Origin of the sequence: Bradyrhizobium sp. LA6.8, from assembly GCF_040547935.1 — a bacterium.
GTDB classification, from domain to species: Bacteria; Pseudomonadota; Alphaproteobacteria; order Rhizobiales; family Xanthobacteraceae; genus Bradyrhizobium; species Bradyrhizobium barranii.
In genome coordinates, this window is the sequence record NZ_JBEPQQ010000004.1 from 112,543 (window position 1) to 168,908 (window position 56,366).

General features: G+C 64.8%; 52 protein-coding genes (2 of these 52 only partly in view). 28 read left to right on the forward strand and 24 right to left on the reverse strand.

The genetic code is table 11. The features are described 5' to 3' along the window. Together ABIA90_RS20725 and ABIA90_RS20730 are read right to left on the reverse strand one after the other, a co-directional pair. Window positions 1-977, reverse strand: partial view of an MFS transporter gene (locus ABIA90_RS20725; protein ID WP_354122010.1) — the 5' portion only. It extends 325 nt beyond the left edge of the window; 977 of the gene's 1,302 nt are visible here — the first part of the coding sequence; the start codon lies at window positions 975-977; the stop codon falls past the left edge of the window. A 93-nt stretch (window positions 978-1,070) separates the two neighbouring features. Beyond that, complete coding sequence (locus ABIA90_RS20730) at window positions 1,071-3,500, reverse strand: bifunctional diguanylate cyclase/phosphodiesterase (protein ID WP_354122009.1); 2,430 nt, start codon at window positions 3,498-3,500, stop codon at window positions 1,071-1,073. Between the two features lie 287 nt (window positions 3,501-3,787). Between ABIA90_RS20730 and ABIA90_RS20735 the strand changes: the two genes are divergently transcribed. Then, window positions 3,788-4,954: an ABC transporter substrate-binding protein gene (locus tag ABIA90_RS20735; protein WP_354122008.1), complete on the forward strand. Its 1,167-nt coding sequence runs from the start codon at window positions 3,788-3,790 to the stop codon at window positions 4,952-4,954. A 155-nt stretch (window positions 4,955-5,109) separates the two neighbouring features. Here ABIA90_RS20735 and ABIA90_RS20740 read toward each other — a convergent pair whose 3' ends face one another. From ABIA90_RS20740 to ABIA90_RS20750, 3 genes are read right to left on the reverse strand one after another with little or no spacing between them, the layout of a single operon-like run. Further along, window positions 5,110-6,087 (reverse strand): hydroxyacid dehydrogenase, encoded by a 978-nt coding sequence (locus ABIA90_RS20740; RefSeq protein ID WP_354122007.1) that lies wholly within the window; start codon window positions 6,085-6,087, stop codon window positions 5,110-5,112. A 12-nt stretch (window positions 6,088-6,099) separates the two neighbouring features. Beyond that, the gene (locus ABIA90_RS20745) at window positions 6,100-7,974 is read right to left on the reverse strand and encodes a TRAP transporter large permease (RefSeq protein ID WP_354122006.1); all 1,875 of its coding nucleotides are present in this window, start codon (window positions 7,972-7,974) and stop codon (window positions 6,100-6,102) included. 1 nt (window position 7,975) lies between these two features. Then, on the reverse strand, window positions 7,976-9,007 hold the full coding sequence (locus tag ABIA90_RS20750) for a TRAP transporter substrate-binding protein (protein ID WP_028147675.1): 1,032 nt from the start codon (window positions 9,005-9,007) through the stop codon (window positions 7,976-7,978). A 427-nt stretch (window positions 9,008-9,434) separates the two neighbouring features. Here ABIA90_RS20750 and ABIA90_RS20755 point away from each other — a divergent pair, with 427 nt between their 5' ends. Continuing rightward, window positions 9,435-10,916 (forward strand): caspase family protein, encoded by a 1,482-nt coding sequence (locus ABIA90_RS20755; protein WP_354122005.1) that lies wholly within the window; start codon window positions 9,435-9,437, stop codon window positions 10,914-10,916. Window positions 10,917-11,218: 302 nt separating this feature from the next. Next, window positions 11,219-12,886, forward strand: coding sequence for a SulP family inorganic anion transporter (locus ABIA90_RS20760; protein ID WP_354122004.1), 1,668 nt, complete (start codon window positions 11,219-11,221; stop codon window positions 12,884-12,886). A 234-nt stretch (window positions 12,887-13,120) separates the two neighbouring features. Here the strand turns inward: ABIA90_RS20760 and ABIA90_RS20765 are convergent, their stop codons facing one another. Next, window positions 13,121-13,294: a hypothetical protein gene (locus ABIA90_RS20765; RefSeq protein WP_155257718.1), complete on the reverse strand. Its 174-nt coding sequence runs from the start codon at window positions 13,292-13,294 to the stop codon at window positions 13,121-13,123. A 120-nt stretch (window positions 13,295-13,414) separates the two neighbouring features. Here ABIA90_RS20765 and ABIA90_RS20770 point away from each other — a divergent pair, with 120 nt between their 5' ends. From ABIA90_RS20770 to ABIA90_RS20785, 4 genes are all read left to right on the forward strand, one after another. Beyond that, window positions 13,415-14,728, forward strand: a complete 1,314-nt coding sequence (locus tag ABIA90_RS20770) for an ABC transporter substrate-binding protein (protein ID WP_063981582.1) — start codon at window positions 13,415-13,417, stop codon at window positions 14,726-14,728. A 149-nt stretch (window positions 14,729-14,877) separates the two neighbouring features. After that, a complete protein-coding gene (locus ABIA90_RS20775) occupies window positions 14,878-15,807 on the forward strand; it encodes a carbohydrate ABC transporter permease (RefSeq protein ID WP_063981581.1) in 930 nt (309 codons plus the stop codon). Window positions 15,808-15,810: 3 nt separating this feature from the next. Further along, window positions 15,811-16,662, forward strand: coding sequence for a carbohydrate ABC transporter permease (locus ABIA90_RS20780; protein ID WP_085399493.1), 852 nt, complete (start codon window positions 15,811-15,813; stop codon window positions 16,660-16,662). Window positions 16,663-16,713: 51 nt separating this feature from the next. Further along, entirely contained in the window at window positions 16,714-17,805 is a 1,092-nt protein-coding gene (locus tag ABIA90_RS20785; RefSeq protein WP_063981580.1) for an ABC transporter ATP-binding protein, read from the forward strand. A gap of 128 nt (window positions 17,806-17,933) precedes the next feature. Here the strand turns inward: ABIA90_RS20785 and ABIA90_RS20790 are convergent, their stop codons facing one another. From ABIA90_RS20790 to ABIA90_RS20800, 3 genes are all read right to left on the reverse strand, one after another. Further along, on the reverse strand, window positions 17,934-18,293 hold the full coding sequence (locus tag ABIA90_RS20790; protein WP_063986149.1) for a hypothetical protein: 360 nt from the start codon (window positions 18,291-18,293) through the stop codon (window positions 17,934-17,936). Window positions 18,294-18,411: 118 nt separating this feature from the next. After that, window positions 18,412-19,746, reverse strand: a complete 1,335-nt coding sequence (locus ABIA90_RS20795; protein WP_354122003.1) for a Spy/CpxP family protein refolding chaperone — start codon at window positions 19,744-19,746, stop codon at window positions 18,412-18,414. Window positions 19,747-19,851: 105 nt separating this feature from the next. After that, a complete protein-coding gene (locus ABIA90_RS20800) occupies window positions 19,852-21,276 on the reverse strand; it encodes an FAD-binding oxidoreductase (protein ID WP_354122002.1) in 1,425 nt (474 codons plus the stop codon). 84 nt (window positions 21,277-21,360) lie between these two features. Here ABIA90_RS20800 and ABIA90_RS20805 point away from each other — a divergent pair, with 84 nt between their 5' ends. Beyond that, complete coding sequence (locus ABIA90_RS20805) at window positions 21,361-21,855, forward strand: thioesterase family protein (RefSeq protein ID WP_354122001.1); 495 nt, start codon at window positions 21,361-21,363, stop codon at window positions 21,853-21,855. A gap of 66 nt (window positions 21,856-21,921) precedes the next feature. Here ABIA90_RS20805 and ABIA90_RS20810 read toward each other — a convergent pair whose 3' ends face one another. Then, entirely contained in the window at window positions 21,922-22,095 is a 174-nt protein-coding gene (locus ABIA90_RS20810) for a DUF1328 domain-containing protein (RefSeq protein WP_008556598.1), read from the reverse strand. A gap of 237 nt (window positions 22,096-22,332) precedes the next feature. Between ABIA90_RS20810 and ABIA90_RS20815 the strand changes: the two genes are divergently transcribed. The 8 genes from ABIA90_RS20815 to ABIA90_RS20850 all read left to right on the forward strand — a co-directional run bounded on the left by ABIA90_RS20815 (window position 22,333) and on the right by ABIA90_RS20850 (window position 29,425). Next, a complete protein-coding gene (locus ABIA90_RS20815) occupies window positions 22,333-24,945 on the forward strand; it encodes an ATP-dependent helicase (RefSeq protein ID WP_354122000.1) in 2,613 nt (870 codons plus the stop codon). An 8-nt stretch (window positions 24,946-24,953) separates the two neighbouring features. Next, complete coding sequence (locus ABIA90_RS20820; RefSeq protein ID WP_354121999.1) at window positions 24,954-25,241, forward strand: type II toxin-antitoxin system HicB family antitoxin; 288 nt, start codon at window positions 24,954-24,956, stop codon at window positions 25,239-25,241. Window positions 25,242-25,329: 88 nt separating this feature from the next. Beyond that, window positions 25,330-25,746, forward strand: coding sequence for a hypothetical protein (locus ABIA90_RS20825; protein ID WP_166101797.1), 417 nt, complete (start codon window positions 25,330-25,332; stop codon window positions 25,744-25,746). Beyond that, window positions 25,746-26,408, forward strand: coding sequence for an OmpA family protein (locus ABIA90_RS20830; protein WP_354121998.1), 663 nt, complete (start codon window positions 25,746-25,748; stop codon window positions 26,406-26,408). Before ABIA90_RS20825 ends, ABIA90_RS20830 begins: the two co-directional genes overlap by 1 nt. 151 nt (window positions 26,409-26,559) lie before the next feature. Continuing rightward, entirely contained in the window at window positions 26,560-27,096 is a 537-nt protein-coding gene (locus tag ABIA90_RS20835; protein WP_354121997.1) for an Mpo1 family 2-hydroxy fatty acid dioxygenase, read from the forward strand. A 29-nt stretch (window positions 27,097-27,125) separates the two neighbouring features. Next, window positions 27,126-28,157, forward strand: a complete 1,032-nt coding sequence (locus ABIA90_RS20840) for an NAD-dependent epimerase/dehydratase family protein (protein ID WP_085399500.1) — start codon at window positions 27,126-27,128, stop codon at window positions 28,155-28,157. 28 nt (window positions 28,158-28,185) lie between these two features. After that, entirely contained in the window at window positions 28,186-28,812 is a 627-nt protein-coding gene (locus ABIA90_RS20845) for a methyltransferase family protein (RefSeq protein WP_063981571.1), read from the forward strand. A 235-nt stretch (window positions 28,813-29,047) separates the two neighbouring features. Next, entirely contained in the window at window positions 29,048-29,425 is a 378-nt protein-coding gene (locus ABIA90_RS20850) for a hypothetical protein (protein WP_354121996.1), read from the forward strand. A 523-nt stretch (window positions 29,426-29,948) separates the two neighbouring features. On the opposite strand, the gene ABIA90_RS20855 is transcribed toward ABIA90_RS20850, so the two are convergent. The 3 genes from ABIA90_RS20855 to ABIA90_RS20865 all read right to left on the reverse strand — a co-directional run bounded on the left by ABIA90_RS20855 (window position 29,949) and on the right by ABIA90_RS20865 (window position 31,541). Then, window positions 29,949-30,155: a DUF2934 domain-containing protein gene (locus tag ABIA90_RS20855; protein WP_354121995.1), complete on the reverse strand. Its 207-nt coding sequence runs from the start codon at window positions 30,153-30,155 to the stop codon at window positions 29,949-29,951. 293 nt (window positions 30,156-30,448) lie between these two features. Beyond that, window positions 30,449-30,655, reverse strand: coding sequence for a hypothetical protein (locus ABIA90_RS20860; protein ID WP_166343682.1), 207 nt, complete (start codon window positions 30,653-30,655; stop codon window positions 30,449-30,451). A 322-nt stretch (window positions 30,656-30,977) separates the two neighbouring features. Continuing rightward, on the reverse strand, window positions 30,978-31,541 hold the full coding sequence (locus ABIA90_RS20865; protein WP_245328559.1) for a hypothetical protein: 564 nt from the start codon (window positions 31,539-31,541) through the stop codon (window positions 30,978-30,980). 354 nt (window positions 31,542-31,895) lie between these two features. Between ABIA90_RS20865 and ABIA90_RS20870 the strand changes: the two genes are divergently transcribed. Next, a complete protein-coding gene (locus ABIA90_RS20870; RefSeq protein WP_354119544.1) occupies window positions 31,896-33,200 on the forward strand; it encodes a PQQ-dependent sugar dehydrogenase in 1,305 nt (434 codons plus the stop codon). Between the two features lie 3 nt (window positions 33,201-33,203). Here ABIA90_RS20870 and ABIA90_RS20875 read toward each other — a convergent pair whose 3' ends face one another. Together ABIA90_RS20875 and ABIA90_RS20880 are read right to left on the reverse strand one after the other, a co-directional pair. Next, window positions 33,204-34,028: an aspartate dehydrogenase gene (locus tag ABIA90_RS20875; protein ID WP_208088164.1), complete on the reverse strand. Its 825-nt coding sequence runs from the start codon at window positions 34,026-34,028 to the stop codon at window positions 33,204-33,206. 38 nt (window positions 34,029-34,066) lie between these two features. Further along, a complete protein-coding gene (locus ABIA90_RS20880) occupies window positions 34,067-34,984 on the reverse strand; it encodes a LysR family transcriptional regulator (RefSeq protein ID WP_259256448.1) in 918 nt (305 codons plus the stop codon). Window positions 34,985-35,140: 156 nt separating this feature from the next. On the opposite strand from ABIA90_RS20880, the gene ABIA90_RS20885 reads away from it, so the two are divergent. Continuing rightward, window positions 35,141-36,439: an MFS transporter gene (locus ABIA90_RS20885; RefSeq protein WP_354119543.1), complete on the forward strand. Its 1,299-nt coding sequence runs from the start codon at window positions 35,141-35,143 to the stop codon at window positions 36,437-36,439. A gap of 21 nt (window positions 36,440-36,460) precedes the next feature. Then, window positions 36,461-37,534 (forward strand): tartrate dehydrogenase, encoded by a 1,074-nt coding sequence (locus ABIA90_RS20890; RefSeq protein ID WP_354119542.1) that lies wholly within the window; start codon window positions 36,461-36,463, stop codon window positions 37,532-37,534. 55 nt (window positions 37,535-37,589) lie between these two features. Here the strand turns inward: ABIA90_RS20890 and ABIA90_RS20895 are convergent, their stop codons facing one another. The 3 genes from ABIA90_RS20895 to ABIA90_RS20905 all read right to left on the reverse strand — a co-directional run bounded on the left by ABIA90_RS20895 (window position 37,590) and on the right by ABIA90_RS20905 (window position 40,303). Further along, window positions 37,590-38,537: a LysM peptidoglycan-binding domain-containing protein gene (locus ABIA90_RS20895; protein ID WP_354119541.1), complete on the reverse strand. Its 948-nt coding sequence runs from the start codon at window positions 38,535-38,537 to the stop codon at window positions 37,590-37,592. Between the two features lie 585 nt (window positions 38,538-39,122). Continuing rightward, on the reverse strand, window positions 39,123-39,377 hold the full coding sequence (locus tag ABIA90_RS20900; protein WP_166343696.1) for a hypothetical protein: 255 nt from the start codon (window positions 39,375-39,377) through the stop codon (window positions 39,123-39,125). A gap of 62 nt (window positions 39,378-39,439) precedes the next feature. Continuing rightward, the gene (locus tag ABIA90_RS20905; RefSeq protein ID WP_354119563.1) at window positions 39,440-40,303 is read right to left on the reverse strand and encodes a DUF3313 domain-containing protein; all 864 of its coding nucleotides are present in this window, start codon (window positions 40,301-40,303) and stop codon (window positions 39,440-39,442) included. A gap of 172 nt (window positions 40,304-40,475) precedes the next feature. Between ABIA90_RS20905 and ABIA90_RS20910 the strand changes: the two genes are divergently transcribed. After that, entirely contained in the window at window positions 40,476-41,153 is a 678-nt protein-coding gene (locus tag ABIA90_RS20910; protein ID WP_502916642.1) for a TetR/AcrR family transcriptional regulator, read from the forward strand. A 9-nt stretch (window positions 41,154-41,162) separates the two neighbouring features. Here ABIA90_RS20910 and ABIA90_RS20915 read toward each other — a convergent pair whose 3' ends face one another. Then, entirely contained in the window at window positions 41,163-41,642 is a 480-nt protein-coding gene (locus ABIA90_RS20915) for a MarR family winged helix-turn-helix transcriptional regulator (protein ID WP_354119540.1), read from the reverse strand. Between the two features lie 104 nt (window positions 41,643-41,746). On the opposite strand from ABIA90_RS20915, the gene ABIA90_RS20920 reads away from it, so the two are divergent. Next, complete coding sequence (locus ABIA90_RS20920; RefSeq protein ID WP_354119539.1) at window positions 41,747-42,955, forward strand: ABC transporter substrate-binding protein; 1,209 nt, start codon at window positions 41,747-41,749, stop codon at window positions 42,953-42,955. Between the two features lie 16 nt (window positions 42,956-42,971). After that, window positions 42,972-44,150 carry a cytochrome P450 gene (locus ABIA90_RS20925; protein WP_354119538.1) on the forward strand — a complete coding sequence of 393 codons (1,179 nt, stop codon included), beginning with the start codon at window positions 42,972-42,974 and terminating at the stop codon, window positions 44,148-44,150. A 39-nt stretch (window positions 44,151-44,189) separates the two neighbouring features. On the opposite strand, the gene ABIA90_RS20930 is transcribed toward ABIA90_RS20925, so the two are convergent. Next, entirely contained in the window at window positions 44,190-44,918 is a 729-nt protein-coding gene (locus ABIA90_RS20930) for a hypothetical protein (protein WP_354119537.1), read from the reverse strand. Window positions 44,919-45,206: 288 nt separating this feature from the next. Here ABIA90_RS20930 and ABIA90_RS20935 point away from each other — a divergent pair, with 288 nt between their 5' ends. Beyond that, entirely contained in the window at window positions 45,207-46,130 is a 924-nt protein-coding gene (locus tag ABIA90_RS20935) for an ABC transporter ATP-binding protein (protein ID WP_028147643.1), read from the forward strand. Continuing rightward, window positions 46,127-46,888, forward strand: a complete 762-nt coding sequence (locus tag ABIA90_RS20940) for an ABC transporter permease (protein ID WP_028147642.1) — start codon at window positions 46,127-46,129, stop codon at window positions 46,886-46,888. Before ABIA90_RS20935 ends, ABIA90_RS20940 begins: the two co-directional genes overlap by 4 nt. A gap of 108 nt (window positions 46,889-46,996) precedes the next feature. Here the strand turns inward: ABIA90_RS20940 and ABIA90_RS20945 are convergent, their stop codons facing one another. Continuing rightward, entirely contained in the window at window positions 46,997-47,320 is a 324-nt protein-coding gene (locus ABIA90_RS20945) for a hypothetical protein (RefSeq protein WP_282520541.1), read from the reverse strand. 327 nt (window positions 47,321-47,647) lie between these two features. Between ABIA90_RS20945 and ABIA90_RS20950 the strand changes: the two genes are divergently transcribed. Then, complete coding sequence (locus ABIA90_RS20950) at window positions 47,648-48,427, forward strand: L,D-transpeptidase (protein WP_049807481.1); 780 nt, start codon at window positions 47,648-47,650, stop codon at window positions 48,425-48,427. Window positions 48,428-48,429: 2 nt separating this feature from the next. Here the strand turns inward: ABIA90_RS20950 and ABIA90_RS20955 are convergent, their stop codons facing one another. After that, window positions 48,430-49,692 carry a hypothetical protein gene (locus tag ABIA90_RS20955; RefSeq protein WP_354119536.1) on the reverse strand — a complete coding sequence of 421 codons (1,263 nt, stop codon included), beginning with the start codon at window positions 49,690-49,692 and terminating at the stop codon, window positions 48,430-48,432. Between the two features lie 132 nt (window positions 49,693-49,824). Here ABIA90_RS20955 and ABIA90_RS20960 point away from each other — a divergent pair, with 132 nt between their 5' ends. Next, window positions 49,825-50,808 carry a glycerophosphodiester phosphodiesterase gene (locus ABIA90_RS20960; protein WP_354119535.1) on the forward strand — a complete coding sequence of 328 codons (984 nt, stop codon included), beginning with the start codon at window positions 49,825-49,827 and terminating at the stop codon, window positions 50,806-50,808. A gap of 134 nt (window positions 50,809-50,942) precedes the next feature. On the opposite strand, the gene ABIA90_RS20965 is transcribed toward ABIA90_RS20960, so the two are convergent. Further along, complete coding sequence (locus tag ABIA90_RS20965) at window positions 50,943-53,222, reverse strand: fused MFS/spermidine synthase (protein WP_354119534.1); 2,280 nt, start codon at window positions 53,220-53,222, stop codon at window positions 50,943-50,945. 178 nt (window positions 53,223-53,400) lie between these two features. On the opposite strand from ABIA90_RS20965, the gene ABIA90_RS20970 reads away from it, so the two are divergent. Then, window positions 53,401-55,011 (forward strand): phytoene desaturase family protein, encoded by a 1,611-nt coding sequence (locus ABIA90_RS20970; protein WP_354119533.1) that lies wholly within the window; start codon window positions 53,401-53,403, stop codon window positions 55,009-55,011. A 284-nt stretch (window positions 55,012-55,295) separates the two neighbouring features. Here ABIA90_RS20970 and ABIA90_RS20975 read toward each other — a convergent pair whose 3' ends face one another. After that, the gene (locus ABIA90_RS20975) at window positions 55,296-55,451 is read right to left on the reverse strand and encodes a Flp family type IVb pilin (protein ID WP_094183922.1); all 156 of its coding nucleotides are present in this window, start codon (window positions 55,449-55,451) and stop codon (window positions 55,296-55,298) included. A gap of 163 nt (window positions 55,452-55,614) precedes the next feature. On the opposite strand from ABIA90_RS20975, the gene ABIA90_RS20980 reads away from it, so the two are divergent. Further along, window positions 55,615-56,366 carry the 5' portion of a 50S ribosomal protein L11 methyltransferase gene (locus ABIA90_RS20980; protein WP_354119532.1) on the forward strand. The gene runs 136 nt beyond the window's last position, so 752 of the gene's 888 nt are visible here — the first part of the coding sequence; its start codon is at window positions 55,615-55,617; the stop codon falls past the right edge of the window.

Below are 56,366 nucleotides of genomic sequence, written 5' to 3' on the forward strand. Positions count from 1 at the left end.
AGCCACAGCGACGGCTGGAATTTCAACGCCATCAGCGCCGCGAAGCAGATCGCAAAGCCCGCGCAGCTGATCGCCCACACCCATTCCCGCCCGATCCGGTCGGAGACGTGGCCGAGCAGGATCTGGCCGGGAATGCCGAGCAGGCTGACGATGCCGAGCGCCCACACCGCGACGCCGGGGCTGAAGCCGATGTCGAGCAGGAATTTGGTCTGGTGCACCTGCACCGCGTACCAGATGTACAGGCCGCTGAAATAGCCGAGCGCGATCCACCAGAAGCGCGCGGTCGCAACCGCCCGCTTGAGCGTCCAGTCGGTGCCGACCCAGACGGGATCGACGATGTTGGAAACCGGTGTCGCCGCGCCCGCCGCCGGCGTGGCATCGCCGTCCGGCTGGAGGCCGATGTCTTCGGGTCGCTTGTGCAGGAACAGATTGATCGGCGCCAGCACGACGAGGATGAGCAGCCCCATCGCGGTACAGGCGGTGCGCCAGCCGGTCTCTTCGATCATGTGCTGCACCCACGGCAGCAACGTCACCGAGCCGATGCCGACGCCGGCAAAGGCGATCCCGATGGCGAAGCCGCGCTTGCAGATGAACCAGTTCGGCAGGAACAGCGATTGGCCGGAATAGCCGAGACACACCGAGCCGGCGCCGACCATGACGCCGATGGTCACGTAGAGATGCCAGGGCGTGCTGGTGAGTGGCGCGAGCAGCAGCCCGCCGCCCATCAGCACAACACCGAGCTCCATCACCGCACGCGGGCCGGCGCGATCCATCAGGCGACCGATCAGCGGGCTGACGATGCCCGACACGACGAAGCCGAAGGAGAACGCGCCGGCAGTGACGCCGCGTTCCCAGCCGAATTCCGAGATGATGGGAGGAAAGAACAGCGAAAACGCGGTGCGCGCGTTGACGCCGATCGCCATGGTCACGAAGGTCACCGCGACCACGACCCAGCCGTAGAAGAACGGAAGCCGCATGTTGTGCTTATTTCATCCCTAGATGGTGCTACCGACCATCCGGGGCCGTCTGGGTCAAGCGATTTTCACGAGATGCCCCTCTGGGCCGGGCGCTCAGGCCGCGTCGCGCTGCGAAGCCCGGACGGGCGCGTCGAATGCGATCTGGTCGACCGGCTGCGGGCGGCCGAACAGATAGCCTTGCGCAAAATTGACGCCGAGCGCCGTCAGCCGCTCGAACTCTTCGCGTGTCTCGACGCCTTCGGCGGTAACCGACATATCGAGGCCGCGTGCGAGCGTCACGATCGAGGCGATGATCGCGGAGCTGCGCGGCTGATGCGTGAGGTTGCGGATGAAGGACTTGTCGATCTTGATCTTGTCGAACGGGAACGTGGTCAGATAGCTCAGCGAGGAATAGCCGGTGCCGAAATCGTCGAGCGCCAGCTCGATGCCGATGTGCTTCAGCCGCTCCATGAAGGCGAGGTTCTCGACGCCGCGTTCCAGCAGCACGGATTCGGTGATCTCGATCTCCAGCCGCTGCGGCGCCAGGCCGGAATCTGCCAGCGCCGCGCAGATCGTCTCGAACAGCTCGGCTTCCTTGAACTGGATCGGCGACAGATTCACGGCAACCATGAGATCGCATGGCCAGGCGGCGGCGTCCGCACAGGCGCGCCGCAGCACGAATTCGCCGAGCGGCACGATCAGCCCGGTTTCCTCGGCAAGCCCGATGAACTGGTCCGGCGGGATCAGGCCGCGGCTCGGATGCCGCCAGCGCACCAGCGCCTCGAAGCCGCGACGGCCACCGCTGGCGACGTCCATAAAGGGCTGATAGTGCACTTCGAGCTGGCACTGCGCGATGGCATCGCGCAAATCGCCTTCCAGCGTGTTGCGGGCCTCGAGCTCGGCCGACATCGCCTCGTCGTAGACGGTGAAGCAGTTGCGGCCGGCCGATTTCGAGCGGTAGAGCGCGAGGTCCGCCTTCTTCAGCAACTGCTCCTGGTCGCTGCCGTGGTCCGGTGCGATCGCGATGCCGATGCTGGTGCCGATCTCGACGCGATGGCCCGGCAGCAGGAACGGCTCGGCCACCAGCTTCGCGATCCGCGCGGCGAGCTCGGTCGCGCAGGTCCGCTGATCGTCGCAAGCCTCCTGGATGATGGCGAACTCGTCGCCGCCGAGCCGCGCCAGCACGTCGGTGGCGCGCAGCGCAGATCTCAGCCGCAGCGCCACCTGGCGCAGCAGCGCATCGCCCGCACCGTGGCCTAGCGAGTCGTTGACGTTCTTGAAGCGGTCGAGATCGAGCATCAGGATCGCGAACGGCAGGCCCCGCACGCTCAACTGGCTGTTCATCATGTCGAGCCGGGTCAGGAAGAAGGCGCGGTTCGGCAGCCCGGTCAGGATATCAGTCTGGGCGAGCTCCAGCACCCGCCGGTTCGCCAGCGACAGCCGCCGCGAGTTGCGGCTTGCGAGCATGAGATAGGTTGCGAGCGACAGCGTCAGCAGCATGCCGACGACGATGACGGCAACGGCGCGGTCGTAGGCCGTCTCCAGCGAACCGCCGGCCGTCGGCATGGCGCGCACCTGCCAGTCGGTATCCCCGATCTTGAGGCTGCCCGACCAGTGCAGCGCCCGGGCGACGTCCCGCATCGACTGCGGCGACGTGGCGGCCGACGAATAGTCCGGCAGGGTTTGTTCCAGGCTGACGATCTGTCCCGTGAAGGGCGGATAGACGTTCACGCTGACCGCGGGGCTTGCTCCCGTGGTCACGCGAATGGACTGGATCAGCAGCGGCAGGTCGAAGACGCCGACGACGAAGCCCGCCAGATTGCGGCGCCGGTCCGCCACCGCCTCGCGCGAGGTTCCCTTGGCGTAGACGGGAATGGCAACGAGCACGTCGGGCTGCCGGCCGCCCTCCTTCGGTTCGTAGAGCCGCGTGCGAATGGCGGCGACGCGGTCGTTGTCGCGCGCGCGCTCGAGGGCTGCGCGGCGCTCTGGAACGGTCGCGTAATCCATGCCGTAGACCGACGACGTCTTCGGCTGGGTCGAGTAGAACACCGGGAAATATTCATCGGCTTGCGGCGCGGTCGCGAAGGTCTCGCCCTGGAGCGACTTGATGCGATAGCCGGACACGCCGTCCGTGGCCGCGGCGGCCTCGTATTCGGCGCGCTCCTTGCGGTTGACGCGCGGCAGCCAGGAGATGCGCAGCATGCCGGGATGACGTTCGAACAGCCGGGAGCTGAACGTCTCGAATTCGCTGCGGGTGATTTCCTCGTTGGTCGATTCGAACAGCGTACGCAGCGCGACGAGCCTGGAGATGTACTCGCTCATGCCGTTCTGCATGACGATGGCTTCGGTTTCGGCGGCGTTCTCGAACTCGACCCTGTTGACGCGGTTTTCCCATCGCGCCACGGCGGCGGCGCCGACGAGCGAGAACAGAAGACCGACGCCGACTGCGACCAGCGCAGGGCGATAGAGTCCGAGCAGCGGCGCGGCACGCCACCAACCGGTCCTACGTTCCCGATCCTGATCGTTCTGACCCCGACCGCCCATCTTGATCCCGCAAGTCCCCCTCGGCGCGGCAACCCACTTCTGGTTGAGCTGCCGGAACTGCTATCGGACAAGGATCGGGGTTAAGAACCGCACAATTTCAGAACCGGGTCGTCGCAGATTGCGCGGCTTAGTTAACGATTGGCCTGCAAGCAGGACCCATTGTGCGAGCAATTTGCCGCTTTTCCCCGGAGTCTTACGGAGCACCGTCACATCAGGGGTTAGCGAGCTGTTCAGGGCGACGGGACTATCGTTTCCGGCAGGTATTCCCTTATCCGGCAAACATCCTCATGACACGATCGCGATCAGCGGCCTGCGTCGCTCTGGCCGTCGCGCTACTCGCCGCGGCCAATCCTGCAGCGAAAGGCGACGAGGTCGGCGTCAGCGACGATGCGATCCTGTTCGGCCAGGCCGCCGCGCTCGAGGGCCCCTCCTCGGCGCTCGGACAGAGGATGCGGCAAGGCATCGTCGCGGCATTCACCGAGATCAACGAAAAGGGCGGCGTCCACGGCCGCAGGCTCCAGCTCATCAGCCGCGACGACGGCTACGATCCCGACCGCTCGGTGGCGCAGACGCTGCGGCTGATCGAGGACGACAAGGTGTTCGCGCTGATCGGCGCGGTGGGCACGCCGACCGCGATGGCGACGATACCGATCACCAGTACCAGGAACATTCCCTTCATCGGTCCGTTCAGCGGCGCCGAATTCCTGCGCGACCTCGAACTCTCCAACGTCGTCAACATTCGCGCGAGCTATGGCGCGGAAGCCGAAGCGTGGATCAAGCACCTCACCGAGGATCGCCAGTTCACCCGCATCGGCATCTTCTACCAGGACGATTCCTTCGGCCGCGACGGTCTTGCCGGCGTGAAGAACGCGCTTGCCAAGCGCGGCCTCGAGCTCGCCGCCGAAGGCACCTTCGAGCGCAACACCCGCGCGGTCGGCTCGGCCTGGCGGATGCTCAAGCGCGCCGAGCCCGAGGCCATCGTCATGGTCGGGACCTACGGCCCTTGCGCGGAGTTCATTAAGCTCGCGCATCGCAGCGGCTTCCATCCGACCTTCGTCAACATCTCCTTCGTCGGCGCCAATGCGCTCGCCCGAGAGCTCGGCCCCGACGGCGAAGGCGTCATCGTCTCGCAGGTCGTGCCGTTTCCCTGGGATCGCTCGCAAAAGCTCGTCGCCGACTACCAGGCGGCGCAGCAGGCGTTCGACCCGGCGCTGACACCGGACTTCGTCTCGCTGGAAGGCTATCTCTCCGGCCGCCTCGCTGCCGCGGCGCTGGAGAAGGCCGGGCCGCAGCCGACCCGCGCGAGCCTCCTGCGCGCCATCAACGATGTCGGCCGCTTCGACATCAGCGGCAGCATCGTCACCGTCGGCGCGCGCATGACCGACGCGCCGCCGAAGGTGTTTTTGACCGTGATCCAGAAGGACGGAACGTTCAGGGCGGTGGATCGGCTTTAGCTGCAGCAGGACGTCGTCATGCCCGGGCTTGTCCCGGGCATCCACGTTCTTGGCATCGCGGGCAAAGGCGTGGATGGCCGGGTCAAGCCCGGCCATGACGATGCGGAAGCTTTGGTGCGCACAGCGACTGTATAACTTGCGTTAGCTCCGCAGCTTCACGGCCGCCGCGTCCAGCGGTCGGCGTTCACTGCGCCCGGCGGGACTTCGCCTTTCACAATCGCCTCGACCTGCCGCACCGTTTCCAGCGACTGATATTCGATCGCCTGCGGCGTCAGCCCGCCGACATGCGGCGTGGCGATGACGTTGGGCAGTTTTGCGAGCTCCGGGCTCGGCATCTGGTCGGGCGCGCGGCCGACGTCCATCGCCGCGCCGGCGATGCGGTACTCGCGCAGCGCGCGTGCCAGCGCGGCCTCGTCGACGAGATTGCCGCGCGAGAGATTGATGAACACGGCATGCTTCTGCATGCGCGCCAGCGCCGCCTCGCCGATCAAATTCTCGGTCTGCTCGTTGGCGATGGCGAGGCAGACGACGTAGTCGGAGGCACCAAGAAGCTCGTCGAGACTGACCTGCCGGATCGAACCGTCGCTGACATCAGCGAAGGGATCGGAGACCAGCACCTCCATGCGCATCACCTTGGCGATTTCGGCGAGATAGCGCCCGATGCTGCCATAGCCGATGATGCCGATCCGGCTGCCGGCGAGCTGGCGGCCCATCCGCGCCTCGACCTTGCGGCCGGCCTGGTAATCCGCCGTCGCCCGGGACACGCCGCGGGAGAGATCGACCATGTAGCCGATCGCAAGCTCGGCCACCGCCTGCACGAAGCCCGGACCGGCGCGGGTCACGAGCACGCCGGCGTTCGAGGCTGCATCGACGTCGACATTACGGATGTCGACGGCACAGCGGACGAAGGCACGCAGGCGCGGCAGTTGCGCAAAGATCTCGCCGCGCCCTTCGGTCATGCGATCGGCGACGATGATATCCGCATCACCAGCCGCGCGCACGAGGGTAACCGCGTCCAGCGTGTCGTCGCTCTCGTGCAGGATCACCTCGGCGGCCGCGCGCAGGCCATTCAGGCTGCGGTCGCCGTAGTAATTGCGGCGCATCTCCGGCGTGTGAGCCAGCAAGACTTTCACGACAAGACTCCTTCAGTAGCCGAATGCCCGCGGCAGTGCGGTCGAGAGCCATGGCACGAAAGCGATGACGAGCAGGCAGAGGAACAACAGGCCGAGATAGCCCATGATCGGCTTCACCGTCTGCTCGATCGGCACGTTGCCGATCAGGCAGGCGCCGTAGAGTCCGAGCCCGAGCGGCGGCGCGAACAGGCCGATGCCCATCGCGATGACCAGCACGACGCCGAAATGCAGGGGATCGACGCCGAGCTGCACGGCGACCGGCAGCAGCAGCGGCCCGAAGATGATGAGCGCGGCAGCGCCTTCCAGCACCGAGCCCATCACGATCAGCACGCCGATCGCGAGCAGGATGAACAGCCACGTCCCTGATGTCTTGGACAATCCCAACATGAAGTCGCCGACCGCGTGCGGCACCTGCTGCAGGGTCAGCGTGAACGCCAGCGACTGCGCGGCGGCGACGATGAACAGCACGAGCCCCGCACGCGTCGCGCCCTGCACGAAGCTGTGTGCGGCCGACTTAAAGGTGAGCTCGCGGAACACGACGCTGCCGACGACGAGCGCATAGGCCACGGCAAACGCGGAGATCTCCGTCGCCGTCGCAAAGCCGCTCTTGAAGCCGAAGAAGATCATGAAGATCAGGCCGAACGAGGCGATCGCGCCGCTCCAAAGGCCAGACACCGGCATCTGCGGCGCAACGTCCTCGGTATCCGCCGGCCGCTTGCCGAAGATGATGGACACCGCGATCAGGACCAGCGCCATCAGCGCCGCCGGCAGGAGGCCAGCGACGAACAGGCCGCCGATCGACAGGTTCGCGACGAAACCCAGGATGATCAAATTGATGCAGGGCGGAATGGTTTCCGCCATCACCGCGGATGCGGCAAGCAACGCCACCGCGCCGCCCGGATTCTGCTTCGAGCGGCGTGCGGCCGGGATCAGCACCGAGCCGACCGCGGCGACGTCGGCCATCTTCGAACCGGATATGCCTGAGAACAGCACCATCGACGCCACCATCACGACGTTGAGCCCGCCGCGCATACGGCCGACACCGCGTTGCAACAGCTCGATCAGGCGCACCGACATGCCGTTGGCTTCCATGAGGTAGCCGACGAGGATGAAGAAGGGGATCGCGAGCAGCACGAAATTGTCGATGCCGCGCGCCATCTGCTGGGCGAAGATCACGCCGGGCAGCGCGCCCTCGACCCAGATGAAGATCAGCGCGGCCAGCGCCAGCGCGAACCCGATCGGCAATCCGCCGAACAGGGTTGCGAAGAAGCCGGTAAACATCAGCGTACCCGCTGACGGCACCGTGGACGGCGACAGATAATCCCAGGCGAGATAGAGGCCGCTGACGATGACGACCGCAACGAGGCCCCTGACGATGTCAGGCAGCGGCCGCGCGCAGAGCTGGTCGATCGCGAACACCGTCATGAACAGCGCGCCGATGCCCATCGGGTAGAAGGTCAGCTCCAGCGGCAGGCCGGACCCGGTGGTCTGGCCTGAAGTCAATGATCCCAGCTTGATCGCGTTGTAGGCGACATAGCCGGAGATCAGCACGACCAGAAGCGCGCTCGCGGCATCCACCAGCGTGCGCAGCCGCACCGGCAGCAGATCGCGGAAGAAGGACACGCCGACATTCTCGCCGCGCGCCAGCGCGCTCGCCGCGCCGAAGAAGGCCGAGCCGACCATCAGGCCGCGCGCGACGTCATCAGACCATTCGACCGGCGCATTGAAGCAGAAGCGCAGCAGCACCGACGCGCAGACGACCACGAGATCGGCGGCCAGGAGGATGGCCGCAATCGCGTCGCTGAGGCGAAGCAGCAGCGTAATGCTCCCGTGGCGGCCGCCCGAGAGGGGCACGGCGGCTGTCAACGCCATCTCAGACTTGGTCATCTCAAGCTTGCGTCGCGCGGATGATGTCGATGACCGGCTTGGACTCCGGCCGCGCCTTGATGAAGTTCTCGTGCTGCGGCGCGACGCGCTTCTTGAAGGCTTCGCGGTCGCATTCGGCCACCGTCACGCCCTTCTCGGTCAAAGCCGTCAGCGCCTCCTTCTCGACCGCAAGCCCATGGGCGCGCGTATCGGCCGCGGCCTTCTTGGCAGCATCGAGGAAACCCTCGCGCAGCTTCGGATCCATGCGGTTGTAGGTCACGTCGCTGAAGTAGATCGCGAGCGGCGAGAAATTGTGCTGCGTCAGTGAGTAGAATTTTGCCGTTTCGAAGAACTTGCTGGCCAGAATCGTCGGCGGATCGTGCTCCAGCCCGTCGAGCACGCCGGCCTGGAGCGCCGTGTAGATCTCGCCGAAGGCCAGGGGCGTCGCGGCGGCGCCCATCAGGCGCAGGCATTCCGTGATCACCGGATTCGGCAGCGTCCTGATCTTGAGGCCGGCGAGATCCTCCGGCGTCTTCACCGGCTTCCTCGCGAGCACGCTGCGTGAGCCGAAATTATAGGCCCAGGCGATGATGCGGATGTTGCCACTCTTGAGCAGCGCGTCCTCGATCGGCTTGGCGGCGCCGGAATCGAACGCCTTGGTCTGCTGCGGGAAGCTCGAGAACAGAAAGCCGAGGTCGAAGGTGCCGACCAGCGGCACCAGGTTGGCCGAGATCGACGAGCCCGACACCATGAGGTCGATGACGCCGAGCTTCACCGAATTGATGACGTCGATCTCCTGCCCGAGCTGGTTGTCCGGGAAGAAGGCGACCTCGACCTGCTCGCCGAGCCCGTTGCCCTTCAGGTTCTTGACGAGGTTGTCATAGTAGACGCGGCCGTTGGCGTATTTCGGATCGTTCGGCAGCGAGGAGGAGCATTTCAGCTTCAGCGTCGCCGCTTCGGCGCGACCGATGATGGCAGGAGAGAGAACGAGGCCGGCGGTGACCGCCGTCGACGACTTGATGAACGTGCGACGGCTCACGGGCACGATGGTCATGGCGCGGTCTCTCCCCGAATATTCTTGTTTACGGCCGAGATCGCTGCCGCGGCCTGTTGCGCGGACTGTATGGCCAAAGCGACGGGGCAGGCAAGGGTTGCGGCCGGCCGTCGCAAAGCGGCGTGTTGCGAACATCGACGTCATCGGCGCCGTCAAAACAACCATGTTTGTCCGGGATTCTCGATCGGATCGGCCTGGTGGCCGATGTGCGACAGGACGCTTCGCGCAACAGCGGGGATCAATCCAATTGGTGCATGGATCAATGCGCAATTCACATGGATGCTGCCGGAGCGATACCCGGCGGCTCCGGCAGACGCCCTGCCCCATTTTGCCGCAGCTTGCTGCGTGATCCAGTGCACAGACAGACACGTGGCCGCGACCTAGAAAAGGTGACATCATCGCGCGCATTGCCGATGGAGGTGACACCATGCGCCGTCCAGTCCTTCGCAATTTGTTTCTTGCCTCCAGCCTTGTCGCGCTCGCGCAATTGATGACGCCGACCGACGCCGACGCCGAGGCGCGGCTCGCACTGGTGATCGGCCAATCGGCCTATCGCACGGTGCCGGAGCTGCCCAACGCCGCCAACGACGCCAAGGGCATGACGGAGCTGCTCGGCAATGCCGGCTTCACCGTCACCACGGCGGCCAATTTGGCGCAGAACGAGATGCGCGTTGCGATCTCCGATTTCGCCGGCAAGGTCAGCGCCAGCGGCGCCGACACCGTCGCACTGGTGTTCTATGCCGGCCACGGCCTCCAGATCGACGGCGAGAACTATCTGGTGCCGGTCGATCTCGATCCCAAGCGCGAGGCCGACATTCCGCTCCAGGGCGTGCGACTGAACGATCTGCTCAACACGCTCGGCGCGCTGCCGACGCGGGCACGCATCTTCATGCTCGACGCCTGCCGCAACAATCCGTTCCCTGCGCTCAGCGGCGCCGGCCACGGGCTTGCGATCGTCGACACCAAGGCCGGCGCACCCGGCTCCTTCATCTCCTATTCGACCTCGCCCGGCGCCGAAGCCGAGGACGGCTCCGGCATCGACAGCCCCTACACCACGGCCGCGCTGACCGTCGCAAAACAACCGAACCTGCCGATCGAGGAAGTGTTCAAGCGCATCCGCATCGCCGTGGCGCAATCAACCGACGGGCGGCAGATCCCGTGGGAGAGCTCGTCGCTGACGACCGACTTCAAGTTCTTCGGCGACAGCAGCGGTCAGCAACCGTCCCTTCCGGGCGCATCGTCGATGGCGCTCGCCAGCGGCACGCGCGGTGTCGAGGACTGGCGCAGGGATTTGCAGGGCAAGGACGCCAGGGCCGCCTATGAGCTCGTGATCGCGGACGACACCGTGCCGGCGTATCAGGCCTATGTCGAATTGTACGCGCAGTCGTCCTTTACACCGCGCCTGCGCACGATCCTGGAGCGTCGGCGACAGATGCTGGCCTGGGAGCGCGCGACCGCGATCAACACCCGCGCCTCGTTCGAGGCCTATCTGGCCAATTGGGACAATAGCGACCTCGCCGCCACCGCGCGCCGACTGCTGCTCCGCGTGCAGAACCGCAACTATGCGTTACCCGTCGCGGCCGCAGCGGCCCCTGCTCCGGTCGCGGTCGCAATGGCCCCCACCTGCCCGTGCTCGGCGCCGTCGACACCGGCAACGCCGGTCAATCCGGCGGTGGCGCCCGTCATCAAGAAGCGCGTCGACGACACCCCACCGAAGCGAAAAGTGGTCGAGACGCCGCCGAAGTCGCGCCGGCCTCCGCCCGACGAAGTGATCTACGAGCGCGCGCCACCCCCTGGCTTGCCGCCTGAAGCCGTGGGCGTCGGAATCGGTGTCGGGATTGGTCTCGGCATGGGCGGTCGTGGCGGAGGCGGCTACGGACGCGGCGACTACAATCGCGGCAGGTACTGAGCCCCAGTTCACCAAGCGAATGGATGTCCGCAGGCCGTGCCTGCGGACATTTCTGTCGATGGTGAGCGGCCAGCAACTCTCGTGCCCCGGACGCAGCGCAGCGCTTCCGGCGATGCGAAGCATCGTCCGGTGCGGAGCGCTGCAGAGCCGGAGCCCACGCGGCAGCAATCGGCGTAGCACGATGGGTCCCGGCTCTGCGGCGCAGCACTGCGTGCTGCGCCGCGTCCGGGACACGCAGATCGTGGACATTGGCGAAATGCTGTAGTCTGAGCGACGCCAGTCTTTCCGGGGATTCCATATCGATGCCGCACGACGCGCCCGCCAAGAGCTCATGGCCGCTGTTCCGGTCACTCGCGTCCTATGCCCTGCCCGGCGACCTCATGGCGGGCCTGACGCTGGCGGCGATTGCGATCCCCGAGCAGATGGCCACGGCGCGGCTCGGCGGTTTTGCGCCGCAGATCGGCTTCTTCGCGTTCATGGCGGGCTCGCTCGGTTTCGCGCTGCTCGGCGGCAACCGCTTCCTGTCCTGCGGCGCGGATTCCACGATCACGCCGATCTTCGCCGGCGGACTTGCCGCGCTCGCTGCCACCGGCTCGCCTGAGTATCAGGGGCTTGCGATCGCGCTGGCGCTGATGGTCGGCGCGATGATGCTGGCCAGCGGCGCTTTCCGCCTCGGCGGCATCGCCAATCTTTTGTCCGTGCCGGTCATGGTCGGCTTCCTCGCCGGCATTTCCGTCCACATCATCGTGTCGCAATTGCCGGGCGTGCTCGGGCTTCCGTCACCGAGCGGGCCGACGCTCGACCGCATCGGCGTGCTCGCGACCGAACTCGGCCGCACCGACCCCTTTACGCTCTGCATCGGGCTTGGTGTGCTCGCCGTGGTCTTCATCGCCGAGAGGATCAGCGCGAAAATTCCGGGTGCACTGATCGGGCTCGTCGCCGCGACGCTGGCCACAATCGCGCTCGGCCTCGAAAGCAAGGGCGTCAGCGTCGTCGGCGCGGTGCCGGGCACGCTGCCGCGGCCGACCTTGCCTGACCTTGCGCCGGAGCTGTGGGTGCGCCTGGTGCCGCTCGCCTTCGTCATCACGGTCGTGGTGATGGTGCAGACCGCCGCGACGACGCGGTCGTTCCCGTCCGATCCCGACAAGCCCGCCGATGTCGACCGCGACTTCCTCGGTGCAGGCGCCGGCAGCGTGCTGTCCGGCCTGTTCGGTGCGTTTCCGGTCAATGCCAGCCCGCCGCGAACCGGGATCGTCGCCGAGACCGGCGGACAATCGCAGCTCGCGGGCCTTGCGGCCGGGGCAATCGTGCTGGCGCTGCTCGCGTTCGGGACGGGGCTGCTGCAGCACGTTCCGGACGCCGCGCTCGGCGGCATCCTGCTGTTCGTGGCGCTGCGGATCATCCGGGTGAAGCAGATCACCATGATCTACCGGCAATCGTTCAGCGAGTTCCTGTTGATCGTCGCCACTGCCGCGCTGATCATCGTGCTGCCGATCCAGCAGGGCGCCTTCCTCGGCATCGTGCTGTCGCTGCTGCACGGCATCTGGAGCACGACGCGCGCGCGGCTCGTCGAGTTCGAGCGCGTGCCGGGCACCACGATCTGGTGGCCGGCGCATCCGCACATCACCGGCGAGCGCATCGCCGGCGTCGCCGTGATCGGGCTCCAGGCGCCGCTGTCCTTCCTCAACGCGCCGGGTTTTCGCAGCGACGTGGCCAAAGTGCTCGGCACCTCGACGCCGCAACTGCTGGTGCTGGAGGCGAGCGGCATGGTCGAGATCGACTTCACCGCCGCGCAGATCCTGCTCGACGTCTTCAAGGCGTGCAGCGAACAGGGCGTCACCGTCGCACTGGCGCGGCTGGAATCGGTGCGCGCGCAGAACGCGTTCGAACGTTTCAGACTGTTCGACGCCCTGCCCCGCGAACACGTCTTCCACAGCGTCGATGAAGCCGTGCGCAAGCTGGCGAAATAACCACCGCCTTCACTCGGTCCGCCGCCCCAAAGGGAGCGATACTTTTGGTCGCCGGCCAGTTCGCGGAGTAAGACCATGGCCGCCGCGTCAAAGCTAGCACTTGATTTCCTGCTGCGACGGGCGACAATGATGTCGCGCCAGCTTCCGGTACCGAACTTCATATAAGACGGGGAAAACCCGCTTGGCCGCGGCTATACCGTCGCTGCGCGGGAGGGATCGTTATGACGGTAGGGTTCAAGCGCTGGCTGCAGCGCCGACATGATCCAGGCCGCCGATCGTATCGCCGTTACGATTGGGTGCGATGCAATCGCGCCGCTGCTCCGCGAAGAACGCCCCCTGGTTCGCGGCGAACTCGCCACCCCGGCGCTGCAAGTGGAACGCCACCAAATGATCATCGAGCCAATACATTGCGGACGTTGTCGCGGGCGCATGCGTTGGGCCACGGAGGCGCGATAGACTGAAAGGCACTCCAGGCCGGCGTTAGACTGGCCAAAGGATATTAGCTCAGACACACCGAGGGAGGAATGCATGACGACGGTAACCCGACGTAACATCCTCAAGGGCGGCACGGCGCTTGTGGGCGGCATGGCCGGCATCCTGGCCACTGGCAGGGCTCCCGTTTTTGCACAGGGCACCACGGTACACTGGCTGCGTTGGAATGACTTCGTGCCAGCTTCCGATCAGCTATTGCGCAAGGAGCTGCTGCCTGCTGCCGAGAAGGCGCTGGGAATCAAGATCAATCTTGAGACTGTGAATGGCAACGACCTGCAGCCGCGCATCACCTCGGCGATCCAGTCGGGCTCAGGTCCCGACATCATCATGCTCTTCAATAACCACCCGCAGATCTATTCGGAGAGCGTCATCGACCTGTCCGACATCGCAGGTCGTGTGAGCGAGGCCGAAGATGGCTATTATGATCTGTGCAAGTCCAACTCCGCCGACGGCCAAAAATGGATCTCTTTGCCGTGGACCATCGTCGGCGCCATGATCGCCTACCGAAAATCCTGGTTCGATGAGATCGGCTCATCGACCTTCCCGGACACTTGGGAGAAGTATCGCGAGGTTGGCAAGAAGCTCAAGGCCCAGGGCCGGCCGATCGGTCAGACGCTCGGCCACACGTTCGGTGACGCGCCGACGTTCAGTTACCCGTACATGTGGTCGTGGGGCGGCACCGAGGTCGAGAAGGACGGCAAGACTGTCAACATCAACAAGAAAGAGGTCATCGAGTCCGTCAAGTTCATGACGGCTTTCTGGAAGGAAGCCCACGACGAGGGCGGGCTTGCCTGGGATGACACCAACAACAACCGTGCGTTCCTGTCGCAAACCATCTGCGCCACCCTCAACGGCGCTTCGATCTACATCGAATCGCTGCGCAACCCCGACAAATATATTACTGAAAAAGGCGCACAGCTGAAGACCGACATCCAGCACTCGCCGTTGCCCAAAGGCCCGGCCGGCCAATTCGCCATGCACACCTACTTCTCTCACGTCATTCCGAACTATTCGAAGAATCAGGACGGTGCGAAGGCGTTGTTGAAGTGGGTCCATACCAAGGCGAACTACGAGCCGTGGTTCGTCTCCCAGAAAGGTTTCGCGACACCGCCGACCCACGAATGGGAGAAACACAAGTTGTGGGAAGAGGACAAGGTCATGGCGCCCTTCAAGATCGCCGGCCTCCTGGGTCAGACGCCCGGGTACCCTCTGCCCTCATCAGGCAAGAAGGCTGCCGAAGTGCTCACCAAATACATCATCACAGATATGTACGCCAAAGCGATCCAGGGCGCTCCGGCGGAGGATTCCGTGAAATGGGCGGAAGTCGAACTCAAGAAGGTCTATTCTTGAAAGTACGTGCGCAGCACGTCGCACGGCTGCGAAGTGGCTGCCGCGCGCCCCGCGTCTCGGACTTGTACGGTGCGCCGTCTCTCTGTGAGGCGGCGCGATCAAAGTTTCGCATGACGCGTCTGTTGGCGTGCGCTTAGAGGTGAAGCGAGATGGCGATCGCCGAGACCCAAGTCTACATGCCGCAGGCGCCGCGGCCCAGAATCCGGCTGCTTGAGGACGAGCGTTGGCTCGCATTCGTGCTGCTGGTGCCGACCCTGGCGCTGCTCGGTACGTTCATCGCCTATCCGTTCTTGCGCGGCATCTTGTTGTCGGTGACCAACTCGCGCGTCGGCGTTCCAGGCGAGTTCGTCGGCCTCGCCAACTTCTACAAGATCTTCAATGACGGGATCTTTCGCACCTCCGTCTACAACACGTTTCTTTATACGGGCGTAACCACCGTCTTCAAGCTGGCGCTCGGGCTGTGGCTGGCCATGCTGCTCAACCGGAATTTCCGCGGCAAGGCTTTCACCCGTGCTTTCATCCTGCTGCCCTTCATCATCCCGACCGTGCTCTCGACTTTCGCCTGGAAGTGGATGTTCGACCCGACATTTAGCGTCCTCAATTGGCTCCTCTACCATCTCGGTTTGATCAGCGGTCGGATCAATTGGCTTGGCGATCCAGACCTCGCCATGATCTCGATCATCATCGTCAACATCTGGCGCGGAGTGCCATTCTTCGCCATCAGCCTGCTCGCCGGCCTGCAGACCATCAGTCCCGAACTTAGCGAGGCCGCCGCCATAGACGGTGCCAGGCCGTGGCAGCGGTTCTGGCACATCACCTGGCCCCTGCTGCTGCCCGTGACCATGGTCGTGGTGCTGTTCTCGGTGATTCAGACGTTCGCCGACTTCCAGATCGTCTATGTGATGACAGGCGGCGGACCAGCCAATGCAACGCACCTGTTCGCCACCTACGCCTATCAGATCGGCATCGGCACCGGCCTCCTAAGCGAGGGCGCTGCCATCTCGCTCGCCATGTTTCCGGTCCTGTTTCTGGTCGTTATCATCCAACTTCTCTACATCCGCCGCGTGGAGGTCCGCTGAGCCATGATCGAGGGCGCAAGGTGGCGAAAGTGGGCGTTCTTCTACGTCCCCATGGCGATGTTCCTGCTTTTCCTGCTGTTCCCGTTCTACTGGATGGTGATCACTTCGGTGCGGCCGGACGGCGAGCTTTACCGACCCTGGAATTCGATCAACTACAATCCGTTCTGGACCTGGAACCCGACCTGGGACCATGTCAGGTACCTGTTCGAGGAGACGCTGTTTGCATCGTGGCTGTGGAACACGACGTTCATCGCGCTCGCGTCAACCGCCATCTCGCTCGTGTGCGGCGTGTTTGCCGGCTATGCTCTCTCGCGGCTGAACTTTCCATTTGCAGGCAGCCTGGGCACCGGCATCTTCATCACCTATCTGGTGCCTCAAACGCTGCTCTTCATTCCGCTGGCAGAGATCATCCGCAACTATCGGCTGGGTGACACGCCCTGGTCATTGATCCTGACCTATCCGACCTTTCTCATTCCGTTCTGCACCTGGCTCATGATGGGCTACTTCAAGGCGGTGCCCAAGGAGCTCGAGGAATGCGCGCGCATTGACGGCGCCTCGCGCTGGCAGGCCATGCTCTACATCGTCATCCCGGTGGCGATCCCGGGCATCCTCTCGGCCGGCATCTTCGCTTTCACCCTGTCGTGGAACGAGTTCATCTACGCACTTGTCTTCCTGTCCTCGCCTGGACAGAAGACCGTGCCGGTCGGCGTCACATCGGAGCTGATCCGCGGCGATGTATTCTTCTGGGGACCGCTGATGGCTGGCGCCCTGCTCGGATCGATCCCGGTTGCTATCGCCTATTCGTTTTTCGTCGAGCACTACGTCGCAGGACTGACTGGATCGGTGAAGGGCTGACAGCACCCCGGATCATCAGGAAAGTGGGCATGCGGAAGGCGGGTGGAGCGAATGGGCCAGGTCGTCCTCAAGGGGATCAACAAGTTCTACGACAGCGTGCACGCTGTCAAAGACGTCAATCTGCAGATCCGCGACAAGGAGTTCGTGGTGTTCGTCGGACCGTCCGGCTGCGGCAAGACCACGACGCTGAGAATGATCGCCGGGCTTGAAGCGATCAGTTCCGGCGACATTTCCATCGACGGAAACGTGGTCAATGAATTGGCGCCGATGGACCGCGACATCGCCATGGTGTTCCAGAACTACGCCCTGTACCCGCACATGAGCGTGCACGACAACATGGCGTTTGGCCTGAAGATGCGCAAATTCGAAAAGCCCGAGATTGACAAGCGCGTGCGGGAGGCGGCCGACATCCTCGGCATCGGTGAATTGCTAACGCGCAAGCCGCGCCAGCTGTCCGGCGGCCAGCGCCAGCGCGTGGCGTTGGGTCGTGCCATTGTGCGTCACCCCCGCGTGTTCCTGTTCGACGAGCCGCTGTCGAACCTCGATGCCAAGCTGCGGGTACAGATGCGCGTTGAGCTCAAGAAACTGCATCTCCGTCTCGGCACCACCGCCATTTACGTTACCCACGATCAGGTCGAGGCCATGACGCTGGGTGACCGGGTCGTCGTCATGAAAGACGGCGTGGTCCAGCAAGTGGGGGAGCCGCTCGAACTGTACAATCAGCCCGCCAACAAGTTCGTCGCCGGCTTCATCGGCTCCCCGGCCATGAATTTCGCCGCCGTTACGGTGACCGAGGCGAACGGATCGCTGATTGCCGAGAACTCCGGCCTGCGCATCAAGCTGCCGGACGAGACCGCGCAGCGGCTGCGCGGCCATATCGGACGCGAGGTCATGCTCGGCGTGCGGCCGGAGGACCTTACCGTGGCGGGTAGCGCTGATCTCGGCCACTCATGCTTCGATGCTGTGATTGAGGTGGTCGAGCAACTCGGCTCGGAAATCCTGCTCGATATGAAGGTCGGCGAGAGTATCATGGTGGCGAGCGTCGAGCCGACCGCGAGGGTGAGGGTGGGCGACAGGCTGCGCGTTGCCATGCGGCCTTCCAGGCTTCATGTTTTCGACGCGCAGACCGAGGCGGCCATCTAACCCCGGCAGAGGATCAATTCCACCGGTGAGCGGGAATTCGCCTTCTTGTCACCAGCTTCGATGACGCCCGGAGAGCTCGATGGCACTTGGCTCGTTGCCGGGCACACCGGATTTACGAGTACACGCCTCTAGGCCAGGGTCGGATGATCCCGCTGTATCGCCTCACGGATCCAGCTGGCATGGATCGCGCGAAACAGGATCTGCGCGGTCTTGAGGTCGTTCGCTGTCATGCAGAGATCGACGATGCGATGGACGGCGGCGTCGCGCATCAATCCATCCGAGATCTTCATCGCGATTTCCATCGCCACCTTGGCCGCGCGTTCATAGCGCTCACCTTCGCGCGTGTCGTTGCGCGCCGAACCGGCCGCGCTCGCGGCTGCGGCGTCACAAATCGCGCGGATGCGCTCGGCGGCCTCGATGTCGCCGAGCGGTCCTTCGATCGTCTCGTCCCAGATGTCCGCCGGCTTCTGCTTCGCGAACCACTTCATCGCCCCGTCACCAATGGTCTTCCAGCCGCCGTAGTTCCGCGCTCCCGCCTCGCCCAGCATAGAGAGGCCGATCGAGATCGGCGAGGCGATTTTTCCGCCACGTATTATCGATATGCAGTCAGGACGTCCGACGTGGTCCGATGGCCTCGAACTGCGCCTTCTGCTCGTCATTCAGCGTGGCGTAGAAATCCTCCAGCGCCGCGCGAACCGACTTGACGCCGTCGAGCATCGTGTCGAGCCGCTTGCGAACCGCGGCCATTCGCGTCGGCGGCGTCATCACGTCGCTGGGCTCGCAGGCCGCCTTGAGCGATGCGCTGACCTTGGCGCTGGTATCCTGGAGCACCTGTAGCGCAGCACGCTGGGTGTCGTTGGGATGAAGCCTCGCCTCGATGTCAGTGCTGGGCCAATCGAGCGCAGCAGGCGTCGCGCAATTCTGGACCAGCGATCCCCCGGTGTTGCTGGAAGCCGTCGCACGACGCTGATCCTCGGCCAGCGCATTGAAGCGCGCCTTCTGCTCGTCGGTGAGCGAGCCGTAGAATCGATCGAGGGCGGGCTGAACGAGATCGACGGCTTTCTCCATCGCCTCGATGCGCTGCTGCATCGCCGTCAGCCGACCTGGCGCTGTCGCCGCGACCTGCGACGGGCAGGACGCGCGGATCATCTCGGACGCCTGGATCGAGGCATTGCCGAGTTCGTCGAGGCTTGCGCCTTGCGCCTCGGTCGGCTGCACCGCGGCGGCGATCTGGTCGATCGGCAGACCGACGATTTCGCGGCGGTCGCTGCCGCAGAGCCGATCCAGCGGGACGCCGCGCGCCTGGCGCCGTCCCACCGGCCGCTGCGGCAGATAGGCCGAGAGACCGTCATAGCCGTAGGGCCCGAAGATGCCGGCATAGATGTCCGGATAGCCGTAGCCCCAGAAGCCGAGACCGTCGCCCCAGATCGTGTAGTCGTAGAGATCGTTGTAGGCGAACGGCCAGAACAGCGGTCCGACCCAGCCATAACCGCCGCCCGCATGTTGCCACCACCCGCTGCTGGCGCCGTGCCAGCCGGCGAGCGCGGCCGCCGCCGCGATCTGGGCTCGCGCGGCCGGATTGCTGATCAGACGGCCGTTGCGGAAGGCGCTGGAATGCACGTTGAGGGCGTTGCGAAAATTCGCAGGACGGACGGCCGCATTGCGGATCTGGCCGAAGTTCGGGCCGCGATGTCGGGCTCCCGTTGCGAAGCGGGGCCCGCCATGATGCCCGCCGCCATGCGCGTGCCCGAAGCCATGACCACCAAAATGGCCGCCTCCATGATGACCACCACCATGATGACCGCCGCCGTGATGGCCACCGCCATGCCCGCCTCCGTGCCCACCACCATGGCCGCCACCGTGCCCGCCCTTGCCCAGAGCCGTGCCCGCCAGCATGCAGGCAAGCGCCATCACGGCAATTCCAATGACAGGTCGCAACATCGCATCCTCCCGCAGAGCCGTGCCATTGAGGCAGCGGAAATTGACGGGAATTGGAACCGGCCTGACTGCCGAAAGTTCCGCGACCGCGACGCAGCCGGCCGCGCGCTACGCCTCCGGCACGATCTTGCCGGGATTGAAGATATTCAGCGGATCGAGCGCCTGCTTGAGCGCCCGCATCGCGTCGAGCGCTTCGGGGCCGAGTTCCGCCTTGAGATATTTCTGCTTGCCCTGGCCGATGCCGTGCTCACCGGTGCAGGTGCCGTCCATCGCCTGCGCGCGCTCGACCAGGCGATGCATGAACTCCTCACCGCGCGCCATCTCGTCGGCATCGTTGGTGTCGCAGACCAGCGAGCAGTGGAAATTGCCGTCCCCGACATGGCCGACGATCGGCGACAGCAGGTTGAGGCGCTTGAGGTCTTCCTCGGTCTCGCCGACGCAATCGGCAAGCCGCGAGATCGGCACGCAAACGTCGGTTGCAACCACGCCGATGCTGTCGCCGGGACGCAGCGCCTTCACCGACCAATAGGCGTCGTGCCGCGCCTGCCACAGCTTGGTGCGATCTTCCGGCTTGGTGGTCCAGGAGAAATCGCCGCCGCCGCAATCTTTTGCGATCTCGCCGAAGGCCTTGGACTGCTCGCCGACCTCGACCTCGCTGCCATGGAATTCCATCAGCAGCAGCGGCGTTTCCGGCAGCGTCAGCTTCGAATAGGCGTTGCAGGCCTTCACCTGCGCGGCGTTGAGCAGCTCGATGCGCGCCACGGGAATGCCGGTCTGGATCGCCAGGATCACCGCCTGACATGCCCCGTGCACGGTCTCGAACGACACCGCGCCGGCCGCGATCGTGTCAGGGATGCCGCGCAGGCGAATGGTCAGCTCGGAGATGATGCCGAGCGTACCTTCGGCGCCGACGAACAGATGCGTCAGGTCGTAGCCTGCCGATGATTTCTTGGCGCGCGTGCCTGTGGTGATGATCTCGCCGTCGCCACGCACGACCTTCAGCGCGAGCACGCTATCGCGCATGGTGCCGTAGCGCACCGCGTTGGTGCCGGAGGCGCGGGTCGAGGCCATGCCGCCGAGCGAAGCGTCCGCGCCGGGATCGATGGGGAAGAACAGGCCCTGGTCGCGCAGATGCTCGTTCAGCGCCTTGCGGGTCACGCCGGGCTGGATCACGCAGTCGAGGTCCTCGGCATGCACCGCGAGCACCTTGTTCATGTCGCGCAGGTCGATCGAGATGCCGCCGGCCGGCGCATTGACCTGGCCCTCGAGCGAGGTGCCGGTGCCGAAGGCGATGACGGGCACGCGGTTCTTGGCGCAGATCCGCACCACGTCCTGGATGTCGGCGGTCTCCTGCGCCATCACCACGCCGTCCGGCGGCTGGTTGGTGATCCACGTGGTGGTATGGCCGTGCTGCTCGCGAACGGCCTGCGAGGTGATGAGGCGGTTGCCGAACCGTGCGGCAAGCTGCTCCAGCGCGCTTGCGAGGGCTTTCGGCTCGACCCGCGGCGGATTATTGGTGATGGTCGTACCCACGGACATTCCTCCCGACAGAAGAACCGTGGCAAAGGACATCTGACCGGTCAAGTCAAGCGACCGCGCGCATAGCAGGAAAGACACATGCTGGAGACCGCCGCTGCCGAGCCGTTCCGCTCGTCGATCATGCAGATCGAGCCGCAATGGATCGACTATAACGGCCATCTCAACATGGCCTATTACAACGTGATGTTCGACCGCGCGATCGACCAGATGTGGTTACAGCTCGGAATCGGGCCGGGCTACATGAAGGAGCGAGGCGGCTCGACCTTCACTGCCGAATGCCATGTGCGGTATCTGCGCGAAATCCACCTCGGCGATCCCGTGCAGGTGTCGGTCTGGCTGCTCGAAGCCGACGACAAGCGGCTGCATACGTTCCAGGAGTTGCGGCATGCGACCGAAGGCTGGCTGTCGGCGACCTCCGAAAACATGTCGCTCCACATCGACATGGGCTCGCGAAAGGTGGCGGCCTTTCCGCCCGATATCCGGCAGCGCATTGCAGCGGTCGTGGGCGCTCACGGCGCCGTGCCGCGGCCCGAGGGCATCGGCCGGAACGTGGCGATGCCCTCGAAGCGGTAGTGCATGATCTGATCCGAAAGAGTGTGAAGCGGTTTTCCGGTAAGATCATGCACCCATCAGACCGCGCTATATCCTGTTGCGGCCGCGGGCAAGGCCCACCACGGCCGAGACCAGGAACAGCACGACCGCGATGAAGAAGATGATCTTGGCGATCTCGATCGAGGCGCCGGCGATGCCGCCGAAGCCCAGGATGCCGGCGATCAGTGCGATAACCAGAAACGTCACAACCCAGCCTAGCATGGTCAAACCCTCGTCTTGATGTCTGTCTGCGTCGGCGCGGCTGGCCGCGCCACCTGTCCAGACAATCTCGACGCGGGAACGATGGTTCCGGCCCACGCAAGCTGGAAATTCGCCCTCGCCGAGGGAACAAATCGGCCCGCCGCGCACGTGGAAAACCTCGCCCCGGCGCCCCATATAGGGACCAATCCCTGTTAAGAAGGCTCCCTTCCACCACCCCGCGGTGCCATCGTGGGGCCAATGATTCGCATGACCGACCCGAGCAAAATCACCAGCGTACCCGACCATCAGCCCGCAGCCGGCGGCATCGCCGCGCGTGCGCGCGCCTCCGTGGGCCCGAAATACCTGTCCGGGCTCAATCCCGAGCAGCGCGACGCCGTGGAGACGCTGGACGGCCCGGTCCTGGTGCTGGCCGGCGCCGGCACCGGCAAGACGCGCGTGCTGACCACGCGCATCGCCCATATCCTCAGCCAGGGCCGCGCCCGCCCCGCCGAGATCCTGTCGGTGACCTTCACCAACAAGGCCGCACGCGAGATGAAGCATCGGCTCGGCCAGATGCTCGGCCATGCGGTCGAAGGCATGCCGTGGCTCGGCACCTTCCACTCCATCGGCGGCCGCATCCTGCGCACCCATGCCGAGCTGGCGCAGCTCAAGTCGAACTTCACGGTGCTCGACACCGATGACCAGGTGCGGCTGCTCAAGCAGCTGCTGCAGGCCGACAACATCGACGACAAGCGCTGGCCGGCACGCATGCTGGCCGGCCTGATCGACGGCTGGAAGAACCGCGGCCTGACGCCGTCGCAGGTGCCGTCAGGCGAAGCCGCCGTGTTCGCCAACGGCAAGGGCGGCAAGCTCTATGCGAGCTACCAGGAGCGGCTGAAGATCCTGAACGCCGCCGATTTCGGCGATCTGCTGCTCGAGGACATCCGGATCTTCCGCGAGCATCCGGACATCCTGCGGCAATACCAGCAGCGCTTCAAATTCATCCTGGTCGACGAATATCAGGACACCAACGTCGCGCAATATCTGTGGCTGCGGCTGCTGTCGCAGGCGCCGGCGTCTCCCTCCTTCAGCTCTCCCCGCGTGCGGGGAGAGGTCGCATCGCAAGGCGACGCGGGTGAGGAGGACTCTCCGCAGACTGAACTCGTGGAGACAGCCCCTCACCCCGACGCTCTCAGCGCGAGCGAAGCTCGTCGCGCCCCCGCAAGCGGGACAAGCGAGCAGACGCCCCACGTCAAAAACATCTGCTGCGTCGGCGACGACGACCAGTCGATCTATGGCTGGCGCGGCGCCGAGGTCGACAACATCCTGCGCTTCGACCACGATTTCCCCGGCGCCAAGGTCATTCGCCTCGAGCGCAATTACCGCTCGACCGGCCACATCCTCGCCGCCGCCTCGCACCTGATCGCGCACAACGAAGGCCGGCTCGGCAAGACGCTGCGCACCGAGGATCATGACGGCGAGAAGGTCACGGTGACGGGCTCGTGGGATTCCGAAGAGGAAGCCCGCGGCATCGGCGAGGAGATCGAGCAGATCCAGCGCCAGGGCGACAAGCTCAACGAGATAGCGATCCTGGTGCGCGCCTCCTACCAGATGCGCGAATTCGAAGACCGTTTCGTCACGCTCGGCCTGCCCTATCGCGTGATCGGCGGCCCGCGCTTCTACGAGCGCGCCGAAATCCGCGACGCGCTGGCTTATCTGCGCGTGATCAATTCACCGGCCGACGATCTCGCCTTCGAGCGCATCGTCAACGTGCCCAAGCGCGGCCTTGGCGACGCCACCGTGCAGATGCTGCACGACCACGCCCGCAAGCGCCGCATCCCGCTGTTCGAAGCGGCGCGCGCGGTGGTCGAGACCGACGAGCTGAAGCCGAAGGCGCGCGGAAGCTTGCGCGACGTCGTCGCCCAGTTCGACCGCTGGCGTGCCCAGCGCGAGGTCACCGCGCACACCGATCTCGCCCAGATCGTGCTCGACGAGAGCGGCTATACCGAGATGTGGCAGAAGGACCGCTCGGCGGATGCCGCGGGCCGGCTGGAGAACCTGAAAGAGCTGGTGCGCTCGATGGAGGAGTTCGAGAACCTGCAGGGGTTCTTGGAGCACATCTCGCTGGTGATGGATCGCGACGGCGGCGCCGAGGAAGACGCGGTGTCGCTGATGACGCTGCATTCCGCCAAGGGTCTCGAATTCGACAACGTGTTCCTGCCCGGCTGGGAGGAAGGCCTGTTCCCGAGCCAGCGCACGCTGGACGAACAGGGCCGCGCCGGCCTCGAGGAAGAGCGCCGGCTCGGCCATGTCGGCCTGACCCGCGCGAGGCGCCGCGCAAAGATCTACTTTGCGACCAACCGACGGATCCATGGCACCTGGTCGACCACGATCCCGTCGCGCTTCCTCGACGAATTGCCGTCCGCCAATGTCGAGATCACGGAATCCAAGGGCGGCTCGGCCTGGGGCGGCACCGGCGGCTACGGCGCCTCGCGTTTCGACGACATGGAGGCGTTCGGTTCCACCTATTCGACCCCGGGCTGGCAGCGCGCCCAGGCCAACCGCAACCGGGGCGGCGGCCGCAGTGGCGGCGGCCAAGGCGGCTTCGAGGAACAGGCCTCGTCGTTCTCCTCCTCATCCGGCCCGGATTTCGGCAGCTTCTCCTCACGCCGCCGCGGGCCGATGACGATCGAGGGCGAGCTGGTCGCCAAATCCACCGGCACCACCTCGGAATTTTCCCTCTCCGACCGCGTCTTCCACCAGAAATTCGGCTACGGCCGCGTCACCAAGATTGACGGCAACAAGCTCACCATCGCCTTCGACAAGGCCGGCGAGAAGAAGGTCGTGGATAGCTTCGTGCAGCGGGCGTGAGGCCTGGTATGCCTCAGTACGTCGCCATCATCGAGGACACAGGCCCGGACGACGCCGTCAGCTTGTGGTTTCCCGACCTGCCGGGCTGCATTTCCGGCGGCGACGACGTCGACGAGGCCCTGGAGAGTGCGCCCGAGGCGCTCGCATTTTATGCGCAGGAGCTGAGCGCGGACGGCCGCCAGCTTCCCCCACCGAGGACGCTGGACGAGCTCAAGGCCGACCCTGCTGTGGCCGACGACCTCAGGAAACACACGGTCGCCCTGATCGAATGGCCGCCCCTCCCTGAGGCCGAGTGAGGACTGTTCGCCGCACTGGCCGGACGTTCGACGGTTCTCGCCCGAACAGCCCTTGACCATCGCGAACTTCCCCGTATCAGATGCGCCCATGGTCCGGGGCTCCATCACACTGATCTTGCTGGCATTGGTTATGCCGTCGCTAGCGGCGGCGGAGACCATGAGCTTTGGCGATTCGATCGGGCTCCTGGCCAAGAGCTGCGGCGCGGAAATCGTCGCCAATTGCCGCGGCGTCAACCCGGACTCGACCCGGCTGAAAGAGTGCCTGTCCCGCAACCGCGACGTGCTCTCGCAGCAATGCCAGAGCGACTATCTCGGCGCCTTCGATGCCATCCAGAAGCGCGTCGCCGCGCGCGTCACGGTGGCGAACGCCTGCCAGCGCGAGATCGTCAAGGTCTGCGGCGGCTCGACCAAGGAGACCAGCAAGTCGATCCCCTGCCTGGTCTCGACGCCCAAGGGCATCAGCAACAACTGCCTGAAGGCCGTCGACGACGCGGGGTATCGGTGATGCGCGCGAACGGAATCGCCATCACGCTGGTCGTGGTCCTGGCCCTGCTCGCGGGCGCAGCAAGCGCGCAGACGGCGGCGCCGACCCGTGACGACATCGTCGCCAAGCTGAACCATTTCGAACAGGCCGCCGAAGTCGACCTTCCCGCGCTGAAGCAACAGGTGATGGAGCGCGCCAAGGCCAGGATCAAGAACGATCCGGGTCCGGTGAACCGGCCGCTGATCGCGCCTGATCTCGCCAACCTGCCCGCCTTCAACGCGCAGATCCAGTTCGACGCCGACACGCCGATCATCCAGCCGGCGTCCTATCAGACCGTCGGCCGCATCGCGGACGCGCTGGTTAACTCCTCGCTGCTGCCGTACACGTTCCTGATCGTCGGCCATGTCGAATCCAATGCGAAAACGCGCGAGGCCAATGCGATCCTGAGCCAGCGACGCGCCGATGCGATCCGTGACGTCCTGGTGAACACGTTCAAGATCTCGACCAAGCGGCTGCATCCGATCGGCCTCGGCGAGGAGCAGTTTCTCGACCGGGCCAAGCCGACCTCGGCGGTCAACGGTCAGTTGCAAATCCTGACCTATGCCAAGGTGCCGGAGGAGGCGCCTGCGCATCCAGCTGCGGCGCCTGGGCCTGCGGCGAAAAAGCCCGCCAAGAAGCGCTGAACGAGATCACCTCCCCTGACGGAACTCTTTGAAGTTCCGACCGTTTTGCGGCCTGTCGAAAGCGCAACAGGCATGCTTTGCGCGACACGCGAGCCGGTTTGTGCACTGCCCTATCAGGTGCTATAGCCTGTTCTCGCCCTTCCCCGACCCCATGCTGCACGAGACCGAGATGGCTGGTTATTTTCAACGCCAACTGGCCGATTACGTCGAATATCATCGCGATCCCTGGAACTGCGCGATGCACGTGGTCGGAATCCTCCTGCTCTTCACCGGCGCCGTGCTGCCGCTCACCCTCGTGCGTTTTCCCATCTTCGGGATCGAGGTGAGCCTGGCCGTGGTTGCGGCCCTGCCGGTGCTGGTTTACTGGCTGATGCTGGACGCCGGGATCGGACTCGGCATCCTTGCCGCGATGACCGTGCTGCTTTCGGTCGCAACCGCAATCGGCAATCAGGCCTCGATCGTCATGATGTGGTCGATTTTTGCGCTGCTGATCGGATCTGGCGTCGCAGCGCAGATCGTGGGCCACAGGGTTTTCGAGGAACGGCAGCCGTCGATGGTCGACCACCCCGCGCATTTCCTGCTTGGACCGATGTTTGTCATGGCGAAATTATTCATTGCACTGGGCTTCCGTCGCGACCTTGCCGCGATTTTGGCGCCTGTTCCGACCAATTCCCTTTCAACCCGATAGCTCTAGAAGCGAAACAGTAAACCTTCTGCATGGCTCTCGTACTGGTTACCGGTGGCAGCGGCTTCATCGGACATCATCTCGTAGAAGCGCTCCGCGCCCGTGGGCAGCGGGTACGCGTTCTCGATGTCCGTGCGCCGGCCGCGGCGAACGCAGACGTTGAACACATCCACGGCTCGGTGCTGGACGGTACCGCGGTGGACGCGGCGATCGCCGGTGTCGATCAGGTCTATCACCTCGCCGGCCTGCCCGGCATGTGGGTCGCCAACAAGCAGGACTTCCACGACGTCAATTGCCGCGGCACCGAAATCGTGCTTGCCGCGGCGATGAAGCGCGGCGTGTCGCGCTTCCTGCACTGCTCGACGGAATCGATCCTGTTCCCCTATTCCGACCTCAACGGCGTGGCCGCCGAAGAGGCGCTGCAGCCGGCCGATGCGATGCCCGGCGCCTATACGCGGTCGAAGTCGCTCGCCGAGCACCACGCCGCGAAGGCGGCGGCCGCGGGCTTTCCGCTCGTGATCGGCACGCCGACCATGCCGATCGGCGCCGCCGACCACAACCTGACGCCGCCGACCGCAATGCTGTGGTACTTCCTCCAGAAGAAGGTGCAGCCGCATCTCAACTTCCTGGTCAATCTCGTCGATGTCCGCGACGTCGCGATGGGCCTTGTGCTGACCATGGAGCGCGGCCGCATCGGCCAGCGCTACATCCTCGGCGGCGACTGCGTCCCGCTCGGCAACATCCTGCGGATGATGTCGGCGATGAGCGGCCGCCGGCAGTTCCCGGTCGTCGTGCCCGGCAAGATCGCCGAGCTCTCCGCGATCATGCTCGAATCCATCTCGGATCGCATCACGCGCCGGCCGCCCAACGGCACCGCCGAGGGCGTGCGCATCGCGCTTGCCGCGAGCGACCTCTCGATCGGCAAGGCGCGCACCGAGCTCGGCTACGCGCCGCGCCCGATCGAACCGGTCTTGCGCGAAACCATCACCCATCTGCTCGCCCGCAACGGCCAGCGGCCCTCCGGCGCCATCGAGCATCACGCGCTGTCCTCGCGCGCGAGCTAAGGCCTCCGCCCAAACGCAAAGAACCTTCATGTCCTTCGATTTCAGCAAGCTTCTCTCCGTGGCCTGGGGTGGCTGGACCACGACCTGGCCGACCGAACTCCTGGCCTTGATCTGGCTCGCCTTTCTCGCCAGCTGGGTCGGCGCCTCGTTCTGGCAGGGCCGCACCCAGAAGCAGGTCATGACGCTGGAGTCGCAGCGCTATCGCCTGCCGATCCTGGTCGGCGGAATCCTGTACACGCCGTGGGTTGCACAGGTCCTGGGCTGGAAGCCGCTCTGGGTGCTCGGCAACACCGGCATCTACATCGCCGCGGTCCTCTCGGCCGCCGGCATCGCCTTCGCCTGGTGGGGCCGGCTGCATCTCGGAAAATTCTGGTCCAACACCATCACCCACAAGGAAGACCACCGCGTTATCGACACTGGCCCCTACGGCATCGTGCGTCACCCGATCTACACGGGACTGATTGCAGGCATGCTCGTCACCGGCATCGCGATCGGCCTCGTAACGACGATCCTCGGCGCCATCCTGATCTCGCTCGGCATGTGGCAAAAGGGCCGGATGGAAGAGGTGTTTCTGTCCAAGGAGCTCGGCGAAGATGCCTACGGCGCCTATTGCCGCCGCGTGCCGATGATCATTCCGTTCCTGTCGCCGCGGTGAAGCGTCCTGAAGGCGCGGTCGCTGCGTTCCGCTTTCTCTGCACGACGTTACCGCTAGTGTCGGACTTGCGCTCGATCCAAGCTTTACCATCAGTCGCTTGCTTGTCAGCCAAGCAAGCGACGATACGAAATATCTCGCAGGACGAGAGCGGGTCTGCGAGGGCATGCGCCTAGCCCTAGCCGGGGTGCCAGAGGAGTGATGTCCGTAAACTGACAACGCTACGGAGAAGCCTATTATGCAGTTGTCAAAGGTCGCCGCGTTGGCGCTCATCGCTAGCTGTCCAAGCCTGCTGTCTGTATCTCGGGCGGCGGCCGTTTCTGAATGCTCAATCTCTGGCACACTAGCGGATTGGGGCGAGAACTCGACGGCCGACATTGACCTCACGTCCGGAGGAAGTTGCCAACTTCCAATCAAGATACGCGGCACGGTGAGTGGCTCGGACATCTCTCAAAAGCCGTCACACGGCAAGCTAAAAAGGCTCAACCTGTCTACGTTCGAATACAAGGCGAAGGCCAAATACAAGGGTAGCGATACCTTTGCCATCAAAGCGACGGGTCAGGGACCGACAGCTTCTGGCACGTCGGTAATCACTGTGCGCGCGACGATCAAATAGCGTTCCTCGCTCGATTGCATGGTGAACGCGGAAGCAACAGCTGCCCGATGTCTCGCGCCAATGGCACCACAATGAAAAGGGACCATCGGAGTAACCGATGGTCCCAAAAGCCTCAAAGGCTCTTCGCTGGCAAAGGCCTTGCCGTGTCTTGCCAAGTTGGGCTGCGAGCAGACTTGGCGGGCTGCTTGCAGGGTTGATGCTCGCTCTACGCTGGCCTTCTGGACCCTGGCCTCTTTGACGCTGGCCTTATGGACGCTGGTCCCGTCGGACACTGGTTGCCATCGGCTCTGGTCACGTCGGCGCTCGTCGCTCTCGGCGCTGGATGGTGCGAGAAACCAACTCGATCAACCAATGCCAATTGAACTGCCGACCCGACGAATAGTCTAGGTGTTGTTGTCTGTTCCTCTCGAAGAAATTTGGGTTAGCGAGGCTGCCAATTCCCGCATCGTTGGACGTCTTTCTAACGACAACCGGCAGCCAGCCGACCGAATTGCAAACGGCACACGGCCTCGCGCTGGACTAGTCAGCGCGAGTTTTGCTTTTTCGGGGATCGCACCCTTCTGGCGGGTTTTGTCACTGCGATGTCAGCCACAGCAGGGTTTGCGACTGACGCCTCGAGAATTTCGTATTGAGCATGCTTCCAATGGACTTCCGCCTTTCCGTCGGGTTGCCCATCGGCGACCCAGAGGTGGTAGGCGCGCTCGCGAATTGCCTCTTCCAGATTTGGCATGGGATTTTCCTTGCGAATGATCCGCCCGGCCCCAGCCAAAAGACTTGCTCTCGTAGGGTTAATGAAATCTTAACGGGGCAGCGGAAGCCAAGCGTCGCGCGGGTGCCGCTAAAGGGCGGTCGGCGCTCATTGCGAGAGATCTCGGCAGCGCTCGCGGACGCAGGTCGCAACGAACGGTAATCCGCATGCGGCGACCGGCATCAAACTCATGCTTACCGAGGGTCGACGAGGCCGTGCACGGGCCGCCTCTTTGGGGGCTCGGGGCTCGATTGACACCAGCACAGCGAAACTAGTCAGTCGATTGGCGCGAGCCGTGCGTTCCACCGCGCCGCAAGGTTTTTGATCTGCTCGAAATGCAGGATCGCCGGTTCACCCTCGCGGACGATTGTCGTCCGCTTGCGTTCCTTGGGTGGCAACGTCATCGCGCGCGATACTGCCGCGCGCAGTTTCATCGAGCCGTGATCTGTCAGGGTGACGAGTTCTTCCGGGTCAAAGGCCATGGGTCCACGCCTACGCTACCGGCTGGCCCGCAAGCCAGCACACGCGCCCCGAATGCCCAATTCTCCAGATAGCCCAACATGGTTAATAGTTCGTTATCGTTTGGCTCTGTCATTTGGATTGGCGCGCGGGTCACGCGGCGTCTTGTCCCGCAAGTAAAATGAGCCTCTCAGGCTGCACCAGCCCCTATTTGGATCGAACCCAATCCCAGCCGATTTCAAATGCTAAAGGAGGTGGCTACCGCCAGGCTTGCAGCAGGGGTAGTTCGCCCGTGCCGCGCCGGTCCGCGCGGTAGCCCCAGTGAGCCATTGCAGTCGCAGTTGATCAGGCTACCGCTGCCAACCTGCCATCGGCATGCGGATTTGCGCAAAGCAGACGCTTGCGAATGGCCTCTTCAACAAGCGCGAGCGCTTCCTTGGCTTGTCGCGCTTCGGCCTCCGCAACTTCGGCGCGAAGCTCTACGGCCGTCAACTTATCCTTTTGAGCTTCAATGCAGCACTGGGCTTGCTCCAGCGCTCGGCAAGCATCTTGCAGCTTAGTTTGGGTGGCTACGGTGAGTTCACGCTGTGCCCGCTCGGCGGCCTCCGCTCGCCCTTCGGCCAGCCGCAATCTTTCTATGGCGCTCGTGCAAAGTGATTGGGCACGGGCTTCGGTCTCGCGGGCGTGCTTCTCCATATCGCGGAAGACATCGGCCGCTTGATATACCAGATCGAGAGCTGTTGCTCCCTTGTCTGGTGCCAGCGGTGAGGGAAAGCTCAAGATGCCCTCATCCCCTCCAACTGGCGCTCTGGAACCACGCTGCGCCATGCAGTTCAAGCTCGTCGCGAACACATATACACGGGCAGTATCATGAATAGCTATGGTTAACGGATGGTTAAACAGTTGCATGCCTGGAGATGTCGTGACGGCGCGCGGCGGGCAATGGCACGGAAAATCAGTCAGCAACGTTCTTTGGGCGTGCCTAGCGTAGGAGCAGAGGCTCGCGCCGGCGGCTGGACCGGCACATCCGCCGCAGATTTTGCTCTCCATGCAAATTTGGTCGGCTGCCATTCCTCGGGAATAGGCGCTGATCGAGTTCCGTAACGGTTGACCTTTTTGCCGCTACCCAGTTGGATGCGCGCGCAAAAAGGCACGACGACATCCCATCGTGGATCTGGAGAGGTCGACGATAAGGTCTGAGCCCGCGCGGGGCTTTGGGCGATCCGTCGTTGGACTGTGCCGTACGTTCAACAGGGGATTTCCATGACCTTTTCCAGCATCTTCGCGCAGTTCGTCGCGCTGATCGGCGGTGCCGCGCTGCAATGGCGGCGGCTGTCGGGCACCGCGCCCGCGCCGGCCTGGGGCCAGGCGCCGGCGATTCCCGAAGCGAAGCCACAGGGGGCGCTGCCGACCTTGAAGATGCCGACGGCCAGGGGCTGGAGCGAGGGCCAGAAGCCGACGGTCGCCCCCGGGCTCAAGGTCAATGCATTCGCGGCCGGGCTCGACCATCCGCGCTGGATCGAGGTGCTGCCGAATGGCGACGTGCTGATCGCGGAGGCGACGCAGATTGCGGGCGCGCCGAGGTCGGTGTTTCACTATGCGATGCAGGCGACGATGCGGCGCGCCGCAGCGCTCGGCGTCAGCGCCAACCGCATCACGCTGCTGCGCGACAAGGACGGCGACGGCGTCGCCGAAGTGCGCGGCGCCTTCATGGAGAACCTCAGCCAGCCCTTCGGCATGGCGCTGGTCGGCAGCACATTCTATGTCGGCAACACCGACGGCGTGATGGCCTTCCCCTATGTCGCCAATGCCGACCGCATCACCGCGCCGGGCAAGCGGCTCACGACGTTCAAGCCGAGCGGCCACTGGACGCGCAGCCTGCTCGCAAGCCCCGACGGCAAGAAGCTCTATGCCGGCGTCGGCTCGCTCAGCAACATCGCCGAGATGGGCATGGAGGTCGAGGAAGGCCGCGCCGCGGTCTATGAGCTCGATCTCGCCGCCGGCACGCATCGCATTTTTGGTGCGGGACTGCGCAACCCGGTTGGACTCGCGTGGGAGCCCAATACGAACGTGCTCTGGACCGTCGTCAACGAGCGCGACGGGCTCGGCGACGAGACGCCGCCGGACTATCTCACCTCGGTGCGCGACGGCGGCTTCTACGGCTGGCCCTATTGCTACTGGGGCAAGACGGTCGACGATCGCGTGCCGCAGGATCCCGCGATGGTCGCCAAGGCGCTTCAACCGGACTATGCGCTCGGCGGCCACACCGCTTCGCTCGGCCTATGCTGGATGCCCGCCGGCACGCTGCCGGGCTTTCCGGACGGCATGGTGATCGGCCAGCACGGCTCGTGGAATCGCAGCACGCTGTCCGGCTACAAACTGGTGTTCATCCCGTTCGAGAACGGCAAGCCTTCCGGCCCCGGTCGCGACATCCTGTCGGGCTTCCTGTCCCCGGACGAGAAGGAATCCTACGGCCGCCCGGTTGGCGTCGTGATCGGCCCCGACAAGAAGTCGCTGCTGATGGCCGACGACGTCGGCAACGTGATCTGGCGCGTCACGGGCGCGTAGAGGTTACGTCCCGACACAAAGCGTGGCGCGCTGCTTGCGTAGCAGCGCGATCACGGAGAGCGCCGTGATCAGGCCCGTCTTGGGATTCTCCGACGGGATGTTCTCGATCGACATCGAGAAGCGCGCCGAATCCGCTTCGACCTCGATGCGGTGAACGTTGCGCGTCACGGTCGGATCGGCCCAGATCTGCACCGAGGTGCGGTCGGGCCCGACGCCCGCGAGCGACAGCGCGACCGCGACGTTGAGATTGGCCGGAAAGCCCTTTGCGGCCTCGCGCGCGGTGCCCTCGAACAGTTTGAGCGGCTCGCGCAGATTGTCGATATCGATGTTGTTCTCGACGATGAAGGGCGCGCCCTTCAAGCCGTCGATCGGCTTGCGCGTCACCATCTTCACCGAGTTGATGGTGCCGATTGCGGCGGCGTTGACGGCGTCCAGCCCGATCAACGCCCCGGTCGGCACGATGATGCGGCCACCATTGGCGCGGGCGAGATCGACGAGATCGAAATTGTCGAGCAGCCCGCCGACGCTGACGACGACCGCGGCCTTGCCGCGTTTCACCGCGGGTTCGACGATCGCGCGCAACTGGCTGCTCGGCGCGCATTCGACCACGATGTCGGCGACTTCGCCGAGCTGCTCGATCGGCACGATTTGCGGCGGACGGCGCAAACCGCCGATAAAGGCCTGATGCTTTGCGGGATTGCGCACCGCGACGGCCGACAGGGTCAAGCCCTCGATACCCTGATCGAGCGCCGACGCGATCTTGGTGCCGATCGAGCCCAGGCCTGCGATGGCAACCCGCAATTCGTTCGAAGCTTTCTGTCCAGTCATCGCGTCCCACCTTCTCGCCAGGCCAATGTCATAGCCGCTCACGCCTCCCGCGCATAGCTGCGCAGGCGCGCCTCCAGCACCGCCAGCATGGCATCGCGGGCCGGGTCGCGCGAACCGCGCAGCCACGCGGCGGCAAGCGGCAGCCGGCCAATGGGGCCGCTCTGCTTCGGCCGCAGCGGCACGAAGCGCACGCCCGTCACCGCCATCCGGGTGGTCCAGCGCGGCACGATCGCAACGCCGAGCTTCGTTGCCACCAGATGGATGATGGTCTGCTTCTCGTCGGCGACCTGCACGATGCGCGGCGTCAGCCCGGCCTGCTCGAACAGCTTGATCGTGAGGTCGTGGCTGTGCGGCCGCGAGCGGCGGTCCGGCACCAGCATCGCCTCGTCGGCGATCTGCGCCAGCGTGATCGACTTGCGCTCGGCCAACGCATGCCGCTGCGGAAACGCCACGATCGCGGTCTCCTGGAGCAGATCGCGGAATTCGAGCCGCTTGTCCGCACTGTCGGGCGGGCGGACGAAGGCGAGATCCAGCGCGCCGGTCAAAATCTTCGGCAGCAGCCGGACGGTCTTGTCTTCGAGCAGCTGCACCGCGATCTCAGGATGCTTGTCGCGGAAATCGCGCAAGAGCGGCGGCAGCAATCCCGCCGCCGCGCTGTCGATGGCGCCGACCCGCAGCCGCCGCGCGGCGCCGGCACGCGAGCGGTTGCGCAGATTATTCTCGACCGCCTCGACCTTGGCGAGGATGGCGCGGGCATCGCGCAGCAGCGTCGAACCGTCTTCCGTCAGCGACACCGCGCGCGTGGTCCGCGCGAACAGCCGCGTTCCCAGATCTTCCTCCAACAGCCTGATCTGCCGGCCGAGCGCGGAGGGCAGCATCTGAAGCTGCTGCGCCGCATGGCCGAAATGCAGCTGCTCGGCCGCCGCCACGAAGCATCGCAACTGATGCAATTCCATCCAAGGTCCTCTCGTCTCGCCAGGCGAGGATTATATCATTTTTTTGTATAAACCAGCGCCAATTGAGTATGCCTCCTTCCCCCGCCTAGGCTCGTTGCCGGCGTGGACCTCAGGGTCCGCCGATACAACAACAAGCCGGAACTCGAGGAGGCCAGGGTGGCGAGCGAGATTCAGACGCGCGTGCTGCGCAAGATCACTTGGCGCATCGTTCCCTTCATCATGCTGCTGTACTTCGTGGCCTTCATCGACCGCGTCAATATCGGCTTTGCCTCGCTAACGATGAACAAGGACATCGGCCTGTCGCCCACCGTCTACGGTTTCGGCGCCGGCATCTTCTTCTGGGGCTATTTCCTGTTCGAGGTGCCCTCCAACATCATCCTGCACAAGGTCGGCGCGCGGATCTGGATCGCGCGGGTGATGATCACCTGGGGCCTCGTGTCGGCCGCGATGGCGTTCGTGCAGGGCCCGACCAGCTTCTATGTGCTGCGCTTCCTGCTCGGCGTCGCCGAAGCCGGCTTCTTCCCCGGCATCATCCTCTATCTCTCCTACTGGTTCCCGGCGCGCCAGCGCGCCGCGGTGACCGCGCTGTTCATGGCGGCCGCGCCACTCTCGACCGTGCTGGGCTCGCCGATATCAGGCGCGCTGCTGGAGATGGACGGCCATCTCGGCTTCAAGGGCTGGCAATGGCTGTTCGTGCTGGAGGCGGTGCCGGCCGTGCTGCTCGGCTTCGTCGTGCTGGGCTTCCTGACCGATCGCCCCGAGAAGGCGAAATGGCTTGCCGACGATGAGCGGCGCTGGCTGGTCGAGACCATGAACGTGGAGACCACCAGCAGAGCCGCGACCGCGAGCCACAGCATCTGGCGCGGGCTTGCGGACCCGCGGGTGCTGGCGCTGTCGCTGATCTATTTCGGCACCTCGGCAGGCCTCTACACGCTCGGCGTCTGGGCGCCGCAGATCATCAAGCAGTTCGGCCTGTCCACGCTCCAGGTCGGCTTCCTCAATGCGCTGCCGGCAACCGCCGCCGTCGTCGCCATGGTGCTGTGGGCGCGGCATTCGGACCGCACCGGCGAGCGCACCTGGCACGTCGTGCTCGCCTGCCTGCTCGCGGCCGTGGGGCTCGCCTTTGCCGGCCTTGCGACCGGCGTGGTCACCGTGCTGGTCGCGCTGGCGCTGGTGAACATCGGCATCTCCTCGGCCAAGCCGCCGCTGTGGAGCATGCCGACGCTGTTCCTGTCCGGCCCCGCGGCCGCAGCAGGGATCGCCACCATCAACTCGATCGGCAATCTCGGCGGCTTCGTCGGACCCGCCATGATCGGCTGGATCAAGGAGCAGAGCGGCAGTTTTGTCGGCGGACTCTATTTCGTCAGCGGCCTGCTCGTTCTCTCCGCGGTCCTGACCCTGCTATTGTCGCGCGCGCAGACCGCGCCCGTCGAACCCGTCCCGCAATCCCACTGACATCTCAAACGGAGCATCTTCATGCGCACCCATTCGATCGCAGCAATTCCGGCCGACGGCATCGGCCCCGAGGTCATCTCGGCCGGCCTCCGCGTGCTGGAGGCGCTGGCAAAACGCAGCGGCGACCTCGCCTTCAACGTCAAGACGTTCGACTGGGGCTCGGACTATTACAAGAAGCACGGCGTGATGATGCCGGCCGAGGGCCTTGCCGAACTGAAGAAATTCGACGCGATCTATTTCGGCGCGGTCGGTGCGCCTGATGTGCCCGATCACATCACGCTGTGGGGCCTGCGGCTGCCGATCTGCCAGGGCTTTGACCAATACGCCAATGTGCGGCCGACAAAAATCCTGCCGGGCGTCGCCTCGCCGCTGCGCAATGTCGGCGTCGGCGATCTCGACTGGGTGATCGTGCGCGAGAACTCGGAAGGCGAATATGCCGGCATGGGCGGCCGTGCCCACAAGGGCCTGCCGGAAGAGGTCGGCACCGAGGTCGCGGTGTTCACCCGCGTCGGCGTCACCCGCATCATGCGCTACGCCTTCCAGCTCGCGCAGTCGCGGCCGCGCAAATTCCTGACCGTCGTGACCAAGTCGAACGCGCAGCGCCATGGCATGGTGATGTGGGACGAGATCGCCGCCGAAGTCGCGACGGAATTCCCCGATGTGACCTGGGACAAGATGCTGGTCGACGCCATGACGGTGCGCATGACGCTGCATCCGAAGAGCCTCGACACGATCGTTGCGACCAACCTCCACGCCGACATCCTCTCCGATCTTGCCGGCGCACTCGCCGGCAGCCTCGGCGTCGCGCCGACCGGCAACATCGACCCGCAGCGCCGCTTCCCCTCGATGTTCGAGCCGATCCACGGCTCGGCGTTCGACATCACCGGCAAGGGCATCGCCAACCCGGTCGCGACCTTCTGGACCGGTGCCCAGATGCTGGAGCATCTCGGCGAGAAGGACGCGGCAATACGGCTGATGTCGGCGGTCGAGCGCGTCTGCGCGGCCGGCGTGCTGACGCCCGATGTCGGCGGCAAGGCGACGACGAAGGAAGTCACGGACGCCGTGATCGACGCGATCCACGGGACGAACGTGTAATCGCTACTCGACGTCATGGCCGGGCTTGTCCCGGCCATGACGAGTTGTGGATCAACTACTTCCGCCCTTGCGGCGGCGGCGCCGGCGCCGCCATCGCGGCCACAGGCTCCGGCGGCGTCAGATGGCGCGGGACGATGATGGACTGGCCGGGGGTGAGGGTCGCGTTCTCCGCCAGCGAGTTGCTCTGCGCCAGCGTCCACAGTGGCACGCGGCGGGCGGCGGCGATGCTCTCCATGGTGTCGCCGGTGCGCACGGGCACCCGCACGCCGCTGTCCCACAATTCGACCGGCGTGTTCGCCGGAACGAGATAGCGCAGCGGCACCGCATCGGCCTGGCTCTGCGCGGGGATGCGTGGCAGCTGCGTCACCATCTCGATGATCTGGCGATGGATGTCGTCCGACTTCTCGATGTTGATGTGCGAGACGCGGCTGTTCTCCTTGAGGTCGTAGCTCGCGTAATGGCCCCGATAGCCGGGCACGGCCACGACGTCGCCGCCGCCGAGCACGCTGTCGGAGAGGAAGATGTTGATGAAGCGCTCGACATTGAGCGGCACGTCGCCGGTCGCATGCGCGGAATCGATGGCGATGACGAGGCTGATCCGGATGTTCTCCTTGGCCGCCATCTCGGAGATCACGACCGAGCACAGCCCGCCCATTGAGTGGCCGATCAGCACGATCGGCGCCGGGCTCTCCTTGTAGCTGGAGATGACACGATCGCCGATCCATCGGCAGATGGTGAATTCATAGACGTCGGCCGAGAAGCCGGCCTTCGTCAGCTTTTCGCTGAGCCGGTCCATGCCGGTCGAGAAGATCGGCCCCATGGCGCCGCGGAACAGGTAGATCTTTGGCGGCGGCAGCGGCTCGACCGGCGGAGCGGGAGGCGGCGGCGCAGTGGTCGCGACCGCGGGGCGCTTCGGCTTCGCAGGTGAGGCAGCGGCCATGCCGGTGCCTAGGGCGAGCAGCGCAACCGCTGCCAGCACGACTAGCCGCCTCAAATCGATCATCCGTCCAGCAGTCCCACCATGGGAGGCAAAGGCCTCCTCCGCGGGCTTAGTGACCACCGATTGGGTGGATTTTGGGGCACGGAACCGGGCCCGTGACGCCCGTCGGTCGAGGTTCTCATCCTGCCCCTTACATCCCCGGCATCAATTGAAGGGAACCCATGGCTGGGCTTCGCAGGTATCAAGGATCACCGAGCTCTGGACTCCCTTGTAAGCGTCATCGTCGAAAAAGACCGAATAGGCGGGGTGTCTGTCAGACGAACCAGCGCCCTGCCTCAGGCAGACGAAATACGCCCCCGGCCCGTGGTCCGTAGGGCGGACGGCGGATGTCTCGAGTCCCCCGGTCAGCTTGACTTCGGCGGCTGCCTTCCTGACGCCCTCCTGCACCGCCTTGGCACCAGGCGGACGCGGAGGATGATAGACAGGAGGCAAATTCCCGCTCGACGCGCATCCCGCCAGCAGCAGCGTCAAGACGGCGGACAAGGCCGCCGGAGATCTGCGGCGGCCGAAGACGGACCTTCGCTGGCCGCACGCCAACTCATATCGTGAATGCATCGCTTGTCCCCGGTGCCGCGCTCGCTGCGCGCCTCATCCCTGGGTCAGGACGAGATAGAGGCAGCCGGCGACCGTGGGCAGGAACGCGACCAGGGCCGTCATCCAGAAGCCGGGCTCGAGCATCGAGTCCTGGTCATCCCTCTCGTCGACTGCACGCCGATCTGCGTTGGTCCGGCTCCACGCCTCATCGGCTGTGAACAGGGGAACGCTGTTCGCGCGCGCATCGTCGCGTGCTGCGCTTTGGCGCAAAGCGCGTTGGGAAGGGCGAGTTATTCCGGATGTCAGCATGTCATCAACTCTGATCGGCTACCAATATGTCGGGCTCGGATGTTGCGGGGCGCGCGGCCGCATCACTGTGTCAGCGCCTGCTCTGAATTCGCTCCGGGCACAGGCGGCGGGGCCGGATTGTTGGCCGGGCTCTCCTTGGCGCCGGAATCGGTCCAGGCCGGCGGCAGGCCGAGCCCCTGCCCCGCGAAGCCGGTGATGCCGGGAAACCGTCCGAACGCTTCACAGGCGACGTATTTGGGCGCACCGCCGAGCCGCACGGGAATGCTGTCCATCGGCGGCAGCGCGGGGATGCCGCCGAACGGCGATTCTCCGGTCGTAACCAGTTTTGCGAAGTCCGTGCCGAAATCGGCGGCGAGATCGTAGGCATCGCCCTCATTGGCGACCCGCGGAGAGTTCGTAATCGAGTTGGCGCCGCGCGCCCAGACCATGGCCGCCTTCTGAAATCCTGCAAAATCGCGCGCTTCCGCCTCGACCGACAGGCTGCCGAGCCCGACCGGAAGCCTCGGCACCGGTACAGGCACGCCGGGCAGCGCAACGGTCTTGGCAATCGACAGGGCCTTCGATGCGCCGGAGGCGGTCGGGCTGGTCGGCGCGGCATGCGTCACCGTCGCCTGCACCGTGAGATCGGCGTCGTCATCGGATAAGACGATACGGAAGCGCTCGCTCAAGCGGAGACACAGCTCGCGGCTGATGGCGTTCGCAACCAGCCGACGTTCCTTTTCGTTCAACACGACATCGGTGCGCGCGGGAAAGACGGTCGATGCGATCCGGATCGTCTTCGCCGCCAGCACATCCTGCTTGTTCACGCGGATTTTCGATCGCGTCACCAGCCCGTTCGCTTCCGACATCCGGTCGTAGCTCCTGAGCGAGCCGGCCTGTTCGAGCGGCGCGGTCGCACACCCTCCGAGCGCAAGCGCGGCACCCATCAGGGCCGTCCGTGGAAAGCGCATGGTCCCATTCCCGCATCGGCAGCTTATTAGAGAGATCGCTCTAATAATCACTTCTCACGCCTCGCAACATCCGTCAACATAAATAGATGGAACTCTCTAATTTTGATTTTCTCGTGGCGGACCGTCGTGCTAAACGGGGCGAATGTGAATGGAGATGTCCGGTTTGAGGAAAGTCGACCCCGTCAAGCATGAGCGGAAGCGCGGGGAAATCCTCGGCGCGGCAATCCGCTGCTTCATCAGGGACGGCTTCCGCGGCGCCAGCACGACAGATATCTGCACCGAAGCCGGCATCAGTCCGGGCCACCTCTATCACTACTTCGCGAGCAAGGAGGCGATCATCGAGGCGATGATCGACCTCGGTCTCGCGCGGTCGGCCGAGCGGTTTGAAAAGATTCTCGCGGCCGCCGACGTGATCGAGGCACTGCTCGTCGATATCGAGGAAACCAGCCTGCGGTTTCGTCCCGCCCAGATCCTCAATCTGGATGGTCTCGCGGAGGCCGCCCGCAATCCTGAATTCGCTGCGATCATCGAACGCCACACCGCGGCGGTCCGCCGCATGTGGAGCGACTTCCTGCGCCGGGCGCAGCAGCAGGGGCGGGTGGATCCGGGGTTAGATCCGGACGCGACGGCAAACATCCTGATCGCCCTCGTCGACGGATCCCGCGCCATGCCGATCCGCAATCCCAAGCTGGATATCAAGCAGAGCGTAGAGCATCTGAGAACGATGCTCGTCCGCTTCCTGAACCCGCCCGACGCACAGAGCGCTGCGATCAAGCCCCGCATTCAGAAGACCGGTCGTCCCCTGAAGCTGGTCAGGAAGCGATAGAGCCCGACCCTAGAGCGGCAGGAGCCGGTTCAGCAATTCCAGCAGCGTGCGCTGCTCGGCCGCGCTGAGCGGAGCCAGCATCTTTTCGTTGTAGGGCTCCGTCAGCCTTGCCCCCTCGGCAATGAGCTTTGCGCCTTTCGGCGTCAGCATCAACTCGACGGCGCGGCGATCCGCCTTCGAGCGGTTGCGCTTGATGAAGCCGGACGATTCGAGCTCGTTCAGGATCTTGATCAGGTTCGGCAGGCGCAGCCGAAGCAGGCTGGCGAGGCTGCTCGGCGGCACGCCGGGATTGTCACGAATGACGGCGAAGATCGCATAGGTCGCCGGCGTCAGGCCCAACGCGGCGAACTCCTCGTAAAAGCCTTCGAAAAACTTCAATTGCGCGAGGCGCAGCATGAAGCCGGGCGTCCGCCGGAGCGCGCGCAGGTCCAGCGATTTCTCCAGCTGCTGATCGGACTTCAACCCGGGTCTTACGGTTTTCGAGCTCATGATCCTCAATCCGCGGCGGCCACAGCCGAATTGACACTCTCAAAAATAGCTATAAAATATAACTATTATTTAGCGGCACCAAGACCGCATATGGGAGGGACACAATGAACAGCAAATTCCTGCACAAATTGTGCATTTTGGCTTTGATGATGGTTGCCGCGCCGGGCTTTGCCCAGGATGCCGTGAAGATCGGCATCCTGAACGACCAATCCGGTCCGTTCGCGAGCTATCAGGGTATCGGCTCGGTCGTCGCCGCAAAAATGGCCGTCGAGGATTATGGCGGCAAGGCCGCCGGCAAGCCTGTCGAGGTCGTCGCGGCGGATCACCAGAACAAGACCGACATCGGGATCGGCATCGCCAGGCGCTGGTACGAGAATGACGGCGTCGACGCGATCTTCGACATCCCGAACTCGTCGATCGCGCTCGCTGTCGCCGGCATGAGCGCCGAGAAGAACAAGGTCTTCGTCGGATCGGGCGCCGGCACGGTGCTGCTCACCGGCGAGAAATGCACGCCCAACACCGTGCACTGGACCTACGACACCTATGCCTACGGGCGTGGCCTCGGCAAGGCGATCGTGCAGCAGGGCGGCAAGAAGTGGTTCTTCATCACCGCCGACTACGCGTTCGGTCACGATCTGGAGAAGCAGGCCGCGGAGGCCGTGAAAGCGTCCGGCGGCGAGGTGCTTGGCAGCGTGCGGCATCCGCTGGGAACGGCCGACTACGCCTCCTTCCTGCTCCAGGCCCAGGCTTCGGGCGCGAACGTCGTCGGCTTCGCCAATGCCGGCGACGATACCATCACCTCGATGAAGCAGGCCGCCGAGTTCGGGCTGACCAAGGACCACAAGCTGGTCGGATTGATCCTGGGGATGAACGGCCTTCCCTCACTCGGACTGAAGTTTGCGCAGGGCGCGCAGATCATGAACCCGTTCTACTGGGATCTGAACGACGGCACGCGGGCTTTCGCCAAACGCTTCGCCGAGCGCATCCCCTCGAAGGCTTATCCCAACGACATGCAGGCCGGCGTCTATGCCTCGGTCATTCACTACCTCAAGGCGGTCGACAAGGTCGGCGGCGCCAAGGACGGCAAGGCCGTCGTCACCGCGATGAAGGAGATGCCGACGGACGATCCGCTGTTCGGCAAGGGCTACATCCGCAAGGACGGACGCAAGATCCACCCGCTCTATTTGCTCCAGGTCAAGGCGCCCGAGGAGTCGAATTCGGCCTGGGACCTGCTGAAGGTCGTCGCCACGATCAAGGGCGAGGACGCATTCCGCTCGGAGAGCGAAGGCAAGTGTCCGCTGACCACGCAATAACGGCCGGGAGCTGACCATGAGCGGCATTGCATCCAGTCCGATCGACCCGTTCGCGCCTGACTTCCTGATGGATCCCTATCCCGCCTGTGAAGCGCTGCGCGCGCTCGGGCCTGCGTTCGCGCTGGAGCGTTACGACGTGTGGGCCATGGCGGGCTATGCCGGGGTCGAGGCGGCGCTGAAGGACTGGAAGACCTTCATCAGCGGCGAGGGTGTCGGGCTTCACGGGATGAATCCTGCGCTGCCGAAACCGCTGACACTCCAGATCGATCCTCCCGATCATGACAAGGGCCGCCGCGTCCTCGGCCGCACCCTGTCTCCGGGCGTCGCAAGGAAGCTGCGCGAGACATTTCAGCTAGAAGCGGAGAGGAAGGTCTCGGAGCTGATCGACAAAGGCACCTTCGATGCCGTGGCCGATCTTGCGGAAGCCTATCCCATGAAAGTGTTTCCGGATGCGATCGGCATCCGGCCGGATGGCCGCGAGAAGCTGCTCGCCTGGAGCACCTTCGTGTTCGACAGCTTTGGCCCGGAGAACGAAATGCTGGCCACATCGCGCAAGGCGGGCCTCGCCGCACAGAGCTGGATCATGGAATGCTGCGCCCGGGACGCGTTGCAGCCCGACGGGCTCGGCATGATGATCTATCAGGCGGCCGACGACGGCGAGATCACCGAGCACGAAGCAACGCACCTGGTGCGGCCGTTCCTCACCGCCGGGATCGACACCACCGTCAACGGCATCGGCAACACCCTGCTGGCACTCGCCACGCATCCGGATGAATATCGCAAGCTGCACCACAAGCCGGAGCTGGCGCGCAACGCCTTCGAGGAGGGGTTACGCTACGACTCACCGGTGCAGACGTTCTTTCGCACCACCTCGCGCGACGTCGAGATCGGCGACGGCGTGATCCCCGCGCACCGCAAGGTGCTGCTGTTCATGGCCTCCGCCAATCGCGATCCGGCGCGGTGGGACAAATCCGACCGCTTCGATGTCGAACGGAGCGCGACCGGGCATGTCGGCTTCGGCGCCGGCATTCACGCCTGCGTCGGCCAGATGATCGCGCGTCTGGAAGGCGAATTGATCTTCGGCGAGCTCGCAAGGCGCGTGAAGACCATCGAGCTCACGGCAGAGCCCAGACGCAGGCTCAACAATTCCCTGCGTGGGCTGGAGAGCATGCCGGTCCGCGTGACCGCCGCTTAGGCGGCACCACGCGGTGCCGCGGGGCGCGACGACGCGCCCTCAGTTCCTGGCCGGCGCCGTTGCTGCCGCCGAGCGCGCCTGCCGCGGGGCCCTGGGTGCGCCGGGTTCGGCGACCGGACCTGCCGGGGCGCGCGAGCGCATGATGGCGGCGTCGATCTCGCCGATGACGCGGCGCTGGATCGCCTCGTTCTTGTCGATCGAGATGTGGCCGACGCCGGTGCCGCGGACGTCGACATTGTCGAGCTTGCCGCGGAGACCAGTCGCAGCGCGCACAGGCTCGCCGGGACCGTCGCCGATATAGATGTTGATGTAGCGTTCGGCGCCGGTCGACAGCCTGGTCTTGAAGACGGAATCGAGGCCGATCGCCAGCTTCACGGGCACGCCGAGCTGGTTGAGCTTGGCGATCATGTCCGGCAGCGCGGTCGCGCCGGAGGAATGGCCGACCAGGACAATGGTCTTGACGCGACCGGCCCTGTAGTCGGCCGCGGCCTCATCAGCGAGCGAGGACCAGGACACGAAGTTCGCGACGGTCACCTGGATGCCCTGCGCCTGGAGACGGGAGCCGATCGTGTCGAGGCCGAGCGAGAAGATGTTGAGCACGCCGCGGAGGAGGTAGACATGCGTGGTCGCGGCTGCGGACTGGCTCGGCGCCGCCCTGGCGGTGGTCGGGCTGATGGCAACAGCTGACAGCAGGAGCAGGCAGATCGCCCACACACGGAGGGCGGGCAACTGGCTGGCGCCGGCGGTGTGACGGCCGTTCGGTCTCATCTCGATGTTTTCCCTGGGGACGATACGCTTTGCGACTGGCCGGAATCGTAGCCACGGCCTGCTCGCAGACGCAACAAAGAGGCGCGTGAGCGGCAATCTTAGCCACAAGCCGTGACCATCCCGCAACACTTGCCCGGAACCTGCCACCGAAGGGGCTGTTTTGAGACCATTTTTCTCCGGCCAATTGCGGCCGGGCAAGTGCATTCCTATTTCAGGGCTCCGCTGACCTCCTCCCGGACGGTTCCAGCCTCCCCTCCCCAGTCTTTACCTTTCAGCCCTGCGGCCATCATGTCCTCCATCATTTCCGTCGCCAATTTGTCGAAGACCTATGGGTCCGGCTTCAAGGCGCTCAAGAACGTCAATCTCGACATCAAGCGCGGCGAGATTTTTGCGCTGCTCGGCCCCAACGGCGCCGGCAAGACCACGCTGATCTCGATCATCTGCGGCATCGCCAACCCAAGCGAAGGCACGGTCCTCGTCGGCGGCGAGAACATCCAGACCTCGTACCGCAAGGCCCGCTCGCTGATCGGCCTCGTGCCCCAGGAATTGCACACCGACGCCTTCGAGAGCGTGTGGGCGACGGTGAGCTTCTCCCGCGGCCTGTTCGGCAAGCCGAAGAACCCCGCCCATATCGAGAAGGTGCTGAAGGACCTCTCGCTCTGGGACAAGAAGGACAACAAGATCATCACGCTCTCCGGCGGCATGAAGCGCCGCGTGATGATCGCGAAGGCGCTGTCGCACGAGCCGCAGATCCTGTTCCTGGACGAGCCGACCGCCGGCGTCGACGTCGAGCTGCGCAAGGGCATGTGGGAAGTAGTACGCACGCTGCAGCAATCCGGCGTCACCATCATCCTGACCACGCACTACATCGAGGAAGCCGAGGAGATGGCCGACCGCATCGGCGTCATCAACAAGGGCGAGATCGTGCTGGTCGAGGACAAGGCGACGTTGATGGAGAAGCTCGGCAAGAAGCGGTTGACGCTGCATCTGCAGGGCAAGGTCACGACGCTGCCGGACAGCCTCAGCCATTACGAGCTCGACGTCTGCGACGGCGGCGCGACGCTCGTCTACGACTACGACACCAAGGGCGAGCGCACCGGCATCACCAGCCTGCTCAGCGACCTCCGCAACGCCGGCATCCGCTTCAACGATCTCGACACGACGCAATCGTCGCTCGAGGACATCTTCGTCGACCTCGTGAGGACGTCATGAATCATCGCGCCATCCGCGCCATCTATCTGTTCGAAATGGCGCGCACCTGGCGTACGCTGCTGCAAAGCATCGTCTCGCCTGTCGTCTCGACCTCGCTCTATTTCGTGGTGTTCGGTGCCGCGATCGGCTCGCGCATCAGCCAGGTCGAGGGCGTCAGCTACGGCACCTTCATCGTGCCGGGCCTGATCATGCTCTCGGTGCTGACACAGAGCATCGCCAACGCTTCCTTCGGCATCTACTTTCCGAAATTCACCGGCACGATCTACGAAATCCTGTCAGCGCCAATTTCCTATGGCGAGATCGTGCTCGGCTATGTCGGCGCCGCCGCGACGAAGTCGATCATTCTCGGCCTGATCATTCTCGCCACTGCCGGCCTGTTCGTGCCGCTGCACATCCATCATCCGGTCTGGATGCTGACCTTCCTGGTGCTGACGGCGGTGACGTTCAGCCTGTTCGGCTTCATCATCGGCATCTGGGCCGACGGCTTCGAAAAGCTCCAGATGATCCCGATGCTGGTGGTGACGCCGCTGACCTTCCTCGGCGGCAGCTTCTATTCCATCGACATGCTGCCGGCAGGCTGGCGCACCGTGGCGCTGCTGAACCCGGTCGTCTATCTGATCTCGGGCTTCCGCTGGAGCTTCTACGAGATTGCGGATGTCAGCGTGTCCGTCAGCATCTGCATGACGACGGCGTTCCTGGTGATCTGCCTCGCCGTGATCTGGTGGATTTTCCGCACCGGATATCGGCTGAAGAATTGACCGCAGATCCGTAGCCCGGATGGAGCGCAGCGAAATCCGGGACAAGCGTCACCTCACGCACCAGCGGCCCCGGATTGCGCTTCGCTCCATCCGGGCTACGGCGCTACCTCACCTGTAGCAGTGGAAGCGATGGTAGCCGTCATAGTAGCCGCGGCAGCGGTAATGGCGGTGATGCGGAATGCCGAACACGCCCTCCACCGCACCCACGGCCCCTCCGACACCGGCGCCGACCGCGCCGCCAACGACGCCACCAACAGGCCCGGCGATCCGGTTGCCTTCATAGGAGCCTTCCTGGGCGCCGCGCACGATGCCCTGAGCGTGGCCGGCTTGCGGCAGCGACAACAGCGCGAGCAGGATGGCGGCGGCTGCGAACAGCAGGCGGACGGGCAAACCGGCCGGCAATTGCGCGGCGGCGATACGGGCTTTGTTCATCTTCGGTCCCAAGGGAATTAAAGGGGAAAGGGCAGCGGAAGCCGCCCGTCGAGGGCAGCCACAATCAACGCCTGAAGCGGCCGAATGGTTGCGCCTTTGTGACGAATTGTCGGCGTTGTGACTGCTCGGCACGCTCGCGAAAATGTCAGCGCCGCCGCCAGCCACGCGGCACAAAGCGGCCTTGCTTACGCCCGGCATCGCGTTAACGATGGAGGGGCAGCCCGCTGGAACGAAAGCCGGATTGCAGGCATATTGCACGCCGGGGGACGGAGAGCCGCGGCGCCTAGCGTGAACAGGCCGGAGGCCAGAACTCAAATGCGTTTCCTGATGCGTTCCTTTTTCATCGCTTTTTCCTCATTGATGTTTTTGAGCGCGGGCGCCGCGCAAGCCAAGGTCGAGATCACCGTCGACAAGGACAATCAGCAGATGACCGTCGCCGTCGACGGCGTCGCGCGCTATCACTGGCCGGTGTCAACCGGCATCCCCTCGCGCGAAACGCCGGGCGGCGCCTTCCGCGCCTTCCGCATGGAAGAGGATCACTACTCCAAGGAATTCGACGACGCGCCGATGCCGCACGCGATCTTCTTCACCAAGGTCGGGCACGCCATCCACGGCACCGACTCGGTCAGCCGCCTCGGCTCGCCGGCGTCGCACGGCTGCGTGCGACTGTCGCGCCAGAATGCCTCGACGCTCTATGCGCTGGTGCAGCAGCAGGGCGTGCTCAACACCACGGTGACGCTGACCGGCTCGGCCCAGGTGGCTCTGGCCCGCAACCCGCGCGGCCGCAACCCCACAGCAGTGGCTCGCGCGCCGCAGCCGGCCGAAGAGCAGTACGCCACTTCAGGCGATCCCGTGAATCTCGCACCGCCGGCGCAGCCTGCCCGCCGCTACATGCCGCAGGACGACAATTACATCTATCCGGCCGACGGCAGCGACACCGGCACGCGCTATCCCGCGCCGCGCTCGGCCAGCCGCCCGCTGTATGACGCACAGGTCTATCAACAGCAGCAGCCGCAGCAATACTACAATCAAGGCTACGGCCAGCAGGGCTACTATCAGCCACAGCCCCGGCAATATTATCAGCCGCGCGGTTACTATCAGAACTGACGCTACCGGAACGCAGCGTTGCCGCGTTCGACGATCTTTCGCGCAGCATCGACGAAGGTACGCGCGACCGGCTCGAGGATCTCGGGCCCGGTCGCGGCGAGATCATCCGACGGCGTATGAAACGTCCGATGGCGCCCAGCCATGCCGAGGAAATTGGCGTAGCCCGCCGCATGCACATCGCGCAGCTCACCGACCGCCTGCTTCTCCGTCACCAGACGCTTGGCCTCGACTTTTGCAAAAGCCTCGTCGGTCAGCGCGACGGCGGATTTGCTCAGCACGAGATAGCGCTCTTGCTCGGGCCGATCGGTGCGGGCGCCTTCCGCGAAGGCATAGCAGGCGTTCGACGAGCCGAAGTGAATCCACGCCAGCGTGTCCTTCGGTGCCGGCGCTCCGTGCTTCAAAAACAGCTCCATGCCGCCATGGCCGATCTCGTGGCCGGCGGTGGCGATGAAAACAAAATGCGCCGGCCATTTCTCGGCGGCGACGGTGCGCGCCAGCGCGAGAAAGTTGGCGACGCCGGGGCCGCGCTCGCAGACGCACGAGTACCAGCCGGTCATCGGCGTGGAGACGACGATGACCGGGCCACGGCCGGCCCCGATCTCGGCGATGACGTTGCGGCCGACAACATCGCGCTCGTAATGGCCCTTGACGTCGAAGGTGACAGGCGCGCTTGAGGCGAGCGCGCGCTCGAACACCGCTCGCGACGCCGCGCCGACCACGATCACCGGCACCGGCCAGGGCGCATCCTCCTGCGTGACGTTATAGGCGAAGCGGTCGTCGGCGGGGTTGCCGATCATCAGCAGCATGGCCGCCGGCTTCCTTGCCGCGGCTTCCGCGATCGCCGTACGATGGGTCGGCCCCAGATAGGCGCCGCGATCGAACGGCAGATCGAGCAGAAGGATCTTGCCGGTGACATCGCCATCGCGCGCGAGCGGCGCGGCGAGATGGAAGCTGGCCTTGTCCTCCGGCGGCCACCAGAATGGCGTCGCCTCGACAGAGATGCCGGCAGCTTCAGCGCTGGCCCGCTCGACGACATATTGCCGCCCGAGCACGACGGGCTGGAAGCTGATTTCGAAACCCGCCTGCTTCATCTCGCCGGCAATCCAGTCGGCCGTCGCGCGATCGCCCGCCGAGCCGAAGCGGTGCAGACCGAAGGATGCATAGCGCGCCACGTCTTCGTAGAGGCTCGCACCCGAGAGCACATCCTTGGCTAGCGCCTGTCCGACCATGAGAATCGCCATCGTTGCGATGAAGATAAGCCGCATATGAATGGCTCCCTTTTTTGAGAGCCAGTTTCCGCCTTCCCCGGCCGCCGTCAAGCGCCTGTCGACCGCGAAGCTGGACGAACCGGGCGAAGATTTCATAAGCTCCTCCTTTCACCTGGGCTGCGAACCTTGATGCCGTCACGTACCGCGACAATCCTGATCGTGCTCTCGGTTCTCACTGCGGGACAAGCCATGGCCTTTGATCTCGAAGCGCATCGCGGCGGGCGCGCGCTGTTGCCGGAAAACACCCTGCCGGCCTTCGCCAACGCGCTGTCGATGGGCGTGGACACGCTGGAGCTCGACGCCGGCGTGACCGCGGATGGCGAGGTCGTCGTGTCGCATGAACGCGGGCTCAATCCCGACCTCGCGCGCGATGCAGGCGGCGCCTATGTCGCCGCGCCCGGTACACCGTTCGTGAAGCTGCGGTTGGCCGACGTCAGGACCTATGACGTCGGCCAGATCCGGCCCGACAGTTCTTACGCGAAGCAATTCCCCGACCAGCGGGTCGTGCCGGGGACACGCATTCCTACCCTGGGCGAGCTGTTCGCGCTGGTGCGCAAGGCCGGCAACACGCGCGTGCGTTTCAATATCGAGACCAAGATCGATCCAAACCATCCGGACGAGTCGCTCGATCCGCGAGGCTTTGTCGCAAAGCTGCTCGGGCTGATCGAGGCCGAGGGATTTTCCGATCGCGCGATGATCCAATCGTTCGACTGGCGGACCCTGCTGCTCGTCCAGCAACAGGCGCCCAACATTCCGACGGTGTATTTGACGCTCCAGCGCGGCTCGGGCCAGACGGTGTCGTTGGACAAAGCGACGAACTGGACGGCGGGTTTCAGCCCGGCCGATCACGGCGGCTCGCTGCCGCGGACGATCAAGGCTGCGGGCGGCGCGGTCTGGTCGCCCTATTTCGGCGATGTGACCGAGGCGGTCATCTCGGAGGCGCACACGCTCGGACTGCGCATCGTGGTCTGGACCGTCAACAAGCGCGAGGACATGGCGCGCATGATCGAGCTCGGCGTCGACGGCATCATCTCGGACAGGCCGGACCTGCTGCGGCAAGTCGCGGGCGAGAAGGGAATTGCATTGCCGGCGGGAACGCCGGTGATGCCGTGAAGTCTATCCGCCGTCATGGCCGGGCTTGTCCCGGCCATCCACGTGTTGCGGCATCGTCGGAAGAACGTGGATGCCCGGGACAAGCCCGGGCATGACGACCTCTCGTAAATCTGCGTGCCGTACCTTTGGCGTCTCTACTCCCCATCCCTCAAGCGCCGGTACAACGCGCCCAAAATATTGGAATAGTCGTCGGTCCAGACCCGCACCCGGTCGTCGGCTTCGGTCAGCTCCCATGACTTGGAGGAGGCGAGCCGGCCGACGTCGGCCTCCTCGCGCGCGGAGATGACGACGTCGGTCGAGAAGATGTAGTCCCCGTCGCGTCCGGAATCCTCGTTGAAGACCCAGCTCTTCAGATCGTTGGCATCGGCGATTCCGACCACGACGGTCTCGAGATCGAGGTGCCGGTTGGAGACGTGCATCACCACGGCGCCGTGCGGCGCCAGCTTGTCCTTGTAGATATTCATCGCCTCTTCGGTGGCGAGATGAATCGGAATCGCATCCGACGAATAGGCGTCGACGATGATCAGGTCATAAGCGCCGTCGGGCTCTTTCGCGAAGGTGAGGCGAGCATCGCCGATCACCGGCTTCAGGCCCGGCATGCAGCTCGATATGTAGCGAAAGTTCTTCGGATCGCTCGCCGCGTCGACCATGGACTGGTCGATCTCGAAGAAGGTCCAGCTTTCGCCGGGCTCGGCGGCGCAGGCGAGCGTGCCCGATCCTACGCCGATTGCGGCGACCTTCAGCGGCGCGCCCTTGCGCTCGCGGATCGCGGTGATGGCCTGACCGATGCCGCCGTCCTTGTGGTAATAGGTGATCGGCTCGGGCCGGCCGACGACCGGCGTGCCGTCATTGTTGCGGAAGCGCTCGGCACCGTGGATCGTGGTGCCGTGCATCAGCACATGGAAATAGCCGCCGGGCGTCACCACGATCTTGTGCACGCCGAAGAAGCTGCGCACCGTCGTGACGCGGCCTTCGTCCGCCGGATAGACGCGGATCAACGCCAGCGCGAGCGCGGCGGTGGCGAAGATCTTCCAGCGGCTGGCGTTGAGCGCGAGCGCCAGAAGTGCCGCGAGCACGCCGACGGCCCCCGCGACCCAGACGCGATGATCCTCGAACCAGGTCGAGAGATCGCCGGTCATGTAAGACGGCGCGACGAGCGCCACTGCGAGCACGGCGAGTGCCAGCCAGTACCATCTGACGATGCCCGCCAGCCGCTCGTTCGCCGGCGGCCGGCACAGCGCGGCGAGCGCGACCAGGATCGGGTATTCGGCGATCCAGGAGAAGGTGAATGGAGCAACGAGGCCAGCAAAGAGGCCGCCGACCATGCCGCCGAACGACAGCGCGACATAGAAGCCCGTGAGATATTTGGCGGCCGGGCGTGTCCGCGCCAGCTCGCCATGGCAGGCCATGGCGATGACGAAGAAGCACAATTGGTGGCCGCCGAGGGTCAGCAGCAGATTCTGTTCGCCGCCGAACGCCAGCAGGACGATGACGCCCGCGATCGCGACCGGCTGGAGCATCAGCATCCATTTGTGCGGCAACAGCGGCCGCGACTGGAACACCACCACCCACGTGAGCAGATACAGCGACAGCGGCAGCACCCAGAGCAACGGCGCCGCCGCGACGTCGGTCGAGATGTGCGCCGTGACGGCGATCAGCAGGCCGGACGGCACCGCGGCGAGGAAGATCCAGCGCAGCCGCGTCACGATACCTGGCGCCGGCGCATTGACATCCTCGGTTTTTGCGTCGACCACGGCCAGCTTCGGCGAGCGCAGCAGCAGCACGCCGCAGGCGGCGATCAGGAGGATCAGAAGGCCATAGCCAAGGGTCCAGAACCGGTTCTGCGTGTGCAGCGTGAAAATCGGCTCCAGCAGGAACGGATAGGACAACAGCGCGAGGAAGCTGCCGATGTTGGAGGATGCATAGAGGAAATACGGATCGTGTCCGGCAGGATGGCCGGTGCGGACGAACCAGGCCTGCAGCAGCGGATTGTTGGCGGCGAGCGCGAAGAACGGCAGGCCGATCGAGACCACGAACAGGCCGAGCAGCCAGAACGCATAGCCGGAGGCCGGTGGCTCGCCATAGGCGGTGGCGATGCCGAGCGGCAGCGTGGCGAAGGCTGCGATCAGCAAAACCAGATGCACCGCGACCGGAACGATGCGATTCCTGATCTGCATCAAGAGATGCGCATAGGCATAGCCCGCCAGCAGCAGCGACTGGAAGAACACCATCGCCACCGACCACACCGCCGGTGAGCCGCCGAGCCGCGGCAGCACCATCTTGGCGAACAGCGGCTGCACCGAGAACAGCAGCAGCGCGCTGACGAAGATCGCGGCGGTGTAGACCGTCAGCAGCAGCCGGTTGCGCGACGAGGACGGCTGCTCCGTGGCGGCGGGTTGCACGATCGAATCCATGGAAGCTCCGGCTTAAACCCCGGCGGGCGCCGGACGCGCGCAATGGAGCACAGGGCGCATGAACGGGCAATAAAGGGTCTCGTGATGTTGCAGCGACGATTGCTTGATATACAGATGTCATTCCAGGCTTGGTTCTTCGGACCATCCCGGAATGACCGTGGAACATTTTGAATCCTTCATGACCGAAACCGACGTCATCATCATCGGCGCTGGCCATAACGGCCTCACCTGCGCGGCCTATCTCGCGATGGCAGGCCTGCGCGTGCGCGTCGTCGAGCGCCGCAAGGTGGTCGGCGGGGCCGCGGTCACGGAGGAGTTTCACCCCGGATTCCGCAACTCGGTCGCGGCCTACACGGTGAGCCTGCTCAATCCGCAAGTGATCCGCGACTTGGGCCTCACTGAACAGGGCCTGCGGATCGTCGAGCGGCGCGCGCAGAATTTCCTCCCCGCGCCCGACGGCAGCTATCTGCTCACCGGCGAGGGGCGGACAAAGGAATCCGTCGCACGGCTGAGCACGCATGACGCCAACGCCCTCGACGGGTTCTCGCGCGAGCTGGAAGACATCGCCGACGTGCTGCGGCAGTTCGTGCTGCGTGCGCCGCCGAACCTGCTCGACGGTTTTGGCACGAACGCGATCCGCGAAGCCGTGAACGCGTTCCAGAGCGCCAACATCCTGCGTGGGTTGACGCTGGAGCAAAGCCGCAGCCTGCTCGATCTCTTCACCCGCTCGGCCGGCGAGATGCTGGACGAGCGCTTCGAGCACGATCTGGTCAAGGCGCTGTTCGGCTTCGATGCCATCGTCGGCAATTATGCCAGTCCATACGCGGCGGGCTCGGCCTATGTGATGCTGCACCACGCCTTCGGCGAGGTGAATGGCAAGAAGGGCGTCTGGGGCCACGCCATCGGCGGCATGGGAGCGATCACGCAGGCGATGGCGCGCACCGCGCAGGGACGCGGCGTCACGATCGACACGGATGCGGGTGTGCGCGAGATCATCGTCGAGCGCGACCGCGCGGTGGGCGTAGTGCTGGAGAACGGCACGTCCCTCCGCGCGAAATATGTCGCGGCCAACGTCAATCCAAAGCTGCTCTATACGCGGCTGATCGCGGCCGACGCCCTGCCCCCGGACTTCCTCGCACGCATCCGGCACTGGAAGAACGGCTCCGGCACCTTCCGCATGAACGTGGCGCTGGACCGCCTGCCCTCCTTCACCGCGCTCCCGGGCGACGGCGATCACCTCACCTCCGGCATCATCCTGGCGCCAAGCCTCGGCTACATGGACCGCGCCTATCTCGACTCGCGCGCGCTGGGCTGGAGCCGGGAGCCTGTCGTCGAAATGCTGATCCCCTCCACGCTCGACGACACGCTCGCACCGGCGGGCAAACACGTCGCGAGCCTGTTCTGCCAACACGTCGCGCCCGAACTGCCCGACGGAAAGTCCTGGGACGACCATCGCGAGGAGGTCGCCGATCTCATGATCGCGACGGTGGACAAATACGCACCTGGCTTTGCGGCAATCGTGCTTGGCCGCCAGATCCTCTCCCCGCTCGACCTCGAACGGCAATTCGGTCTGTTGGGAGGCGACATCTTCCACGGCGCGCTGACGCTGAACCAGCTGTTCTCGGCGCGGCCGATGCTGGGCCATGCCGACTATCGCGGGCCCTTAAAGGGCCTCTATCATTGCGGTTCCGGCGCCCACCCCGGCGGCGGCGTCACCGGCGCGCCCGGCCACAACGCCGCGCAGGCGATCTTGAGGGATCACCGCTCGCTGTTCGGAAGCCGTGGATAGGTCTGTGGAAAGAGCTGTGGACAGGCTGTTGGCAGGGCTGTGAGAAAACAGTGGACAGCCTGCGCGCGGCAGGCCCGGCGCGCCCCGTACAAGGCGGTGGAAAAGCTGGGGATGAGTGGCGGGATAAAGCCGTGGACAACTTTGGGGAAACGAGTGGAAGGCCTGTGGGCATTCCGGTGCCCCCAAAACGACCTCGCCCGCCGGGGGTAACTCCCCGTGCGGGCGATCGTCAGGTAACAGCCTCTAAAGAAAAACAGCCCCCGCCAGGAAATGGGAGGCGGAAATTACTTCAAGGAACTGCTAATCGAACCGAACTTGTCGTTCAAGCTGGTGCCCAGGCTGTTCACCACGGTGATGATCGCCAGCGCGATGCCCGCTGCGATCAGGCCGTATTCGATTGCGGTTGCACCGGATTCGTCCGACCAGAACTTCAAAACCATGCTCTTCAAGACTCGCCTCCGTTTCAATTCCAGGATGCGTTGGCTGGATCCAACACCCGGAAATCTACGGGATACAACCTGCAGTCAGGTTAAATCGGAACCTGCAAGTTATGCGGAAAATTGGGAACAAAAGTTTCAAAAATTGAACTGACGGAACCCTAGAATGCAGCTTTCTCCCACTCATCGCGCCTGCTTTTCGATCGGCACCGAGGCCGCGGCCAAGCGCGTCGTCGACGTTCTCACGGAGGTCTTTTTCGACGGCGATGCGGCGGTCGCCGCCTTCGAGCGGCCGGACGGACAGTGGGACGTCACGCTCCATTTCGCCGAGGCGCCCGATCAGGCATGGCTGCGGGAACTCATTGTAACTTCGGCAGGAAACGAGATCGCCGAAACGCTCGTCTTCGACATTGTCGAGGCCAAGGACTGGGTCAAGGCGAGCCTCGAGGATCTCGTCCCGGTACCGGCCGGCCGCTTCGTCGTGCACGGCAGCCACGACCGCGACCACGTCGCGCCGAACAAGCTTGCCATCGAGATCGAGGCAGCGCTCGCCTTCGGCACCGGCCACCACGGCACCACCCGCGGCTGTTTACTGTTGCTTGACCACGTCCTGAAGAGTTCCCGGCCGAGAAACCTGCTCGACCTCGGCACCGGCACCGGCGTGCTGGGCATCGCAGCGGCGAAGGCGCTGCATCGCGCGGTGCTCGCCTCCGACATCGACCCGCCGTCGGTGCGGGTGGCGGCAGAGAACGCGACACTGAACCACGTCGGCAACCAGGTGCGGGTGATCCGCGCCACCGGATTTGCCGCTCCGGACTTTGCCAGATGCGGCCCGTTCGACCTGGTCCTGGCCAACATCCTTGCCAATCCGTTAAGGCAATTGGCCGGCCCGATGGCGCGGCACCTCGCGCCCGGCGC

Excerpts from the sequence above, each read along its gene's own strand:
- ABIA90_RS20730 (WP_354122009.1), bottom strand. The coding sequence starts at position 3,500 with ATGGGCGGTCGGGGTCAGAACGATCAGGATCGGGAACGTAGGACCGGT.
- ABIA90_RS20735 (WP_354122008.1), top strand. The coding sequence starts at position 3,788 with ATGACACGATCGCGATCAGCGGCCTGCGTCGCTCTGGCCGTCGCGCTA.
- ABIA90_RS20745 (WP_354122006.1), bottom strand. The coding sequence starts at position 7,974 with ATGACCAAGTCTGAGATGGCGTTGACAGCCGCCGTGCCCCTCTCGGGC.
- ABIA90_RS20750 (WP_028147675.1), bottom strand. The coding sequence starts at position 9,007 with ATGACCATCGTGCCCGTGAGCCGTCGCACGTTCATCAAGTCGTCGACG.
- ABIA90_RS20755 (WP_354122005.1), top strand. The coding sequence starts at position 9,435 with ATGCGCCGTCCAGTCCTTCGCAATTTGTTTCTTGCCTCCAGCCTTGTC.
- ABIA90_RS20760 (WP_354122004.1), top strand. The coding sequence starts at position 11,219 with ATGCCGCACGACGCGCCCGCCAAGAGCTCATGGCCGCTGTTCCGGTCA.
- ABIA90_RS20765 (WP_155257718.1), bottom strand. The coding sequence starts at position 13,294 with ATGTATTGGCTCGATGATCATTTGGTGGCGTTCCACTTGCAGCGCCGG.
- ABIA90_RS20770 (WP_063981582.1), top strand. The coding sequence starts at position 13,415 with ATGACGACGGTAACCCGACGTAACATCCTCAAGGGCGGCACGGCGCTT.
- ABIA90_RS20775 (WP_063981581.1), top strand. The coding sequence starts at position 14,878 with ATGGCGATCGCCGAGACCCAAGTCTACATGCCGCAGGCGCCGCGGCCC.
- ABIA90_RS20780 (WP_085399493.1), top strand. The coding sequence starts at position 15,811 with ATGATCGAGGGCGCAAGGTGGCGAAAGTGGGCGTTCTTCTACGTCCCC.
- ABIA90_RS20785 (WP_063981580.1), top strand. The coding sequence starts at position 16,714 with ATGGGCCAGGTCGTCCTCAAGGGGATCAACAAGTTCTACGACAGCGTG.
- ABIA90_RS20790 (WP_063986149.1), bottom strand. The coding sequence starts at position 18,293 with ATGAAGTGGTTCGCGAAGCAGAAGCCGGCGGACATCTGGGACGAGACG.
- ABIA90_RS20795 (WP_354122003.1), bottom strand. The coding sequence starts at position 19,746 with ATGTTGCGACCTGTCATTGGAATTGCCGTGATGGCGCTTGCCTGCATG.
- ABIA90_RS20805 (WP_354122001.1), top strand. The coding sequence starts at position 21,361 with ATGCTGGAGACCGCCGCTGCCGAGCCGTTCCGCTCGTCGATCATGCAG.
- ABIA90_RS20810 (WP_008556598.1), bottom strand. The coding sequence starts at position 22,095 with ATGCTAGGCTGGGTTGTGACGTTTCTGGTTATCGCACTGATCGCCGGC.
- ABIA90_RS20815 (WP_354122000.1), top strand. The coding sequence starts at position 22,333 with ATGATTCGCATGACCGACCCGAGCAAAATCACCAGCGTACCCGACCAT.
- ABIA90_RS20820 (WP_354121999.1), top strand. The coding sequence starts at position 24,954 with ATGCCTCAGTACGTCGCCATCATCGAGGACACAGGCCCGGACGACGCC.
- ABIA90_RS20825 (WP_166101797.1), top strand. The coding sequence starts at position 25,330 with ATGGTCCGGGGCTCCATCACACTGATCTTGCTGGCATTGGTTATGCCG.
- ABIA90_RS20830 (WP_354121998.1), top strand. The coding sequence starts at position 25,746 with ATGCGCGCGAACGGAATCGCCATCACGCTGGTCGTGGTCCTGGCCCTG.
- ABIA90_RS20835 (WP_354121997.1), top strand. The coding sequence starts at position 26,560 with ATGCTGCACGAGACCGAGATGGCTGGTTATTTTCAACGCCAACTGGCC.
- ABIA90_RS20840 (WP_085399500.1), top strand. The coding sequence starts at position 27,126 with ATGGCTCTCGTACTGGTTACCGGTGGCAGCGGCTTCATCGGACATCAT.
- ABIA90_RS20845 (WP_063981571.1), top strand. The coding sequence starts at position 28,186 with ATGTCCTTCGATTTCAGCAAGCTTCTCTCCGTGGCCTGGGGTGGCTGG.
- ABIA90_RS20850 (WP_354121996.1), top strand. The coding sequence starts at position 29,048 with ATGCAGTTGTCAAAGGTCGCCGCGTTGGCGCTCATCGCTAGCTGTCCA.
- ABIA90_RS20855 (WP_354121995.1), bottom strand. The coding sequence starts at position 30,155 with ATGCCAAATCTGGAAGAGGCAATTCGCGAGCGCGCCTACCACCTCTGG.
- ABIA90_RS20860 (WP_166343682.1), bottom strand. The coding sequence starts at position 30,655 with ATGGCCTTTGACCCGGAAGAACTCGTCACCCTGACAGATCACGGCTCG.
- ABIA90_RS20865 (WP_245328559.1), bottom strand. The coding sequence starts at position 31,541 with ATGCAACTGTTTAACCATCCGTTAACCATAGCTATTCATGATACTGCC.
- ABIA90_RS20870 (WP_354119544.1), top strand. The coding sequence starts at position 31,896 with ATGACCTTTTCCAGCATCTTCGCGCAGTTCGTCGCGCTGATCGGCGGT.
- ABIA90_RS20875 (WP_208088164.1), bottom strand. The coding sequence starts at position 34,028 with ATGACTGGACAGAAAGCTTCGAACGAATTGCGGGTTGCCATCGCAGGC.
- ABIA90_RS20880 (WP_259256448.1), bottom strand. The coding sequence starts at position 34,984 with ATGGAATTGCATCAGTTGCGATGCTTCGTGGCGGCGGCCGAGCAGCTG.
- ABIA90_RS20890 (WP_354119542.1), top strand. The coding sequence starts at position 36,461 with ATGCGCACCCATTCGATCGCAGCAATTCCGGCCGACGGCATCGGCCCC.
- ABIA90_RS20895 (WP_354119541.1), bottom strand. The coding sequence starts at position 38,537 with ATGATCGATTTGAGGCGGCTAGTCGTGCTGGCAGCGGTTGCGCTGCTC.
- ABIA90_RS20900 (WP_166343696.1), bottom strand. The coding sequence starts at position 39,377 with ATGCTGACATCCGGAATAACTCGCCCTTCCCAACGCGCTTTGCGCCAA.
- ABIA90_RS20905 (WP_354119563.1), bottom strand. The coding sequence starts at position 40,303 with ATGGGTGCCGCGCTTGCGCTCGGAGGGTGTGCGACCGCGCCGCTCGAA.
- ABIA90_RS20910 (WP_502916642.1), top strand. The coding sequence starts at position 40,476 with ATGGAGATGTCCGGTTTGAGGAAAGTCGACCCCGTCAAGCATGAGCGG.
- ABIA90_RS20915 (WP_354119540.1), bottom strand. The coding sequence starts at position 41,642 with ATGAGCTCGAAAACCGTAAGACCCGGGTTGAAGTCCGATCAGCAGCTG.
- ABIA90_RS20920 (WP_354119539.1), top strand. The coding sequence starts at position 41,747 with ATGAACAGCAAATTCCTGCACAAATTGTGCATTTTGGCTTTGATGATG.
- ABIA90_RS20925 (WP_354119538.1), top strand. The coding sequence starts at position 42,972 with ATGAGCGGCATTGCATCCAGTCCGATCGACCCGTTCGCGCCTGACTTC.
- ABIA90_RS20930 (WP_354119537.1), bottom strand. The coding sequence starts at position 44,918 with ATGAGACCGAACGGCCGTCACACCGCCGGCGCCAGCCAGTTGCCCGCC.
- ABIA90_RS20935 (WP_028147643.1), top strand. The coding sequence starts at position 45,207 with ATGTCCTCCATCATTTCCGTCGCCAATTTGTCGAAGACCTATGGGTCC.
- ABIA90_RS20940 (WP_028147642.1), top strand. The coding sequence starts at position 46,127 with ATGAATCATCGCGCCATCCGCGCCATCTATCTGTTCGAAATGGCGCGC.
- ABIA90_RS20945 (WP_282520541.1), bottom strand. The coding sequence starts at position 47,320 with ATGAACAAAGCCCGTATCGCCGCCGCGCAATTGCCGGCCGGTTTGCCC.
- ABIA90_RS20950 (WP_049807481.1), top strand. The coding sequence starts at position 47,648 with ATGCGTTCCTTTTTCATCGCTTTTTCCTCATTGATGTTTTTGAGCGCG.
- ABIA90_RS20955 (WP_354119536.1), bottom strand. The coding sequence starts at position 49,692 with ATGCGGCTTATCTTCATCGCAACGATGGCGATTCTCATGGTCGGACAG.
- ABIA90_RS20960 (WP_354119535.1), top strand. The coding sequence starts at position 49,825 with ATGCCGTCACGTACCGCGACAATCCTGATCGTGCTCTCGGTTCTCACT.
- ABIA90_RS20965 (WP_354119534.1), bottom strand. The coding sequence starts at position 53,222 with ATGGATTCGATCGTGCAACCCGCCGCCACGGAGCAGCCGTCCTCGTCG.
- ABIA90_RS20970 (WP_354119533.1), top strand. The coding sequence starts at position 53,401 with ATGACCGAAACCGACGTCATCATCATCGGCGCTGGCCATAACGGCCTC.
- ABIA90_RS20975 (WP_094183922.1), bottom strand. The coding sequence starts at position 55,451 with ATGGTTTTGAAGTTCTGGTCGGACGAATCCGGTGCAACCGCAATCGAA.